We start from the raw sequence: 55,959 nt of genomic DNA on the forward strand, positions 1-55,959 counted from the left end.
AGAGCTCCTGGCGCTGGTTGTCGGGATCGAAGAAGGGCAGTTGCACCACGGTGGCCTGTACCACCTGGCCGCCCTCGACACGGATCGGGATCCGCTTGCCTGGTTCGGCCTGGTCGGCGCCGGCGTAGGCCAAGCCGATGATCTGGCCGAGGGTGCCGGAGTATTCACAGGAGGTGACGTTGCCACTGATGTCCGGGCCGTTCAGCACCAGGTGGCCCTCCAGTGGTTGCGCACTGCCCCTGGGCAGGGTGAAGCCCACCAGTTTGCGTTTCAGCGGCTGCGCTTCGAGGATCTCGATGGAGCGCTTGCCGACGAAGAAGGGCTTCTTGCGGCCGATGGCCCACTGCATGTCGAGTTCAGCCGGATGGGTCATGCCGTCGGTGTCCTGGCTGATGATCACGTGGCCTTTTTCCAGGCGCAGCAGGCGCTGGGTCTCGACGCCGAATGGTCGGATAGCGAATTCGGCGCCGGCTTCCATCAGTGCGTCCCACAGCTTCCCGCCATGACGGGCGGGTACGTGGACCTCGAAGCCCAGTTCGCCGACGAAGCCGACGCGCATCAGCCGCGCCGGAATGCCGGCCACGGTGCCGGTGCGTACGGCAAGGTAGGGGAAGCTTTCGGCGGATAGGTCGACGTCGTCGCAGAGTTTCTCCAGCACCTTGCGCGACAGCGGCCCGGCCAGGTTCACCGCGGCCAGGGCAGCAGTAACGTTGGCGATGTCCACGTTCAGGCGCCATTGGGCGTTCCACTTGAGCATCTGCTGGTAGATGCGATCCACGCCGCTGGTGGTGGCGGTGATGTAGAAGTGGTTGTCGGCCAGGCGCGCGCAAACACCGTCGTCGATCACCACGCCGTGCTCGTTGGTCATCAGCGCGTAGCGCGTGCGTGCCACCGGTTGCTGCTTGAAGGGCAGAGTGTAGATGCGCTCCAGCAGCTCGGCGGCGTCCGGGCCGCGTACATCCAGACCACCCAGGGTCGAGACGTCGATCAGGCCGACCTTCTCGCGTACTTGGCGGGCTTCTTCCTGCATGCAGCGTTCACGGTCTTCCGGCTTGCCGTAGAAGGCTGGGCGCTGCCAGATGCCGGCGGGCATCATTTTCGCGCCGGCCTGCAGATGGCGGCGGTGCATGGGCGTTTGCCGGTAGGGGTCGAAGGCGCGGCCGGCGACGTGGGCGAGCTTCTCCGCCTCGAAGGGCGGGCGTGCGGTGGTGACGCCGGTTTCGCTGATGCTGCGGCCCGTGGCGTGGGCCACCAGGCGGGCAGTGGGCAGGGCGGAGTGACGGCCCTGGGAGGGGCCCATGCCAACAGTCGAGAAGCGCTTGACCAGTTGCACGTCGCGATAGCCGCTGCGGGTGGCATTGACGATGTCGCGCACCTGCAGATCCTCGTCGAAGTCGACGAAGTCCTTGCCTTTTGGGTGGGGGAAGATCGGCCAGTCGAAGTTGACCCGTGCCTCGCCGTTGAAGGCGCGCTCAGCGATGGCGGCGTCTAGGCCGAGGGCCGCAATGGCACGGGCTGCGGCGAGAGTACCGTCGAGCAGCACGTTGTCCAGGCTGTGGCGGCCATTCACCGAGCCAGCGATGGCCAGACCTTGTGGCAGGCCACTGATGGCGAACTCGGCTTTCTGCTCGTCGTAGGTCAGTTTGCCGCCGGCTTGGCAGAGCAGTTGGTAAACGGGCATGTAGCCGGCGGACATGCACAGCAGGTCGCAAGAAAGCTGCAGGCTGTGTTCGGCCACCTGGCCCTGGGCGGTGATCTTGCGCAGCTCCACGCCGCTGACGTGGCGCATGCCTTTTTCGTGCTGTGCCTCGTACACGGTGCTGCCGAAGTGGCAGGGAATGCCACGTTTCTCCAGGGCGGTTTTCAGTGCCCCGTCGCTGGGCTGGCTGCGCATGTCCACTAGCGCGGCGACCTGGACGCCTTGCTCGTGGAGGTCGAGCGCGGCGAGGTAGCCGTCGTCGTTGCCGGTCAGCATCACCGCGCGCTTGCCGGGCTTGACCGCATAGAGCTTCATCAGGCGCTGGGCGGCGCTGGCGAGCATGACGCCGGGCAAATCGTTGTTGCGGAACACCACCGGCTGATCGAAGGAGCCGGCGCTGACGATGCACTGTTTCGCCCGCACCTTGTACAGGCGGCGCCCCTGAATGACCGGCAGGTAGTTTTCGGTGAACCATGCATTGCAGGTGGCTTCCTTCAGCACCTGGATATTGGCGTGGCCTCCTACGGCAGCCACCAGCTCTTGGCGCAGGGTTTCGGCGCGGGTGCCTTCGACATCAAAGCGGGCGTAGGTCAGCGAGCCGCCCAGCACCGGCTGTTGTTCGATCAGCAGCACCTTGGCGCCGGCATTGGCAGCGGTCAGAGCGGCTTGCAGTCCTGCGGGCCCAGCGCCGATCACGGCGAGGTCCACGAACAGGTACGCCTTGTCGTAGTACTGAGGCCTGAAATTCAGGTCGAGCACGCCGAGGCCGGCCTTCTTGCGGATCAGCGGCTCCCACACTTTCCACATGCCTTTTGGCTTGTAGAAAGAGCGGTAGTAGAAGCCCACCGGCATGAATCTGGAGAACTTGCCGAGATAGGCATCGCGGTCGTTGTCCAGGGAGCCGTTGACGTTCTGCCCGGTCACGTCCAGCCCCGAACACAACGGATGGGCGTCGGCCAGCACATTGGGCTCGTCGGGCAGTTGCACCAGGGTATTGGCATCCTGTCCGGCCATGGTCAGCGGGCCGCGCGGGCGGTGGTACTTGAAGGAGCGCGACAGCAGCCAGCGGCCATTGGCGAGCAGGGCGCTGGCGATGCTGTCGCCGGCAAAGCCCTCGTAGTCGGTGCCGTCGAAGCGGAAGGCAAGTGGCTGATTGCGGTTGATCAAGAGGCCCATTGGGGCGGGCAAGCGGCTGAACTGGCTCATCCTGCGATCTCCTGGCTGGGCGGGCTGAACTCGACCCGCTGGGTGAAAATTTCCTTCGGGTCGAAAGTGCGAATGATCTGGTCGGTGACCGTGTGGCGCTCGGCGAGGAACCAGTAGCTGGAGGCGTTGTGCATCCACCACTCGCGCACCACGCCGGCGATGTTGTCGCTGTTGAACACGTAGTCGGCCCATTCGGCATCACTGCAGGTGGCCGGATCGGGCATTACCTTGAATTCGCCGCCGTAGGTGAATTCGCTGATATTTCGGGGCCCGTTCAACGGGCAATTCATGATCTTCATGGGCTTCACTCCCTAGCGAGCAAGGCTGTAGTCGGTCTCTGTAGGAGCGAGCTCTGCTCGCGAAGCTTTTCGCGAGCAGAGCTCGCTCCTACGGGGATATGTCAGTGGCTGGCCGCCGTGGCGCCCATTTCGTTGACCTGCTGGAAGGTGGAAAAACGCTCCAGGGCGAAGGGCTTGATCAGCTCCGGCACCTTGCCGCCGCTGGCCACCAGCTCGGCCATGGTCTTGCCGCAGATGGGCGTGGACTTGAAGCCCCAGGTGCCCCAGCCGGCGTCGAGGTAATAGTTCTGCACTGGCGACAGGCCCATGATCGGGCTGTAGTCCGGGGTCATGTCGGTGATGCCCGCCCACTGGCGCATCAGCTTGGCGTTGGCCATGAAGGGGAACATCTCGATGGCATGGGCCAGCAGGCTTTCTTTCAGGTCCAGGGTGGAGCGGGTGTTGTACAGCGGGTAGGGGTCGGAACCGCCACCCAAGACGATCTCGCCGCGGCTGGTCTGCTGCACGTAACAGTGCAGCGCGGAGGAACTCACCAGCGGATCGAGGAAGGGCTTGAACGGCTGGGTCACCATGGCCTGCAGCGGGTAGGTGTGGATCGGCGCGCGGATGCCGGCTTTGGCCATCATCAGCGAGCTGTGGCCAGCGATGGCCTGCACTGCGCAGCCGCATTTCACCGTGCCGCGGTTGGTCTTCACGGCGGTGATGCGGCCGTTGTCGATGACCAGGTCCTGCACTTCGGTGAGCTGGTGGATTTCCACCCCCCGCTTGGCGGCCTGCTTGGCGTAGCCCCAGGCCACGGCGTCGTGGCGGGCGGTGGCGCCGTCGATGTGCCAGAGACCGGCGAGGACCGGCAGGTGGCCGGGGTCGAGGTTGAGGGTCGGCACCAGCTCGCGGATCTGCTGGCGGTCGATCATTTCGGTGCGGCCCCCGAAGTGCTTGTTTACTTCGGCGCGTTGGCGGAAGGCGCGTACCGTGGCGTCCGTGTGGGCCAGGGTGAGCTGACCGCGCTCGGAATACATGATGTTGAAGTCGAACTCGTTGGAGAGGTTCTGGAACAGCTTCACCGACTCGGCGTAGAAGCGCACACCTTCGGAGGTGAGGTAGTTGGATCGGATCACCGCCGTGTTGCGCGCGGTGTTGCCGCCGCCTAGGTAGGACTTCTCCAGCACCGCGACATTGGTGATGCCGTGATACTTCGACAGGTAGTAGGCGATGGCCAGGCCGTGGCCGCCGCCGCCGATGATGACTACGTCATAGGAAGCTTTGAGGTCGGTGGGCGGCGGCAGGTCTACCTCCACCGGGTATTCGGCGCTCAGGCCGTATTTCAGGAGATTGAAGGGCATGGCGCCTCCGGAAGCTGGGCAAGGGTGATGAGTGCCGGGTGCTGGAGGCGCGCCGCGGCCAGGGTGTTCTTCATCAGGAAGGCGATGGTCATCGGACCGACGCCACCGGGCACCGGGGTGATGGCCGAGACCACGCCGAGGGCGCTGTCGAAGTCGACGTCACCGACCAGGCGCGAACGGCCGCCTTCGTTGATGCGGTTGATGCCGACGTCGATGACCACGGCGCCGGGCTTGAGCCAGCTGGCGTCCACCAGGCGTGGACGGCCGACGGCGGCGACGACGATGTCAGCCTGGCGGCAGAGCGCGTGCAGGTTGGCGCTGCGCGAATGCACCACGGTGACCGAGCAGTGGGCCTGCAGCAGCAAGGCGGCCATGGGTTTGCCGACGATGTTGGAGCGGCCGATGACCACCGCGTGCTTGCCGGCGAGGTCGCCACAGGTGTCTTGCAGCAGGCGCATACAGCCGGCCGGGGTGCAGGGCGTGAGCACCTCGCGGCCCTGGCTGAGGCCGCCGACGTTCTCGCTGTGGAAGCCGTCGACATCCTTCAGCGGGGCGATGGCCTGCAGCACGCGGTTCTCGTCGATGTGCCGGGGAAGCGGCAGCTGCACGAGGATGCCATTGACCGCGGGATCGCCGTTCAGGCGTTCGATCAGGGCGAGCAGGGCGTCTTCGCGGGTATCGGCGGGGAGCTTGTGCTCGAGGGAGCGGATGCCGGTCTCCTCGGCGCGCAGCACCTTGTTGCGTACATAGACCTGGCTGGCCGGGTCGCTGCCCACCAGCACCACGGCCAGGGCTGGATGAAGGCCGGCACTCTTCAGGTCGCTGACTTCGTCGCGGACCTCTGCGAGGACGCGGGCGGCGGCGGCTTTGCCGTCGATGATGTTGACGTGGGGGAAGCTGTTCACCGGAAGATCACCGTGCGGTCCTGATTGAGGAAGACGCGGTGCTCCAGGTGATATTTCACCGCCTTGGAGAGGGCCACGGTTTCGGTGTCGCGTCCTACCGCCACGAGGTCGTCGGGCAGGTAGGCATGGTCTACGCGCTGGACTTCCTGCTCGATGATCGGGCCTTCGTCGAGATCCGAGGTGACGTAGTGGGCGGTGGCGCCGATCAGCTTCACGCCGCGTGCATAGGCCTGGTGATATGGCTTGGCGCCCTTGAACCCGGGCAGGAACGAGTGGTGGATGTTGATGGCGCGGCCCGAGAGTTGTTTGCAGAGATCGTCGGAGAGGATCTGCATGTAGCGGGCGAGCACCACCAATTCGGTGCGGGTCTCATCGACGACCTTCATCAACGCGGCTTCCTGCTCGGCCTTGGTGTCGCGGGTCACCGGCAGGTAGATGAAACGGATGCCCTCGCGCTCGGCCATTGGACGCAGGTCGAGGTGGTTGGAGACGATGGCGGTGATCTGCATGTCCATCTCGCCCTTGTGATGGCGGTAGAGCAGGTCGGCCAGGCAATGGTCGTACTTGCTCACCATCAACAGGACGCGCATCGGCTGTGCGGTGCTGTGCAGGGTCCACTCCATGTCGAAGCGGACGGCGACATCGGTGAAACCCTGCTCGACTTCCGCGATGTCGCCCGCGAGCCCTTCGTTGAAGCGGAACACCGCGCGCATGAAGAAGCGGCCGCTGGTGTCGTCGTCGAACTGGGCCATCTCGCTGATGTAGCACCCCTTGTCCGCCAGGTAGGTCGTCACCGCCGCAACGATGCCCGACACCGCCGGGCAGCTGATCTTGATGATGAAATGTCGGGTGGCGTGTTGCATGTCTGGTCCTCGAATCGGTGGGGGCAGCTCATCGCAAGGCGGAAATTTCAGGGGTGAAGTGCGCGTTCATCCATGAATTATTTTTACTGACAGGAATATAAAATTCCTTTTGCGCTTTTATATGCGAAGAAGTGCTGCCGGTCTATAGCGGTGGGAAATTTTTTATCTTGAGGGGAAAGTTCTGTGGGGTGCCGAGCGAAAGGGGAGTAGGAGAGGAGCTTCGCGAGCAAGTTCACCCCTACGGGATGGTGCCTGACCTGTAGGAGCGAGCTTGCTCGCGAAGAAAGGAGCTGGCGGCTAGAGAATCACTCGTTGCCGTAATTCATCACCGACAGCAAACGAATCGGCACCTTCAGCAGCTTCTCCGGCCCGTGGGGGACTTCACCCTCGAAGGTCAGGCTGTCCCCAGCCTCCATGTGGTAGAGCTGATTGCCGTGGCGGTAGACCAGTTCGCCTTCCAGCAGGTGAAGGAACTCAGTGCCGGGATGGGAGAAGGTGGGGAACTCCTCGCTCGCGTCATCCATGCTCACCATGTAGGCCTCGAAGTTCTTCTTCGGACCACGGGTGTGGTTGAGCAGCTGGTAGGTGTGACCTTTCTCGGTGCCGCGGCGAACCACCTCCATGCCTTCGCCCGACTTGACCAGAATGGCGCTGCCGTCAGGCTGGTCATACTGGCTGAACAGCTTCGACATGGGCATGCCAAGCACGTCGCACAGGCGGCTCAGGGTGTCCAGGCTGGTGGAAACCTGGGCGTTCTCGATCTTGCTCAACATCCCCTGACTGATTCCGGCGATACGTGCAACATCGGCAAGCTTCAGTTCCTGCGCCTGGCGCTCGCGCTTGATCTGCATGCCCAGGTATTGCTCCAGGCGGAGGCGGGGTGGGGTTTCGGTCGACATGAGTCTTAGGTCCTGCACGTTTTCGGTTCAAGAAACAAAATTTCGCACAAGGAAAGAGCACAAATCTGTGCGTCTTCACTGGGGCGATTTCGACTTTCCCATAGAGAAACGGATTTTCCCATATAAACAGCAACTCGGCTCCCGCCGAGACAATTTCTCGCTGCGCCCTCCAAGTTGGCAAGTCGTTTGCATTCCTGTTGGGAAACTAAATTTCCCCAAGAGAATTTGTACGACGCCATGAACATCTTCAGAACGCCATCGCTGATCAGCCAAGCAATCGGCTTGCCCGAAAAGCCGGCGGTCGTTGCTCACGGCGGTGCTTTGCCCTGCCTGCCACTACCCGCCCGCCTTGCCCTTTTCCAGGAGTGAAGACTCATGTTGCCAACTGAAACGCAGCGCATCATCGAACAGTACGGGATCAAGTATGTGCTGGCGCAGTTCGTGGACATCCACGGCGCTGCGAAGACCAAGTCCGTGCCGGTTTCCGGCCTCAAGGCGGTAGCCGAGGACGGCGCCGGGTTCGCCGGTTTCGCCATCTGCGGCATGGGCATGGAGCCCCACGGTCCGGACTTCATGGCCCGTGGTGATCTGTCCACGCTGATTCCGGTGCCCTGGCAGCCGGGCTACGGCCGTGTGGTCTGCATCGGACATGTGAATGGCGAGCCGCATCCCTATGACAGCCGCTATGTGCTGCAGCAGCAGGTGCAGCGCCTGACCGACAAGGGCTGGACCCTGAACACCGGTCTGGAGCCGGAATTCAGCCTGTTCCGCCGTGGCGCTGACGGCAAGCTGCAACTGGTGGACGCCACCGACAATCTGGACAAGCCCTGCTACGACTACAAAGGCCTGTCGCGTTCCCGCGAATTCCTCGAACGCCTGACCGAGGCCCTGCAGCCGGTGGGCTTCGACATCTACCAGATCGACCACGAAGACGCCAACGGCCAGTTCGAGATCAACTACACCTATAGCGACGCCATGGAATCGGCGGACCGCTTTACGTTCTTCCGAATGGCTGCCGGCGAGATCGCCAACGACATGGGCATGATCTGCTCGTTCATGCCCAAGCCTGATCCGAAACGCGCCGGCAACGGCATGCATTTCCACCTCTCGATTGCCAGCGCCAGCAACAAGAACCTATTCCACGACCCGAATGACCCCAGCGGCATGGGCCTCTCGAAGCTGGCCTACCACTTCGCCGCCGGCCTGCTGGCCCACGGCCCGGCCCTGTGCGCTTTCGCTGCGCCCACGGTGAACTCCTATAAGCGTCTGGTGGTAGGCCGCTCGCTGTCCGGCGCCACCTGGGCGCCTGCCTTCATCGCCTTCGGCGCCAACAACCGCTCGGCGATGGTGCGCGTGCCCTACGGCCGCCTGGAGTTCCGCCTGCCGGATGCCGGCTGTAACCCCTACCTGGTGACCGCCGCGATCATCGCCGCCGGCCTCGACGGTATCGACCGCCAGCTGGAGCCGGACAGCATCTGCAACGAGAACCTCTACAAGCTGAGCCTCGAAGAGATTGCCGCGCGCGGCATCAAGACCCTGCCGCAATCGCTCAAGGAAGCCACCGACGCTCTGGAGGCCGACCCGCTGTTCCGCGAGGTGCTGGGCCCGGAGATCGTCGACGAATTCATCAGACAGAAGCGCATGGAGTGGGTGGAATACAGCCGCCACGTCTCCGACTGGGAGATCCAGCGCTACACCGAGTTCTTCTGATAGCCCGATCAAACCCTTCTGGCGCCTGGCGCCACCTGCCTCCGGAGGAGACACACCATGTGCGGAATCGTAGGTCTTTACCTGAAGAAGCCCGAGCTGGAAGCCCAACTCGGCAAGCTGTTCGAACCCATGCTGCAGGCCATGACCGATCGTGGTCCGGACAGCGCGGGCTTTGCCGTCTATGGCGATGAAGTGGCCGACGGCTGGGTCAAGCTGACCCTGCAGGCCGCTGACGTCGGCTACGACTGGAAAAAACTGATGGGCGAGCTGGAGGGCCGTCTGGGCTGCTCCCTGGACTGGTTCCAGAACGCTAGCGCCGCCGTCCTCAAGGTCAACTGCGACGAAGAGCGCGTGCGCGCCGCCCTCGCTGACCTCGCCCCCGAGGTACGGATCATGAGCGCCGGCCAGAGCATCGAAATCCTCAAGGGCATGGGCCTGCCGAAGGAAATTTCCGAGCGCTTCGGTCTTTCGAAGATGAAGGGCAGCCACATCATCGGCCACACCCGCATGGCCACCGAAAGCGCGGTGACCATGGAAGGCAGCCACCCGTTCTCCACCGGCGCCGACCTCTGCCTGGTGCACAACGGCTCGCTGTCCAATCACTCGCGCCTGCGCCAGGAACTCAAGCGCCAGGGCATTACCTTCGAAACCGAGAACGACACCGAAGTCGCCGCCGGCTACCTGACCTGGCGCCTGCAACAGGGCGACAGCCTGAAGGAGGCGCTGGACCACGCCCTGGAAGACCTCGACGGCTTCTTCACCTTCGCCATCGGCACCCGCAATGGCTTCGCGGTAATCCGCGATCCGATCGCCTGCAAGCCGGCGATCCTCGCCGAGACCGACGACTACGTCGCCATGGCCTCCGAATACCAGGCGCTGGCCAGCCTGCCGGGAATCGACAAAGCCAAGGTTTGGGAACCCGAACCCGCCACCATGTACATCTGGGAACGCGCCTGAGGAGCTGAACTATGAAAACCGTTGATCTTTCCACTGCCGCGGTGCGTGAACTGAACCAGGCCCTGCACGGCGACGTGCAGGACCGCGAGTGGGTGGTGACCCATCCGGACGGCAAGCACAACCTGGCCGTGGGCGTGAACCAGGCCGTGAGCATCGATATCCAGGGCCATGCCGGCTACTACTGCGCGGGCATGAACCAGCAAGCCAGCATCACCGTGCACGGCAACGTCGGCGTCGGCGTGGCAGAAAATATGATGTCCGGCTCGGTGCGGGTGAAAGGCAGTGCCTCCCAGGCCGCCGGTGCCACCGCCCATGGCGGGCTGCTGGTGATCGAAGGCGATGCCGGCGCGCGCTGCGGCATCTCCATGAAGGGTGTCGACATCGTCGTCGGCGGCAGCATCGGCCACATGAGCTGCTTCATGGCCCAGGCCGGGCGTCTGGTGGTGTGCGGCGATGCTGGCGATGCGCTGGGCGATTCACTCTACGAAACCCGTATCTACGTAAAGGGCACGGTCAAGTCGCTGGGTTCGGACTGCATCCAGAAGGAGATGCGCGCTGAACACCTGGAGGAGCTGAAAGAGCTGCTCAACCGTGCCGGCTTCGACGAGGACCCGGCCAGCTTCAAGCGCTACGGCTCGGCCCGTCAGCTTTACAACTTCAAAGTCGATAACGCATCCGCGTACTGATCCGCAGCGAGGAAATCATCATGACCGACAAACACACTCCGGTGCTGCGCGAATCCGCCACCTTCGACCGCCTGACCATCCAGGAAATCCAGCGTGCTGCCGAAACCGGCATTTATGACATCCGCGGCGGCGGCACCAAGCGCAAGCTGCCGCACTTCGATGACCTGCTGCTGCTCGGCGCCAGCGTCTCGCGCTACCCATTGGAGGGCTATCGCGAGAAGTGCGGCACCGATGTGGTGCTCGGCACCCGCTTTGCGAAGAAGCCGATCCACCTGCAAATTCCGGTGACCATCGCCGGGATGAGCTTCGGTGCCCTCTCGGCCAATGCCAAGGAGGCCTTGGGCCGTGGCGCCAGCATCGCTGGTACCAGCACCACCACGGGTGACGGCGGCATGACCCCGGAAGAGCGCGGCCAGTCGCAGCACCTGGTCTACCAGTACCTGCCGTCCCGCTACGGCATGAACCCCGACGATCTGCGCAAGGCCGACGCCATCGAGATCGTCCTCGGCCAGGGCGCCAAGCCGGGCGGCGGCGGCATGCTGCTGGGCATGAAGGTCACCGAGCGGGTGGCTGGCATGCGCACCCTGCCCATCGGCGTCGACCAGCGCAGCGCCTGCCGTCACCCGGACTGGACCGGCCCGGACGACCTGGCGATCAAGATCGCCGAGCTGCGCGAAATCACCGACTGGGAAAAGCCCATCTACGTGAAGATCGGCGCCAGCCGCCCGTACTACGACGTCAAGCTGGCGGTGAAGGCCGGTGCCGACGTGATCGTCCTCGACGGCATGCAGGGCGGCACCGCAGCCACCCAGGAAGTGTTCATCGAGCACGTGGGCATTCCGATCCTGCCCGCCATCCCGCAAGCGGTACAGGCTTTGCAAGAGATGGGCATGCATCGCCAGGTACAGCTGATCGTTTCTGGTGGTATTCGCAACGGCGCCGACGTGGCCAAGGCCATGGCCCTGGGGGCCGACGCAGTCGCCATCGGTACCGCTGCACTGGTGGCCCTGGGTGACAACCACCCGCGTCTGGATGAGGAACTGCGCAAGATCGGCTCGGCAGCCGGTTTCTATGACGACTGGCAGAACGGCCGCGACCCGGCGGGCATCACCACCCAGGATCCGGAACTGTCCAAGCGCCTGGACCCGGTGGAAGCCGGCCGCCGCCTGGCCAACTACCTGCGGGTGTTGGTACTGGAGGCCCAGACCATGGCGCGGGCGTGCGGCAAGTCTCACCTGCACAACCTCGATCCCGAGGACCTGGTGGCACTGACTGTGGAATCTGCCGCCATGGCCCGCGTGCCCCTGGCCGGCACCAGTTGGATTCCGGGTCAGGGCTACTGATCCCGAAGGCGGTAAACGAAGGTCGGCGAGCGATCGCCGGCCTTTTTCTTTTTTGTAATTGGATGGACTCGCCTGGGGTGGAAGTCGCTTTTCACTTCCACCGGCGGTGTTTCCGGTGGGCTCCGGACGTTGGGCCTCGCACAGCTCGGACCAACCTACGGCCGCTACGTGGCTTACCGGGTGGCGGGGCACCATTCAGGCGAGTGCATTGCTTTATTGATTGGCAGGAAAATCAAATTCGCACCAAGAAAATGCGTTCTCACTTGTCATCGCTGCTCATTGCCTCTCTACGCCGTGACATAAAGCGCTTTCTATTCAACGACTTAGCAGAAAGGCAGGCGCATGCTGTGGCCTTGGCAGGCCAATTGCTATGCCTAATGGGAAACAAAATTGCCCTATAGGAAGAAAGGTGCTGGCCCGGCCTCGTCTTCTTAGGGCGCTCGAACGTCGGTCCGTCTATCCGACAGCGGGCCGGCCGAAATCCTGTCGGTTTGGAGGCAACAGGCAATGATCCGGTTTTCACATGTGGGCCGCGGTATGTTGGGCCTTTCCCTTCTGTTGGGCAGTTTTGCGGTAAATGCGGAAGAAGCGGCACCTGTGATCAATAGTGGCGACACCGCGTTCGTCGCGCTCTGCTCGCTGGTGGTGCTGCTGATGACACTGCCGGGCCTGGCGCTGTTCTACGGCGGCATGGCGCGGACCAAGAACGTGCTGTCGATCCTCATGCAGGTGTTCTGCACCGCCTCGCTGATGTCGGTGCTGTTCGCCGTTTACGGCTACAGCCTGACGTTCACCGACGGCGGTTCGCTGCAGTCGGTGATCGGCGGCCTGGACAAGCTATTCATGGTCGGCGTCACCAAGGACACGGTTGTCGGCACCATCCCCGAGTACCTGTATTTCTTGTTCATGCTACTGTTCGCCGCCATCACCCCGGCGATCATCGTCGGTGCCTTCGCCGAGCGCATGAAGTTCGCCGCCGTCATGGTCTTCATGGCGGTCTGGCTGACCATCAACTACATCCCCATGGCGCACATGGCCTGGGGCGGTGGCTGGGTGTTCAACCTGGGCGTGCAGGACTTCGCCGGCGGAAATGTGGTGCACCTGAACGTCGGCATCGCCTCCCTGGTGGGCGCGTGGTTGCTGGGACGCCGTCGCGGCTTCGGCACCCCAGCGATCGCTCCGCACAACATGACCATGACCCTCACCGGTGGCTCGCTGCTGTGGGTGGGCTGGCTGGGCTTCTGCGGCGGCTGTGCCCTGGCTGCCAACGGTTTCGCCATGCTGGTGATGGTCAACACCATGCTCGCCAGCTGCGCCGGTGCGCTGGGCTGGATGCTGGTGGAGTGGCAGCACCGTGGTCGTCCAAGCCTGTTCGGCGCGGTATCCGGCGCCATTGCCGGCCTGGTTGCCATTACCCCGGCCTGCGGCTATGTCGGCCCCATGGGCTCCATCCTGCTGGGCCTGATTGCCGGTCCGGTGTGTGTCTGGTCGGTGGACAAGCTCAAGCCGATGATCGGCCTGGACGATGCCTTCGATGTGTTCGGCGTGCATGGCGTGGCCGGCATCCTCGGCGGCTTGCTGACCCCGGTGTTCGCCCTCACCGCCATCGGTGGCCAGGGCTTCCCCGAAGGCCGCGACCTGTTCGACCAATTGCTGGTCAACGGTGGCGCGATTCTGTTCAGCATCGGCTTCTCGGCCGTGACCAGCCTGATCGCCTTCAAGGTGGCTTCCGCGCTGTGCAGCGGGCTGCGGGTTGAGGAAGCGGCCGAGGTGGACGGGCTGGACCTCACCGCCCATGGCGAAGTCGGCTACAAGTATTCGAGCTGAGGACCGCGGCCATGAAACTTATTACCGCAATCATCAAACCCTTCCGCCTGGACGAGGTGCGCGAGGCGTTGACCGAGGCTGGCGTAAGCGGCGTGACCGTCACCGAGGTCAAGGGCTACGGCCGGCAGAAAGGCCACTCGGAAATCTACCGGGGCGCCGAGTACGTGGTGGAGCTGCTGCCCAAGATCAAGCTGGAAATCGTGGTCGGCGATGCGCTGTGCCAGGCTGCCATGGACGCCATTCTCAAGGCGGCCTACACCGGCAAGATCGGCGACGGCAAGTTGTTCGTCCTGGACCTGGAAAGCGTGGTGCGGATACGCACCGGGGAGCTGGGCGAAGACGCCGTGTGAGTTGATGGCTGTACCCCCGCGCCGACGCCTTGCGTCGGCGCTTTCATTGGAGCTGGGAAAGCGGTGTCCACGGCGTACCAGCTTGTGTTCGAGAAGGAGGCGTGAAGGATGGCGTGGTTGAATGGATGGGGATTCCTGGTTCTGGCGGGACTCTGTGAGGTGCTCTACGCCTCGATCATCCCGCGCACGGAGGGCTTCACCCGGCTTTGGCCGAGCCTGTATTGCGGCTTATTCCTGATGCTGAGCATCTATCTGTTGAGCCTGGCGGTACGCGAGCTGCCGCTGGGACTGGCCTACGCGGTCTGGGTGGGCATCGGCACCCTGGGCACCGTGGCCTACGCGACAATGTTCATGGGCGAACAGCTGGGGATGATGCGCGGGGTGTGCCTGGTGATGATCGTAGGAGGCATTGTCGGCCTGAAGATGGTGGGAGGTGCGCAGGTGGCGTAGGCGCAGACCTGCGTCAAATCCCTGGCCGGGTGGGGGGGATGATGAATGCACTCATTCGCCGTATTCGGTGATGGCGCCACGCGGCCCACCCTGCCATTGCCGCAATGCCCCGTTTCCGATCGTATTCCAGGCAATATGCCTGAAATTGGTTCGTTTCCTCAGCTTTGCTGACGCAGCATCGCCTGAATCTGCTGCACCGATTCCTGGGTCCGCCGCGCCAGGTTGCGCACCTCGTCCGCCACCACCGCGAAACCGCGCCCTTGTTCACCCGCTCGGGCCGCTTCAATGGCTGCGTTGAGTGCCAGCAGGTTGGTCTGTTCGGCGATGCCACGGATCACCCCGGCCACCTGGGAGATCTGGCCATAGGTGGTCTGGATGTTCGCCTGTTCGCGTTCGTGCAGGCTGGCGGCGGTCTTCTCGTCACTGATCTCGCGCACCGCACCGGTAACATAGAGCAACCGGCCTTGGCTGTCGCGCAGGCAGCGGCCACGTTCGCGGAACCAGACTTCGCCACGGGTCTTGTGTCGCATGCGGTACTCGACCGCATAGAAACCGTCGCCGCTGCTGTCCGCCATCGAAGCGTTGAAGGTCTTCATAACTTCCTTGAGATCGTCCGGGTTGACCACGCCGAAGTAGCTGTCCCAGCCATCGGGAAACTCCTCGCGCTTGTAGCCGATGAGCTCGCGGAACTGCTCGGACCAGCGGATCACGTTCTGCGGATGGTCGGGGTCGCCGTTTACCACGTTCATCGCCCAGCAGCCTTCGGTGAGGGTGCGTTTGGTCAGGTCCCACACCTCGCATTCCTTGTCCCAGGTTTCCCGTTCGGCCTCCAGGGCCGCCAGACGTTCCCGGTACTCCTCCAGTTCACCACGCAACCGCGTGTCCTGCTGTTCGGCCTGGGCCAGTCGCTGGTTCAACTCGGCGTACTCATTGGCACTACAGGGTGGCGGTGCTTGCCGCTCGGAGTGCTGGCGGATGTGCTGCAGTTCACGCCAGTCGCGCTGCAGCCTTTCCAGGCTGCCAAGCAGCCGGGGTTGGTGTCTCAGTCGTGGCAGTGAGGATTCCGGGCCTTGGTTGCTGGACAGTTGGTCGAGCCACTGGCTGAGTTCGTCGGCCAGGTTGCTGGATGCTTTTCTGAACCACATTGGCCGATTCTCCTTGGCTATGGACGGGGGAGGGACTTGCAGTACTCCCTAGCAAATCCCTCTCCAAGTACCGCATCAGCCGCGCACGCGGGTCTTCTCCGGGTCATAGGCCACGGTGCTGGCGGCCACGCGGGCGCGGATGCGCTTCTGCTGGCCGTCGAGCTTGCCGATTTCCACCGCCGTGCCCGGCTCGCAGTAGCCGATGTCGAGCCGGCACAGGGCGATGTTCTTGCCCAGCACCGGCGAGCGGGTAGCACTGGTGACGATCCCGACCTGGGCACGACCGACGTGCACGCAGTCGCCATGGGCGGCCGGTTCGTTGCCTTCCAATTCCAGCCCCACCAGGCGCTGTTGCGGATGGGCGCCGCGGCGCAGCAGGGCGTCCTTGCCGATGAAGTCGGCCTGCTTGGTCTTCAACGGTACGCAGAAGCCGATGCCTGCCTCGAAGGGATCGGTCTGGTCGCTGAATTCGTAGCCGGCGAAGATCAGCCCGGCCTCGATGCGCAGCATGTCCAGCGCCTGCAGGCCCAGCGGCACCAACCCCAACGGTTCGCCGAGCTGCCAGAGGCGGTTCCACACCTTCAAGGCGTCGCTGGGGTGGCACCAGATTTCGTAGCCCAGCTCGCCTGTGTAGCCGGTGCGCGACACCATCAGCGGCGCGCCGTTGTAGTCGTCCAGGCGGCCATTGAGAAAGCGGAACCAGCCAAGGTCTTCCAGTTTTGGTTGGGTGCCCGGTGTCCAGATCATGTCTTTCAGCAGGGTGCGGGCCAGCGGGCCCTGTACGGCAATGTTGTGGACCTGTTCCGAAGCGCTCTTTATCCACACCTTCATGCCCAGTTTTTCGGCCTGCTCACGCAGCCAGACGCCGGCATAGTCCTCGCCGCCGATCCAGCGGAAGGCGTCCGGCCCGAGACGCATCAGGGTGCCGTCGTCGAGCATGCCGCCGTGCTCAAAACACATGGCCGAGTACACCACCTGGCCCACCGCGAGCTTGCGTACGTCGCGGGTCAGGCAGTAATCCAGCAGGGCTTCGGCATCGGGACCGAGCACCTCGAATTTGCGCAGGGCGGACAGGTCCATCACTGCCACCTTCTCGCGGCAGCCGTGGTATTCCTCGATCGCGCCATGGCCGTCGAACTGGATCGGCGTCCAGAAGCCGCGGTAGTCGACGAACTGGCGGGTGAGGGCCGAGGTGCCGGGGTGGAAGCCGCTCTCGCGGGTCAGCACCGGGTCGGCGTCGGGTGTCTTGCGAGTGGCCATGGCGATACTGAAACGCTCCTGTTCGGAATACACGCGGATGTGGATGTCGGTGGGCTGCCAGCCGTTGGCCGGATCGATGTCGTCCGGGCAGGAACTGCTGGCGCAGACCAGGTCGGTCATGGCCCGCAGCAGCACATAGTCGCCGGGGCGCGACCAGGGCTCGTCGAGGGTCAGGTGTTGGTGTACATCCACCCCGGTGTTGAAGAAGAAGTTGATCGCCGGCCAGCCGGCGCGGCCTTGCACGCCGTGCTTCGCGACGGCGCGGCTGATGTTGTCGCTGCAGTTGGCATGGCCGAAGTAACCCTGCGCTTCGTAGTAACGCGCGGTGCAGGCCAGGGCGAAGGTGTCGTGGCGGCCGACGGTATCGCGTACCACTTCCAGCATCGGCTGCAGGTTGCGGTCGAAGAAGCGGCTGAACAGGCCCGGTCCGGGATAGGCGTTGCCGTTCAGGGTGCGGGTGACGGTGGGGTCGAGGTCGATCTCCCGACCTGCATCGAGGCCACGGCGGTCGAAGGCGACGAAGTCCGAGCACTGGCGTCCGGCGACATCCAGCACCTGGATGTACTGGCCAGCGGCGACGAGATAGTCCCGTGCGCTACCGGGCGTGATGGTGAATTCGTCGACCAGCTCCCCGAGCGGCGCCGGTAGCGGCGGGGCCATCACTCGGCGCGGGTTGGCGCGGTGGATCAACAGGCGCAGATCGCTGGCGCGAGACTGGCTGTCTACTGGCGTCTGGCCGCCCGGTGCGGCGACGATTACCAGCAGCGCTTCGCTGGCGCTGAAGCTGCGGCTGAAGCCGGCGGGATTAGCGGCTGGCCAGAGCCGCGCGGCGTGTGGCAGGTGACGGCAATCGATGCCACGCCGCACCAGCCCGGCGCTGACATGGGCGGCTTCCAGGCTGCCGTCGTGCAGCAGGTGGGCGATGAAGTCGGCGCCGGGGCTGGCGGTGAGGCCAAGTGCGGCCAACGCGGCACGGCCGTTGCCGGCGAAGGCCAGCAGTTCGGCGGGCTGGTCGCCTTCGAGGTCGATCACCTCCAGTCGGTCCCCAGGCTCCAGGGCCACTACCGTCAATCCGCCAGGGGCGACACGGTGGCGTTCCAGACCCGGGGCGCGGGCGAACAAGGCCGGCTCCAGCGGCCGGGATATCACGGGCAGGTTCATGTCATGGCTCCACGCAAGGATTCGTTCCGTAGGGTGCGCCGTGCGCACCGACAGCCGTGGCATTCGAGGGCCATCCATTGGTGCGCGCAGCGCACCCTACGGGTACGGTTTCAACCCACGGCTTTGATGGCGGTCGACGGCTCGTCCGCCAGGTAGGCCGCCAGCGAGTCGTCCAGCGCTTCCAGCCAGGGGGTGTGGTGTGCGGTCGCCAGGGTGCCAGTGATCAGCGAGCGGTGGCACTTGTCGCGGTAGCCCATGATGTTTTCGTACTTGTCCTGCTTCCATTGCAGGAAGGTCCGGTTTACCTCGGCGATGTCGAAGCTCGGGTAATCGGTGGCTTCGATGAGTTGGCGGATGTACTCACCCTGGAATTCGAACATTTCCTGAGCGGTTTCCAGGGTTTCCTCTTCCTGGCGCCAGGCCAGGTCTTCGGCGTGCATGGTGGCCTGCTCGGGCAGGGCGATGCGGCCGAGGATGACGTCGCGGGCGTACCAGGCCTGGGCGTCGAACATGTTGAAGCTGTACCACTGGTCCTGCATGCCGAGGTACACCAACTTCGGGTTCTGCTCCCAGAACACGCCCTTATAGAGGTTCAGCGGCCAGAGGCGGTTGCTGGTCTTCAGGCGCAACTCTTCCGGCAGGAAGGGGAAGTGATGCTTGTAGCCGGTGCAGAGGATGATGGCGTCGACGTGCTGGCTGCTGCCGTCGGCGAAGAAGGCAGTGCTGCCCTTCACATGGGTGAGCAGCGGTTTCTCTTCCCAGTTCTCCGGCCATTTGTAGCCCATGGGCGCGCTGCGGTAGCAGCTAGTGATGGTGCGGGCGCCGTACTTGAAGCACTGCGAGCCGATGTCTTCGGCGGAGTAGCTGCCACCGACGATGAGTACATCCTTGCCCTTGAACTCCAGCGCGTCGCGGAAGTCGTGGGCGTGCAGTACGCGGCCCGCGAAGCTTTCGAAGCCCTCGAAGTAGGGCACGTTGGGGGTGGAGAAGTGGCCGCTGGCGACCACCACGTAGTCGAAGGTTTCGCTGTAGGTCAGGTCCTTCTCGTAGCTGTGGGCGGTGACCTCGAAGGTGCCGCTGACAGCGTCGAAGCTCACGCTACGCACTGTGGTGTTGAAGCGGATGTAAGGGCGCACGCCGGCTTTCTCCACGCGGCCCTTGATGTAGTCCCAGAGCACTTCGCGGGGCGGGTAGGAACCCATGGGGCGGCCGAAGTGTTCGTCGAAGCTGTAGTCGGCGAACTCCAGGCATTCCTTCGGCCCGTTGGACCAGAGGTAGCGGTACATGCTGCCGTGCACCGGCTCGCCATGTTCGTCCAGGCCGGTGCGCCAGGTGTAGTTCCACATGCCGCCCCAGTCCGCTTGCTTCTCGAAGCAGACCAGTTCGGGAATCTCGGCGCCCTTGTCCCGGGCTGACTGGAAGGCACGCAACTGGGCGAGGCCACAGGGGCCGGCGCCGATAATGGCGACTCGTTGTTTCATGCTGGGTTCTCCACGGAAGGTTGGGGCAGGCCGGTGGCCGGGTGCTGGAGGCGCGCCGCGGTCAGGGTGTTCTTCATCAGGAAGGCGATGGTCATGGGGCCGACGCCACCGGGCACCGGAGTGATGGCGGAAGCGCGGGTGAGGGCGGAGTCGAAGTCCACATCTCCTACGAGCCTGGAACGACCGCCTTCCTCGATGCGGTTGATGCCGACATCGATGACCACGGCGCCGGGCTTGAGCCATTCGGCATCCACCAGACGCGGACGGCCAACGGCGGCGACGACGATGTCGGCCTGGCGGCACAGCTCGCGCAGATTGGCACTCCTGGAATGCACCACGGTCACCGAGCAATGGGCCTTGAGCAGCAGCGCGGCCATGGGTTTGCCGACGATGTTGGAGCGGCCGATCACCACTGCGTGCTTGCCGGCGAGGTCGCCGCAGGTGTCCTGCAGCAGACGCAGGCACCCGGCCGGCGTGCAGGGTGTGAGCACGTCGCGGCCCTGGCTGAGGCCACCAACGTTCTCGGCATGGAAGCCGTCCACATCCTTCAGCGGGTCGATGGCCTGCAGCACGCGGGTTTCGTCGATGTGTGCCGGCAGCGGCAGCTGCACGAGGATGCCGTGCACACCGGCGTCGGCATTGAGGCTGTGGATAAGTGCCAGCAGCGCGGATTCTTTGGTTTCCGTCGGCAGCTTGTGTTCCAGGGAACGGATGCCGCATTCCTCGGCGCGCAGCACCTTGTTTCGCACGTAGACCTGGCTGGCCGGGTCCTGACCGACCAGCACCACGGCCAGGGCCGGGGCAATGCCGCTGGCCTTGAGGGTGAGGACGTCACTCCCGACTTCGGCGAGCACCCGCGCCGCTGCGGCCTTGCCATCGATGAGCGCGCTCATCGGAAAATCACCGTCTTGTCGCCATTGAGGAACACGCGGTGCTCCAGGTGGTACTTCAGCGCCTTGGACAGGGCCACCGTCTCGGTATCCCGGCCGATGGCAACGAGGTCGTCAGGCAGGTAGGCGTGGTCCACGCGTTGAACTTCCTGCTCGATGATCGGGCCTTCGTCGAGATCCGAGGTGACGTAGTGCGCGGTGGCGCCGATCAGCTTCACACCGCGCTCGTAAGCCTGGTGGTAGGGCTTGGCGCCCTTGAAGCCGGGCAGGAAGGAGTGGTGGATGTTGATGGCGCGGCCGGACAGCTGTTTGCACAGGTCGTCGGAGAGGATCTGCATGTAGCGCGCGAGCACCACCAGCTCGGTCTGCGTTTCATCGACGATCTTCATCAGCGCCGCTTCCTGCTCGGCCTTGGTGTCGCGGGTCACTGGCAGGTAGATGAAGCGGATGCCTTCGCGCTCGGCCATTGGGCGCAGGTCGAGGTGGTTGGAGACGATAGCGGTGACCTGCATGTCCATTTCGCCTTTCTGGTGGCGATAGAGCAGGTCGGTGAGGCAATGGTCGTACTTGCTCACCATCAACAGCACGCGCATCGGGCGGTTGCCTTCGAACAGCTCCCAGTCCATCTCGAAGGGCACGGCGACGTCATCGAAGCCCTGACGCAGGGTGTCGATATCCGGCTTGGCGCCAGTGTTGAAACGGAACACCGCGCGCATGAAAAAGCGCCCGGTGATCTCGTCGTCGAACTGTGCCAGTTCGCTCAGGTAGCACTCGCGCCCGGCGAGGTAGGTGGTGACCGCCGCGACTATCCCGGAGGTGGCCGGGCAGCTGATCTTGAGGATGTAGTGATTCATGTTGGTTGCTCTCATGCAGGCAAGGAACGGCCGCGCTCAGCCCTTGGCGGTGCGCTTTTTCTTCTCGGGGTCGTCGAACGGCAGCGTGTGGGCGATGGCTTTCACGCTGAGGCTGCCGCGCACGTCCAGGGGCACGCCTTGTTCAGCGATCTGCGGCTCGACGCGGGCGATGGCCATGGAGCGTTCGGTGAGGCGCGAGTACATGGCGCAGGTGATGACACCGACCTGGCGGCCGTCGTGCCAGAGGGTGTCGCCGTTCTGCGCGGCGACATGGCCGTCGAGCAGCACGCCGAAGATCTTGAAGCGTTCCTGGCCCTTGAGCCGGTAGTGCTCACCGGCGCCACGGAAGTCCTGCTTACCGGGCGACACGGTGAAGTCCAGGCCCAGTTCCCACAGGGTGTCGCCGGCCTTCTGGTCGGCGAAGGGGTACATCTGCGAGTTGTCGTAGGGGAAGAACAGCAGGTAGCTCTCCACCCGCAGCCAGTCCAGCGCGGTGAAGGCGCAGGGGATGATGCCGAGGTCCTTGCCCTTGGCCAGGATGCCGTCCCAGATGGTCGGGGCATCGGCTGCCTTGCAGAAGATCTCGTAGCCGCGCTCGCCGGTGTAGCCGGTACGGGAGATCATCACCGGGCGGTCGAACAGCTTCGTTTGCATGTGGTGGAAGTAGGGCAGGTCGCGGATGCTCGGTACGTGCTCGGCGAGGAAGTCCACGGCCTTCGGCCCTTGCAGGGACAGGTCGTGCAGGTCGTCGTCGAACAGTACCGCCACCTGGCGGCCCTGGGCCGAGCGGATCAGTACTTCGTGGCCCGAGCCTGCGCCGTGCACCACCATGAAGGCGTTGGGACCGGTGCGGTAGACGATGCAGTCGTCGATGAACTTGCCGTCTTCGTCGAGCATGCAGGCGTAAACCGACTTGCCGGGATAGAGCTTGCTGATGTCGCGGGTGGTGGCATGGTCGAGCAGGCTTTCAGCGTGGGGGCCGACGTAGTGCACCTTCTTCAGTCCGGACACATCCATCAGCCCGGCGCGAGTGCGGATGGCCTCGTGGTGGTCGGCGAGATCGCTGGCATAGGTCCAGGCGGTGCCCATGCCGTTCCAGTCTTCCAGGTTCGAACCAAGTGCCAGGTGGCGTTCGCGGAGCGCACTGATGCGCCATGAGTTGGCCATGGGAATGTCCTCTTGTCGTGGTTGTTCTGCCGGGGTGAACGCTCAGGCTTCGGGGTCGAACCGGCGCAGCCAGTCCACCAGTGTCTGGCGGTAACGGGTGATGCCCTTGTAGTCGGCGATGGGGTCGGGCAGGTCGCGCATCACGCGGTGCAGGCGCCTGGCCCAGGCTGGTTGGGTGACCAGTTCGTCCATGCTGATCAGGTAGGTACGAATGCTGAACATCAGCGCGTTGGAGCGAGGCAGGCGCACCATCAACTGCAGCTCGACCCGCAGGTGCACCAAACGGCCGACGTTCTCTGGTGTGACACTGCCGCGGTCGCTGCCCCATTCGTGGAAGGTTTCGGGCGAGGTGTCCAGACGCGGATTGATGGTCATGGTCCAGTTCAGTCGGCGCACGGGCTGGCCCACCTGAATGTTCAGCAGGTACTTCAGGGCGCGGTCGAATACGCCCATCTGGTGCGCCATGGGCACCGGCGAATGCCACTGCTTGAAGCTCATGCCGGCGTCGAAGGCCAGGGACCAGTCGGCAGGTCCGGTGACCATCCCGGCGTCCATGAACAGGTCGCCATCGCGCTGGTCGAGCAGGGCGAAATCCCCCTGCACCTGACGAGTGATGTAGTCCAGCGGCTCACACGGCAGGCTGTTCGCATCGCCGTAGGTAAACGACTGGTCGATGCCCAGGGCGAGGTTGCGCCAGTGCCAGCTGTCGCCATCGCGGTCAAGCTGGAAGTGCTGCGGATAGTCACGGGCCAGGTGTTCCATCAGCACGCTGAGGGCGTCCCAGGCGGCCGGCTGCATGTGCGGCATGACCAGGCAGCGTTGCGGGTCCCGTTCCAGTACACGGTTGCGCTCGGCCATTTCCGATCGGTAGTGCTCATCGATGTCGAAGCAGTGCTCGTACACAGAACCGGGGTCTCGGGAAGTTGCCGGTTCCAGGTTCACCGAGTACATGTACTGGTCTTCCGGGAAGGGGAAGGGGAAGCGCCGGATCGCTTCGGCGCTGTTGCGGAAGCTGAAATCCTCTCGGTAGCTTTCCACCGGTTTGAAGGTCAGGCTCATGTCGTTGCGTCTCCTGAAAAGTGGGGCCTAAAGGTCGAGCAGGATCGGGCTGCCGCAGCCGCGCGAGACGCAGGGCATCAGGCTGTCGGCGCGCTCGTTGGGGGCGAGGTAGAGGTCGCGGTGTTCCACGTCACCTTTCAGGTAGCGCGTCTGGCACTGGCCGCAGACGCCGCCACGGCACAGGTTGGGAATCTCCACGCCCGCTGCTTCCAGGGCCTCCAGCAGACTCTGCTCGGCGCTGATCGCCAGTTGGCGGCCGCTGCGGGCCAGCTCGACGCTGAACGGCCGGCCCGGTTCTGGCGCGGCGAAGGCTTCCCACTGCACTCGGGCGTCGCTCCAGCCCAGGGCGGTGGCCTGTTCGCGCAGGGACAGCAGCAGCGATTGCGGACCGCAGGCGTAGACATGGCTGCCCAGCGGCCGGTCGCGCAGTAGTTGGCTCAGATCGAGTCGGCGCGCGGGGCTGTCATAGCGGTGCAGGCGGTCGCCCAGCAAGTTGCGCAGGTACTCGACATAGGCGTCGGTCAGACCGGTGCGATAGGCGTAATGCAATTCGAAGTGGGCGCCCCGACGCAGCAGCTCCGTGCAGTAGGCGAGGAAGGGGGTAATGCCGATGCCCGCCGCGACCAGGATGTGCAGGTGTGCCTCGCTGTGGATCGGGAACAGGTTGGCGGGTGCCGACAGTCGAACACGGTCGCCGACCTGCAGCTGTTCATGGATATAGCGGGAGCCGCCACGCGAGGCCTCCTGGTGCCGCACCGCGATACGGTACCGGCGGGTGTCGGCCGGGTCGCCCAGCAGCGAATAGGCATTGCGCTGGCCGTTCGGCAACTGCAACTGGACGTGGCTGCCTGCGGAGAAGCCCGGCAAGGGAGCGTCCAGCGATTCGAAGGTGAGCTCGCGGATGACTGGGGTAAGGGCGCGCGTGGCGGCAACGCGGACATCAAGGGCGGCACTCATGGGCGCACCTGCGCATAGGGACGGTCGGCGTCGGCGCAGACTCCAAGGTAGGCCCCCAGACGTCGCGAGAAGTGGCGACGCACTTCCAGCACGACACCGCAGTGGGCGCATGTCAGTCGATCGTCGACGGTACCGGGCTGGATGCTCGCGCAATGCACGCAGTACACCGCGCGCTGCCCGTCGTCGCAGCCATCCAGCACGATCTCTTCCGCCTGCAGGCCCGCATCCCTGGCCAGGGCGTACAGCGGCCAGATGAAGGCTTCATCGCCCTGCAGGTAGAGCCGCAGGCCCACATGGGCGCCGCGCAATTGCTCCAGCACAGCGTGGTGCAGGCCGTTGAGATCGGCGTAGGTGGCCAGGGCCAGGTGGGTGAATTGCGCCGGCGAATCGCTCAGGGCGGCGTACAGGTCCGCCCGTGCAGCATGACTGGCGCCCTGGCTGACCAGCACGTGATGGATCGCCTGTTTGCACGGCTGGCCGCTGGGGTAACGCGGCACGCTATAGGGTGGCTCGGGGGCTTCTGCGTTCATGGTGGTCCTCTTGCTGGCTGGCATCGGAGGAAGTCCAACGCCGCTGGCTTGCCCCGGATTGAAGCGACCAGGCCTTGCCTTGGTGCGTCGCCATGGGCGGCATTGCGGTGCCGATCGGGCTGTTTCCTCGTGGGGAAGATAATTTCTCTATGCGAATCAATGCTCAATCCGCATGAGGTGATATGCACAAAGGGGTAGTGGGTAGGAGAGGCATGGAAGTTGCTGTCCTGCAGGGTCTGCTGACCCACAGGGCGAGAGCGCCGGAGGAGGAGGAGAACGATGCACAACGCCAGCCTGTTATTGCCCGCCGAGCGACCGCAGTTCGCTGTGCCACCGACGCCCTCGCCGGGCGAATTGACCGAGCGGGAAGGCCAGACCCTGGAGCTGATTGCCTCAGGGCTGAGCAACAAGCAGATTGCCCGCGAACTGGGCATCAGCGATGGGACCGTGAAGATTTACGTGCGCAACTTGTTGCGCAAATTCCGCTTGAACTCGCGCCTGGAACTCGCCACTTGGGTCTATCGCAGCGGCAATGCCCTGCGGCCCGGATTGACAGGGGCATCCATGCGGGTTGCCGCCTGGTCCGGTGAGGTATCAGCAGCCCCGAAGCAGGCTGCGCTTTCGTCGAGAGTGACTGGCTTGCTCGACGAACTTCCCGGGTTGATTTACCGAGGCGATAACGATCGCACCTGGTCCATGGAGTTCGTCAGTGCCGGCTGCCTGCAACTCACCGGCTATCCGTCCGAGTACCTGACCACCAATCGCGAACACAGCTATGGATCGCTGATTCTCGCCGAGTACGCCGAGTACATCTGGTATTGCGTGCAATGTGCGCTGCTCACGCACGAGCCCTTCCAGCTGAGCTATCGCATCCGGTGCGCCGACGGGCAGATCAAGGATGTCTGGGAGAAGGGGATTGGCATCTACTCCGATTCAGGAGCGGTGCAGGGCGTCGAAGGGGCGATATTCGAGGTGCGGGGGTAGCCCCTCTCCATAAGGGAGAGGGGCTTTAGCCGGGAATACGGGGCGGGGTCAGGACGACAGTTCCCGCTCAACTCCCACTGCCACTCTGCGCTTCATCAGCCCGAAGTAGGTCATGGCCGGCACCAGCAGGCCGACGACCCAGGCCAGGTCTATGCCATCCAGGGCATTGGCGATGGGGCCGACGTAGAGGGTGGTGTTCATGAACGGCACTTCCAGCAGGATGGCCAGCACGAAACTGCCGCAAGCCACCAGGTTGACCCGACCGTAGCGGCCGTCCATGTCGAAGATGTCGGGTACGCAGTAGTCGCCCTTTCTCAGGCAGTAGTAATCCACCAGGTTGATAGCGGTCCAGGGGATGAGGAAGTAGCTCATGAAGAAGATGAAGTTGAGGAAGAAGGCGATGAAGTCCTCTTGGCTGATGGTGCACAAGGCGGTGGCGATGACACTGATCAATAGCATGAACAGCCCCCTGACCATGGGCGTCACGCGAAGACGCGCGAAGGGCTCGATCACCGTGACCGTGGACATGAAGGCGCCATAGAGGTTGAACACGTTGATCGCCACCTGGCCGTAGACGAGGAACACGAACAGCAGCACCGCACCAGGTCCGAAGAGCGCTGCCAGGTGGCTACCAACATTGTCGGAGAAGCCGCTGATGGCGACGCTGAGCACGGCGCCAAGGATCATCATCCAGGCGCCGCCGGCCACGGTGCCGGTGTAGCTGAACCAGAACACCCGGGACATGGGTGTTGAGCTCGGCAGGTACCGCGAGTAGTCCGCCACATAGGGCGCGTAGGAGAGCTGCCAGGTCACGGCGATGCTCACTGCCACCAGGAACTTCGACAGCGAGAATCCTGCCGGCGACCACTGCTCCGCAGGGATCGGTAGGCTCAGGGCGAGCCCCGTGGCGACCAGGAACACCAGGATGGAGAGGATCGACAGCACCTTTTGCAGACGATGGATAAGTCGGTAGCCGTAGAGCGCCACTACAAAGCACAGCGCGCCGATCAGGTAGATGTTGCCGTCGCCACCCAAGGGGCTGACCGATTCGATGGCCTGGGCAGCCAGCAAGGTGTTGCTGACGAAGAAGCCGAGGTAGATGAGCATGACGAACAGCAGCGGCAGCACTGCGCCAATCACGCCGAACTGGGCACGGCTCTGAATCATCTGCGGAATGCCCAGCTTGGGGCCCTGGGCCGAGTGGGAGGCCATGAAGATGGCGCCAATCAGCGATCCGAGGGTGATCGCCACGGCGCTCCAGAACAGGTTCAGGCCGATGACCACCGGCAGCACCCCGGAGGCGATGGTGGTGATGTTCATGTTGGCGCCGAACCAGATGTAGAACAGCGAGCCGGGTTTGCCATGGCGTTCGCTTTCAGGGATGAAATCGATGCTTCTTTTCTCGACATTCATGGCGGTCACTCCTGCGGCTGGAGGCTGGGCTGAAGGCTGGATTGCAGGCGAGCGATGGCCTGGGGCAGCGTGTCGGGCCGGTGGGCGAAGAGGTCCGGGGATGCCGGTTTGCAGGAGCTGAAGTCATCTCCATGCAAGGCCCGCAGAAATTGCTCGCAGTTGAACAGTTCGATGGAGTAGACCCAGTTGGCCATGATCAGCAGTGCAGAGTAATGCGCCGCGCTGGTGGTCGAGGTGCAGGCGTCGGCGATGAGGTCGACCCGATAGCCGAGGGCGAAGGCATCGAGCACCGTGCTCAGCACACAGGCGTCGGTGAGCACGCCGGAGACCATCAAGCGGCTGATGCCGAGGCGCTTCAGCTGTGCATCCAGTTCGGTGCGATGAAAGGCGCTGTAGCGTGGTTTGTCGATGACGGGATCGCCGGGCTGGGGTGCCAAGCGTGGGAGGATTTCCACCTGGCGGGTGCCGGCACAATAGCTGGCGGGACGCCCCAGAGCGTCCAGTGGCTCGCCGGGCGGAAGGTCCGAGGCGTCTGCATTGTTGATATGTCGCGTGAAGATGACGGGGATGCTGGCAGCTCGTGCGGCATCGATCAGCTTGGCGCAGTTGTCGATCACAGCCTCGAAGCCCTGCAGGTGGAAGCCATCCTCCTGCTGCATATCGATGACCAGGTAGGCGATATCGTTTCTCATGGGCAACTCTTGTTCTTGTGCAGAAAATGCAGGCAGCCCACCCCCGGCGCCGTGGGTGCACGGATGCCAGGGCCGGGAGCTCGATGGGGCGAGCTGGCTGCCAGGTGCGTTCAGCGGGGGGAGTTGCTCAGGAAACTATTGCCCAGAAGCCGTTCTGCTTGGCGGCGACGGCGGGACGCAGACGTTTCAGGTGAACGTGCGAAGGGGTCCACTTGCCCCGCAGGTAAGCCATTGCGGCTCCGGGCAGTGGTTGGGCATTGCAGGTGATCAGGCCTTCGTTCATGGGGCTGTCGACCATTTTCATGGGAGGCGTGGCCGGATCGCCCGATCCGGCCACGTGAAGCGATGACTCAGTTGAACGCCGGCACTACGTGCTTGATGAATAGCTCCAGCGACTTCTTCTTCTCGGCGTGGGACAGGCTGTTGTCGGCCCAGAAGCTGAACTCGTCCACGCCCAGTTCCTGGTAGTGGCGAATGCGCGCGATGACTTCTTCGGGAGTGCCGATCATGGTGTTCTTGCGGATGTTCTCCAGTTCGAACTCCGGACGGTCCTTGAACTTCTCTTCCGGGCTCGGTTGAAGGATGCCGTTGACCGGGACTTCCTTGTTGCCGAACCAGGCATCGAAGGTACGGTAGAAGCGTGAGATGGCGGCGGCACCGACCTTCCAGCCTTCGGTATCTTCAGGGCTATGGACGTGGGTGTGGCGCAGCACCATCAGTTGCGGACGCGGCACGTCGGGATTGTTGGCCAGGGCGGTTTCGAACTTATTCTTCAGGTCCACCACTTCTTCGTCGCCCTTCATCAGCGGGGTGACCATCACGTTGCATCCATTGGCCACGGCGAAGTTGTGGGAGTCCGGGTCGCGGGCGGCGATCCAGATCGGCGGATGCGGCTGCTGGATCGGACGCGGCGACGAAGTGGAGGTGGGGAACTTCCAGATCTCGCCTTCGTGGGCGTAGTCGCCCTGCCACAGGGCCTTGACCACCGGGACCATCTCCCGCAGGTACTGGCCGCCTGCGGTGGCCGGCATGCCGCCTGCCATGCGGTCGAATTCGTACTGGTATGCGCCACGGGCCAGGCCCACCTCCATGCGGCCATTGCTGATCACGTCGAGCAGGGCGCATTCGCCGGCTACGCGGATCGGGTGCCAGAAGGGCGCGATGATGGTACCGGCGCCCAGGCGAATGGTGCTCGTGCGGGCTGCGAGGTAGGAGAGCAGCGGCATGGGGCTTGGCGAAATGGTGTACTCCATGGCGTGGTGCTCGCCGATCCATACGGTGCTGAAGCCGCCGGCTTCGGCCATCAACGTCAGCTCGGTGAGATCTTCGAAGAGCTGGCGGTGGCTGATCTGCTCGTCGTAACGCTCCATATGCACGAACAAAGAAAATTTCATGATGCTTTCCTCGAACCTGTGTCTGTTCGGCCCTGGACTGGCCGGCTGCGGTGAAGCGTGCACTGCGCTCCTGTTTCGTTGATTCCGCTGCGTCAGTAGGACGCCTCAAGCAAGGCGGAGCGGATCGCTGAATATTGGTATACCATAATACAGGTTGTCTGCAAGATCTTTCTCCCGGATCCCGCAGGGTTGCCGGGTGGCTCAGGCAAACGCCGGCAGGGCGCCCATCTTGCCGCGGCAATAGATCATCGGTGCGACGGTCTGTTCGGGCACGATCAGGTTCTTTACCGCCCCCACCAGGATGGCGTGGTCACCACCTTCGTATTCACGCCACAGCTCGCACTCGATGATGGCAGTGGCGTTGCTGAGCAGCGGGTTACCCAGTTCGCTCAGGGTCCATTCAATGCCTTGCGCCTTGTCCTTGCCCTTCTTGGCGAAGGCATAGGCTTCATCGCGCTGATCGGCTGAAAGCAGGTGGATGGCGAAGCGCTTGCTCTTGATCAGAACCGGGTAGGAGTCGGAGCTGTAGTTGGGGCAGAAGAGCACCAGGGCCGGGTCCATGGACAGGGAACTGAAGGCGCTGGCGGTCAGCCCGACGATCTGGCCGTCGTCATCCAGGGTGGTGATCACGGTGACGCCGGAGGGGAAGGAGCCCATGACTTGTTTGTAGGCATTGGTGTCGATCATTTCGGGTACCTATCGGGTGCATTGGCTGCGACCGGCAGCGCTAATGTGTCTGATGGTATACCGTAATATTGCCAATGCAAGCACTATTTTCCAAGGCTCGACAGCCCGCCGACGAACGTCGCCTTGTACCCTGTAGGCCTTAATCTACGCGGCTTAAAGTAACTTCAAGTGGTTCATGAGGCAGCTGTTCTTGCCTCCAGTCAGGGCTTGGGGGTTCAGTAAACGTTTTGCCTGATTGGTGGAATACCATAATATGGTGTTCTGCTATCCGGTCGCCGACACCAGCATGGTCAACCCACTGCCCGGTAGTCAGGCCCTGCGTGGCCCTTCCTACAAAGACAATAAGCAAGGCAATACGATGTCCGAGACTTCCCAGCACACACCGCTGATCGAGAACCATACCGTCGATTACGTACCGCCTGCCGAACGCCATGGCAAGGCACGCGACCTCTTCACGCTCTGGTTCAGCACCAATATCGCCCCGCTGCCGATCGTCACGGGTGCCATGGTGGTTCAGGTGTTCCACCTTGACCTGCTCTGGGGCATGCTGGCGATTGTGCTGGGCCATATGATCGGCGGCGTCTTCATCGCCCTGGCCTCCGCCCAGGGCCCGCAGATGGGCATTCCGCAGATGGTCCAGAGCCGCGGCCAGTTCGGCCGTTACGGCGCGCTGTTGATCGTCTTCTTCGCGGCGATCATCTATGTCGGCTTCTTCATCTCCAACATCGTCCTGGCGGGTGAGTCGATCCACGGCATCGCCCCTTCGGTGCCGATGCCGGCCGCGATCATCATCGGCGCTATCAGCGCCACCGCCATCGGCGTGATCGGCTACCGCTTCATCCACACCCTCAACCGCGTCGGCACCTGGGTGATGGGCGGCGCACTGCTGGCTGGCTTCGCCTACATCTTCTGCAATGAGTTGCCGGCAGACTTCTTCAGTCGCGGGAGCTTCAACCTGTCCGGCTGGCTGGCCACGATCTGCCTGGGGATCATCTGGCAGATAAGCTTCTCGCCCTATGTATCCGACTACTCGCGTTACTTGCCGGCCAGCGTCGGTATCGCCCGACCTTTCCTGGCTACTTACGCCGGCGCCTGCCTGGGCACCATCCTTTCCTTCAGCTTCGGAGCCGTAGCCGTGCTGGCCACCCCGGAAGGTACCGAAGCGATGGCGGCCGTAAAACAGGCAACCGGTGTGCTTGGCCCTCTGCTGATGCTGTTGTTCCTGCTCAACATCATCAGCCACAACGCGCTCAACCTTTATGGCGCTGTGTTGTCCATCGTCACCTCGATCCAGACCTTCGCCGGAAACTGGACCCCCAGCGTGCGCGTGCGGGTCATCCTGTCGGCGCTGGTGCTGGGCGGCAGCTGCCTGATGGCGCTGGGCGCCTCCGCGAACTTCATTTCTCACTTCATCGGCCTGATCCTGGCTCTGCTGCTGGTACTGGTGCCATGGGCCTCGATCAACCTGATCGACTTCTACTTGATCAAGCGTGCCCGCTACGACATCACCTCGATCTTCCAGGCCGATGGTGGAATCTACGGGCGCTTCAATGCTCACGCGATTACGGCTTATTTCATTGGCATTCTGGTGCAGCTGCCGTTCGCCAATACCGCGATCTATATTGGGCCCTACGCCAACTACGTCGAGGGTGTGGACCTGTCCTGGCTGGTGGGGCTGCTGGTGACCTGCCCGCTGTATTACTGCCTGGCGACCCGCAGCAAGGAGCCGGTCGGGGTGTTGCACATGGCAGATTGACTGAAACCGATCCGCACAGGATTTCCTGTGCCTTCGCCCCGTCCTGCGATGCAGGCGGGGCTTTTTGTTACCTGCGATTCAGGGCTTTATCCGACCCGGAAAGTCGTGCGTTCGCCAGCAAGCTGGCCCCTACGGGCGTTGCCCTTCGATCGCGGGATGATCGGTTGCGCGAACCCAGGCGGCTGAGGCCACGTCGATGTAGGAGCGAGCTTGCTCGCGAACGTGAGCCGTGCTTTCGCCAGCAAGCTGGCTCCTACGGGTGTTGCCATTCGATTGCAGGATCGGTTGCGCGAATTCGGTCGGCTGAGGCCGCGTCGATGTAGGCGCAAGCTTGCTTGCGAATGGGAGCCGTGCTTTCGCCAGCAAGCTGGCGCCTGCGGGGGGAGGGGTAGCTCGGCGGTCGACGGACACAGCAAAAAGAAACCCCCTGCCCTCGGGACGAAGGGTAGGGGGCTGTAAAGGAAGATCAGGACTCAGTGCGCGCCAGCGGCTTTGCTCAGGTCGCTCTCATTCCACTCGCTGTAGACGCAGGCATCGGCCGCCGCCCAGCGCACGCGCACCGGCGCGCCAGGTTGCAGGGGCTGGGTGGCGCCGGAGAGTTCTTTCAGCGTCAGATTAGTTCCGCCGGCGGTGACCACACTGCAGGTCAGGCTTTCGCCGAGGAACACAGTCTCCGCAACCTTGGCCTGGATCTCGTTCCAGCCGGCCGCCAGCGGCGTTTGTGAAGCCTGGTCTGGGGTCAGTACCTGGGCTTTTTCCGGACGTACCATCAGCACCAGCTCCTGGCCATTTTGCAGGCCTGCGGTGGGGCGGATGGCCAGGGCTTGGCCCTCGAAGGTCGCCGCGGCATTGCCCTGGGCCTTGACCTTGAGGAAGTTGGAGTTGCCAAGGAAGGAAGCGACGAAGGCATTTGGTGGATTCTGGTACAGGTCATAACCGCTGCCCAGGCCGACGATCTTGCCGTGGCTGAAGATGGCGATGCGCTGGGACAGCCGCATGGCTTCTTCCTGGTCGTGGGTCACGTAGACGATGGTGATGCCGAGGCGGCGATGCAGGTGGCGCAGTTCATCCTGCAGGTCTTCGCGCAGCTTCTTGTCCAGGGCGCCCAGGGGTTCGTCCATCAGCAGGATGCGTGGCTCGTACACCAGGGCCCGGGCGATGGCGACGCGCTGTTGTTGGCCACCGGACAGCTGGGCTGGGCGGCGGTGGGCGAACTGCTCCAGCTGTACCAGCTTGAGCATGGCTTCGACCCGGCGCTCGCGCTCACCGGCAGCCTGCTTGCGGATGGCCAGCGGGAAGCCGATGTTGTCGCGCACATTGAGATGGGGGAACAGCGAATAGCGCTGGAACACCATGCCGATGCCGCGCTTGTGCGACGGCACGTTCACCAGGGATTTGCCGTCCACCAGGATTTCCCCGGAGCTGGGCGTCTCGAACCCGGCCAGCATCGACAGGGTGGTGCTCTTGCCGGAGCCGCTGGAGCCGAGGAAGGTGAGGAATTCACCGTCCTGGATGTCCAGGTTGATGTTGTCCACGGCGGCAAAGTCGCCGTAGTGCTTGTTCAGGTTGCGCAGGCTGACCAGGGTCTTTTGTTCGCGGGTGTCTTGGATTACGGCACTCATTTCATATACCTCGGCGCTCAGGCGCTGACTTCGTTGCGCCGACGCAGGGCGACGGCGATCACCATGACAAGGACGGACAGGCCGATAAGCAGCGTCGAGGCGACGGCAATCACCGGGGTCAGGTCCTGGCGCAGGGTGGTCCACATTTTCACGGGCAGGGTCTGCAGGGTAGGGCTGGCCATCATCACGCTCAGCACCACTTCATCCCAGGAGACCAGGAAGGCGAACAGCGCGCCGGACATCATGCCGGGGCGGATGCCGGGGAAGGTCACCTTGAACACCGCCTGCAGCCGCGAGGCGCCGCAGATCACCGCGGCATCCTCGATGGACTGATCGAACAGCTTCAGCGAGTTGATGATCGAGATGATGGTAAAGGGCAGGGCGACGATCACGTGACTGACCACGAAGGAGAACAGCGTGCCGGTGTAGCCAAGCTTGAGGAACAGGGCATACACGGCGACCGCGATGATCACCAGCGGCACGATCATCGGCAGGGTGAACAACGCGTAGAGCATCTCACGGCCGGGGAACTTGCCACGCACCAGGGCGAAGGCGGTGGGCAGGCCCAGCGCGACAGAGCACACCGTAGTGAGCAGCGCTACCTTGAGGCTGGTGAAGGCCGATTCCATCCACTCCGCATTGGAGAAAAACTGCCCGTACCACTTCAGCGTCCAGCCCGGCGGCGGAAACACCAGCCACTGGGAGGAGCCGAACGACAGCAGCACAATGAAAATGATCGGCAGCAGCAGGAAGGCCGCAATCGCCCCCGTGGTGAGGTAGAGGCCGATGCGCAAGCGCGGGCCCATGGCGTTGGGTGACAGCAGCATGGCGGCTTACCTCGCAGTGCTCGAAGCCACCGGGGATTCCGGTTGCAGCTTCAGGTAGAAGTAGAACAGCACCAGGGTGATCGCGATCAGCAGCGCTGCTGCAGCGCTGGCCAGGCCCCAGTTGAGGAAAGACTGCACCTGCTGGACGATGAACTCCGGCAGCATCATGTTCTGCGCGCCGCCCAGCAGCGCCGGGGTGACGTAGTACCCGAGCGACATGACGAAGACCATCAGGCCGCCGGAAAACAGCCCGGGTCGGCACAGCGGCAGGAACACCTTGAAGAAGTTGGTCCAGGGGCTGGCGCCGCAGATCGAGCCGGCCTGCAGCACCATGGGGTCGATGGCCGACATGGTGGCCTGCAGCGGCAATACGATGAACGGGATCATGATGTAGCTCATGCCGATCACCACGCCGGTGAGGTTGTGCACCATCTCCAGCGGCTGATCGATGATGCCCATCGCCATCAGCGCCTTGTTGATCACCCCCGAGGCTTGCAGCAGCACCAGCCAGGAGTAGGTCCGCGCCAGTAGGCTGGTCCACATCGACAGCAGCACGATGTTCAGCAGCCAGCGGCCCCAGCCGCGCGGCACCAGGGTGATCACCCAGGCCAGGGGGAAGCCCAGCAGCAGGCTGATCAGGGTCACCAGGCCGCCGACGGCGAAGGTATTGAACAGCACGCGGGCATACGCCGAGTTGGCGAACAACTGCTCGTAGTTGCCCAGGCCCGGTGTCGGCTCCAGCACGCCGCGCAGCAACAGGCCGATCAGCGGGGCGAGGAAGAACAGACCCAGGAACAGCAGGGCCGGGATCAGGTTGGGAGCGCCACGCCAGCGCAGCGCAGTTTGTTTGTCATGCTTCATCGGCACAGCCTTGGTGTCAGGGGCGCCGGTGGCGCGGGAAGCGCCTCCGGCAACCTTGGCTGATGAAGTGGGACGAAGGCTAGCCGCTTTCATTTGACCAGCCATTCGTTCCACCGGGCAGCGATGGCCGGACCGTTCTTGGCCCAGTACGCATAGTCGAGGGTGATCTGATCCTTAGCGTAGGCGGTCGGCAGGTTGGGGGCGAGATCGCCTTTGAGCTGACTGACGCTGTCGACGTTCACCGGGGCGTAGGCGGTGAGGTTGGCGAAGTCGGCCTGCCCCTTGGCGCCGCTCGCGTTGGCCAGGAACTTCATGGCCGCTTCCTTGTTCTTCGCGCCCTTGGGAATGACCAGGAAGTCGGCCATGACCAGGTTCTGCTTCCAGCTCACGCCAACCGGCGCGCCGTCCTGTTGCAGGGCATAGATGCGGCCGTTCCAGAACTGGCCCAGGCTGGCTTCGCCGGAAGCGAGCAGTTGCTGGGACTGGGCGCCGCCGCCCCACCAGACGATGTCTTTCTTGATGGTGTCGAGTTTCTTGAAGGCCCGGTCCAGGTCCAGCGGATAGAGCTTGTCGGCGGGTACACCGTCGGCCAGCAAGGCCAGTTCCAGTACGCCGGGGCTCGGCCATTTGTAGAGAGCGCGCTTGCCCGGGTAGTTGGCCGTATCGAAGAGGGCGGTCCAGTCCTGAGGAGCCTTGCCGCCGAGCTTGCCCTGGTTGAAGCCGAGCACGAAGGAGAAGTAGAAGGAGCCGACACCATGGTCGGAAACGAAGCGCGGGTCGATCTTGTCGCGCTGGATGACGTTGAAGTCCAGCGGCTCGAGCAGGCCTTCGCTGGCGGCGCGCAGGGCGAAGTCGGCTTCGACGTCGACGATGTCCCACTGCACGTTGCCGCTTTCCACCATGGCCTTCAGCTTGCCGTAGTCGGTGGGACCGTCTTGAACCACGCGAATGCCGCTGGCCTCGCTGAACGGGTCAGCCCAGGCCTGCTTCTGCGCGTCCTGGGTGGTGCCGCCCCAGCTGACGAAGCTGAGGCTTTCAGCGGCGATGGCGGCGGTGCCGGTCGCGGTCAGGAATGCTGCGGCTAGAACCGCGGTTGCACATTTCTTAAACACCATCTTGCTTGCCCTCATTGTTGTGTTTGTACGCAAGCGGGCCTTGCTTGCCCGCTTATCTGGAGCAGTGGGCCCTCAGGAGGGCCATCAAGAGCGACCGTGCCGGATGCTGTTGTTCGTGCTGTTCCTTGCGGGCGCACTCGGCAAATAGTTCGGCCTACGGAATGTCATATTATGGTATTCCAAACTTTGTGCAAGTCCTCCGCGTTGCCAGTTATCGCTGTTACCGCTGCAAGCCGCATCATTGGGACGAATGGTTGGGTGCGCGATATCCCTTGGGACGCGCTTGTGGGGGCGAATTCATTCGCGAAGGGCTGCGCAGTTGCCCCATTGGCCTTTCAGGGCAGACCTTCGGCCTGCTCAGCGAATGATTTCACCCCTGTAGCCCGGATGATGGGTATCGCTGCGCTCCACCCATCCTTACAAGAGCCTGAACCGTAGGATGGGTGGAGCAACGCGACCCCATCGCCCTGGTTCAGCCCTCGAACGGAATGGTCTCCACCACTTCCAGGTCGTAACCGGTCAGCCCTGCGTACTTCAGCGGAGCGCCCAAGTGGCGCAGCTTGCCGACGCCCAGGTCCTGGAGGATCTGCGCACCGGTGCCCACCTCGGAATAGATGCGCGACTGCGAACGAGTGAACTGCCGGCGTGGCTGGGTCAGTTGCGGTATGCGTTCCAGCAGCGCTTGCGAGGTTTCGTTATTGGCCAGCACCACGACCACGCCATGTCCGGCTTCGGCAACCTTCTCCAGGGCCGCCCAGAGGGTCCAGTTCTTTGGCCCGGTGTACTCAGCGCCGACCAGGTCACGCAGCGGGTCGATGACGTGCACGCGCACCAGGGTCGGTTCGTCACGGCGGATGTCACCCATGACCATGGCCAGGTGTACGCCACCCTCGATGCGGTCCTCAAAGGTGACCAGGCGGAAGGTGCCATGGACCGTGGGCAGTTCGTGCTCGCCGATACGGGTGACGGTGTGCTCGGTGCTGAGGCGGTAGTGAATGAGGTCGGCGATGGTGCCGATCTTGATCCCGTGCTTCTCGGCAAAGGCTTCCAGATCGGGTCGGCGGGCCATGCTGCCATCATCGTTCATCACCTCGACTATCACCGAGGCGGGGCCGAATCCGGCCAGGCGCGCCAGGTCGCAGCCGGCCTCGGTGTGTCCGGCGCGGGTCAACACACCGCCTTCGCGGGCGCGTAGTGGGAAGATATGGCCGGGCTGCACCAGGTCTTCGGCACAGGCTTCTGGCGCTACGGCGGTGAGCACGGTGTGGGCGCGGTCGGCGGCGGAGATGCCGGTGGTGACGCCGGTGGCGGCTTCGATCGAGACGGTGAAGGCAGTGGCAAATGCGCTGCCGTTGGCGGGCACCATCTGCTCCAGGCCTAGGTGCTGGCAGTGCTCGTCAGTCAATGTCAGGCAGATCAGGCCGCGGGCTTCGCGGGCCATGAAGTTGATGGCATCGGGCGTACACATTTCCGCCGCCAGTAGCAGGTCGCCCTCATTCTCGCGGTCCTCGTCGTCGACCAGGAGGACCATCTTTCCCTGACGGTAGTCTTCGATGATTTCTTCGATGCGGTTGAACGGCATGGCGGTGTACCTGGTGTGGATGGCATGATGGGTAATCTGGTATACCATAATACCAATTTAGCCGAAACAGCTGAGGTCACCATGAAGGCTTACTGGATTGCCCACGTCGATGTGACGGACCCAACCCAATACAGCGAATACACCCGTCGTGCTCCGGCTGCTTTTGCCCAGTATGGTGGCAAGCTGCTCGCCCGTGGCGGCCGCTCCCAGGCGATGGAGGGGCGGGCGACACCGCAGCGCAGTGTGGTCATCGAGTTCACTTCCTACGAGCAGGCACTGGCCTGTTATCACTCGCCTGAATACCAGGAGGCCTGCCGGTACCGCGAGGGCGCTGCGCGTGCTGAAGTGATAATAGTCGAGGGGGTGGAGGTGTCGGTTGGGTCGGGCAGCGTTCTGCCGAGCTGAGCGAAGCCCAAGATTGCCGTGGCAGGAGGTCGGGATTGTTGGGCTTCGCTACGCGCTGCCCAATCTACAAGAAGGCGGAGAGACGGATTATCGGATGAAATGAATCTTCCCGGTATCGTCATTGCCCATGTAGATCCCATACACCCCGGCTTGGCACTCCTCGATATAGCGCTCGAGGATCTGCCGGATTGCCGGGTAGTAGATGCTCTCCCAGGGGATCTCCTCGGGAGCGAAGAAGCGGTAGTCGAGGGTTTCCGGCCCATGCTGGCCAGTCACTTCGACTGCCGAGGCGCGGAAGATGATGTACACCTCGCTGATCTTCGGCACGCTGAAGATGGAATAGGGTGAGATGATCTCGGCGCGCACGCCGCTCTCTTCCCATACCTCGCGCAGAGCCGCCTGCTCGGTGGTTTCGCCGTTCTCCATGAATCCTGCCGGCAGGGTCCAGGTGCCGGGGCGCGGCGGGATGGCGCGCTGGCACAGCAGATACTTGCCGTCCTGCTCGATGATGCAGCCGGCAATGACCTTGGGGTTTTCGTAGTGGATGTAGCCACAGCCTGCGCAGATCAGCCGTTCGTGGGTATCCCCGGCAGGTTGCCGGCGGCTCAGTTCACCTGAGCCGCAGTGGGGGCAGAAGCGCAGGGTGGGCATGGCATCAGCGTCCTATGCGCGGCTCTTTGAGGGCGATGGGCATGGCCATGTCGCGTACCTTGCCCGGCTCGTCCTGCTTGGACTTGAGATAGTCCAAGGCCACTTTGGCAGCAGCGCGGACGTGGTCAACCGAGGCCTGGTGAGCAGCGAGCGGGTCGCCGCTCTTGATCGCCTCGACGATGCGCTCCATCTCCAGGTTGCTAGCCCCGCGGCGGTTGGCCTGGGACACGGAGGTCGCACGCAGGTAGCTGATGCGCGCCTGCAGCTGGCGCAGTTGGGTGGCGGCGATGTGGTTGCCGGAACCTTCCAGCAGCACATCGTAGAAGCCTTGCACGGAGTCCAGGACCTGCTGCAGTTCGCCTTCTTCGAGGGCTTTGCGGTTTTCCTCGAGGGCCTTTTCCAGGGCGCGGATGTCCTTGGCCTTGGCGTTGAGGGTGAAGAGTTGGACGATCAGGCCTTCGAGCACGCAGCGCAGCTCGTAGATGTCGCAGGCATCTTCCAGGGTGATGATCGCCACGCGCGGACCCTTGGCATCGGCGAACTCCACCAAGCCTTCGGACTCGAGATGGCGCAGGGCTTCGCGTACCGAGGTACGGCTGACACCGAGGCGGTCGCACAGGTCGCGCTCTACCAGGCGGTCACCAGGCAGCAGCTGGAAGTTCAGGATGGCTCCGCGCAGCTTGTCGAGCACGATCTCGCGCAAGGTGACGGGATTGCGGTTGACCTTGAAGCTGTCGTCGAGGGGCAAGCGTTTCATGTGGTCCGCTCTGGTTATGGCTGTCCATAGGATGAACGACGGAGTCGGGTGGGGCTCCGTCATCGACTGGCGTCAGCAATCAACCCAGGTCTTCGGCATCGGCCTCGGCGAAGGCTTCGCGAGCGATGCGGAAACTGTCCACTGCCGCCGGAACGCCGCAATAGATACCGACCTGAAGCAGGATTTCACGGATCTGCTCACGGCTCAGGCCATTGCGCAGGGCGCCGCGAACATGCAGCTTCAATTCATGCGGCCGGTTGAGTGCCGAAATCATGGCCAAGTTTATCATGCTGCGTTCTTTCAGCGACAAACCCTCCCGGCCCCAGACATGGCCCCAGCAGTACTCGGTGACCAGTTCCTGCAGGGGGCGGGTGAAATCGTCGGCATTCTGGATCGACTTGTTCACGTAGGCCTCGCCCAGCACCTGGGTGCGGATCTCCAGGCCTTTTTCGTATTTCTCGTTGCTCATGAAAGGCTGCTCCTGTTCGGTACCCGTGTAGGAGCGAGCTTGCTCGCGAATGACCAGCTTCGCGAGCAAGCTCGCTCCTACAGGGCTCCAGCAACAAAAAAGGGCCGCTGCCGAGAGTGGCGACGGGCGGCCCTGAAGGGTGACTCAGGCGATATCCGGCAGGGCGCCGAGCTTGCCCCGGTGGTAGACCATGGGCGTCACCTCCTCCTTGGGCAGAATCAGGTTCTTCACCGCGCCGACTATGATGGCGTGGTCGCCACCGTCGTATTCGCGCCACAGTTCGCATTCGATGATGGCGGTGGCCTTCGCCAGCAGCGGGTTGCCCAGCTCGCTCAGGTGCCACTCGATGCCCTGGGCCTTGTCCTTGCCCTTTTTGGCGAAGGCATAGGCTTCCGCCTGCTGGTCGGCACAGAGCAGGTGGATAGCAAACTGCTTGCTATCGCGCAGGATCGGGTAGGTGTCCGAGGCGTAGTTGGGGCAGAACAGCACCAGGGCCGGGTCGATGGACAGGGCGCTGAAGGCGCTGGCGGTGATGCCGACAATCTCGCCGTCGCTGTCCAGGGTCGTGACCACGGTGACGCCGGAGGGAAAGGAGCCCATCACTTCTTTGTAGATGCCGGGTTCGATCATCTCGATTCTCCTCTCAACGCATCACGAAGGGGTCGGGCATGGGCGTTTGCGAGAGGTTGATCCACACCGTTTTCAGTTCGGTATAGGCCAGCACCGAGTCGATGCCGCTCTCGCGGCCGTAGCCGCTGTTGTGGAAACCGCCGATGGGTGCCATCGCGGACACCGCACGGTAAGTGTTGACCCAGATGATTCCGGAACGCACGTCGCGAGCCATGCGATGGGCGCGGCCCAGATCGCGGGTCCAGATGCCGGCGGCGAGGCCGAACTGGGAGTCGTTGGCGATCGCCAGCGCTTCGGCCTCGTCCTTGAAGCGAATGACCGAGGCCACTGGGCCGAAGACCTCTTCCTGCATGATCTTCATCGAGTTGCGGTCGCACTCGAACAGGGTCGGCTCGTAGTACCAGCCTTTGCCATCCACTTCCGGGCGTTTGCCACCCAGGCGCAGACGCGCACCCTCGGCCAGGGCGTCGGCGACCAGGCCTTCGACCACAGCGAGTTGCTGTGCGGTGGCCATGGGGCCCATCTCGCTGCTTTCGTCCTGCGGATTGCCGATGCGGATGCGCTGGGCGCGGGCGACCAGGCGCTCGACGAACTCGTCGTAGATTTCGTCCTGCACCAGCAGGCGCGAGCCGGCCACGCAGCTTTGCCCGGAGGCGGCATAGATGCCGGCCACGGCGCCATTGATGGCGCTGTCCAGGTCGGCGTCGGCGAAGATGATGTTCGGCGACTTGCCGCCCAGCTCCAGGGACAGCTTGGCGAAGTTCTCTGCACTGCTGCGCACTACGTGGCGTGCGGTCGCGGCGCCGCCGGTGAAGGCGATCTTGCGCACCAGAGGGTGACGGGTAAGGGCGGCGCCGGTGCTGGGGCCAAAGCCGGTAACCACGTTGACTACGCCCGCCGGAATGCCCGCTTCAAGCGCCAGCCGGGCCAGCTCGAGGATGGTCGCCGAGGCGTGTTCGGAGGGCTTGAGCACGATAGTGTTGCCAGCGGCCAGGGCTGGGGCCAGCTTGATTGCGGTGAGGTACAGCGGGCTGTTCCACGGGATGATCCCGGCCACCACGCCCAGCGGCTCGTGCACCGTGTAGGCGAACAGGTCGGGCTTGTCCAGTGGCAGGGTGCCGCCTTCGAGCTTGTCGGCGAGGCCTGCGGTGTAGTGGAAGAACTCCGGCAGGTAGCCGACCTGGCCGCGAGTCTCGCGGATCAGCTTGCCGTTGTCGCGGCTCTCCAGTTGCGCCAGGTGCTCCTTGTTCTCGGCGATCAGGTCGCCCAGGCGGCGCAACAACTTGCCCCGTGCGGTGGCCGTCAGGCCTCGCCAGGCGGGGCCTTCGAAAGCTTTCTGCGCGGCCTGGACCGCGCGCTCGACGTCCGCTTCATCGGCATCGGGCAGTTCCGCCCAGGGCTCGGCCAGTGCCGGATTAAGGCTTTGGAAGGTCTTGCCGGACAGCGCATCGACCCATTGTCCATCGATGCACATCTGGAAGCGTGCGAGCGTCATGCGACGATCCCCTTTGCTTGATTCTGTGAGGACTGCGCGCGGTGGAGGAAGTCCAGCAGCATCTGGTTGACCAGGCGCGGCGACTCCACCGGCATCATGTGGCGTTGCTCGTCGAGCACGGCCACCTCGGCTCCGGGAATGCGCTCGGCCAACTGCCGGGCCATTTCGGGCGTCGATCCCGGGTCCAGTTCGCCGGTGGCGACCAGGGTCGGTACCTGGATGCTGCCCAGATCATCGACCCGGTACATGTCCTGGGTGGCGAACAGCTCATAGGTAGTCAGATAGCCCTGCGGATCGTTACTGGCAAGGGTCTGGCGGATGGCTGCGATCTGTGCCGGGTTGGCTGCCTGGTACTCGCGGCTGAACCAGCGGGACAAGGCGGCTTCGGCGTTGGCATCCGGACCATGTTCGGCGGCCTGTCGAGTGCGCTCGATCACGCCAGCGCGCTGTTCGGCGCTGCGGTTGAACACACTGTTGAGGATGACCAGACCTTCCAGGCGCTGCGGGTAGTGCAGGGCGAAGGCCCGTGCCACCAGACCGCCCATCGAGAAGCCGATGACGGTGGCCTGGGGAACCTGCAGGTGCTCCAGCAACTCGTGCAACTGGTCGGCATAGCCGGCCAGCCCGGTGCCCGGGTGAGGGCGCGGGCTGGCGCCGTGGCCGAGCATGTCGTAGGCGATGACCTGGAAGTCCGGCGCGAGGCCGACGATCTGGCCTCCCCACATCTCTTTGTTCAGGCCGACGCCGTGGATCAGTATCACGGGGTGGCCTTGGCCGGTCGCCAGATAGCTGGTGCCGGCCGGGGTGCGTTCAGCGGTGAGCCGAATCATGGATCGCTCCTGCACGGGCCTTGGGGTCACTGGGCCTGCTCGGCAGCCAGTTCTTCCAGATCGATGTAGCGGTTGCCGATGCGCGGGTGCAGACGGCCACCGTCGGCGGCACCCAGGACGACGATGATCTCGTCGGCGCGCGGTGCGTCTTCGATCTGCATTTCCAGGGTGATGTAGTGGGAGCGCAGGCCCTCGTCGTCCTTGTGCATCATCGGGATCTGGATGGAGGTGCCCGGGCCGCCGCGCTTGTTGGTGAAGCTCAGGTAGCTCTTGGCGTTCACTGCCTGGCGGTAGTGATTGCCGAAGCGCAGGGTGTGGATCACGGCAGAGGCGTGCTCGATCTCACCGTCTGCACCGACCACGGCTGCCTTGCCGTAGGCCTCGATCTTTGCAGCACCGCCGATGGTGGCGGTCAGGCGCTCGACCATCATGGCGCCGAGGTCGGAACAGTTGGCCTTGATTTCCGGCTTGAGGTCTTCGACGAAGCCACGGCCGAGCCATGGATTCTTGATCACTACAGCGAGGCCCACCATGGTCACCGGCTTATCAGTGGCTTTGCCGCCCTCGATGAAGGTTTCCTCGATGTAGGTGACGATCTTGCGAATCTCGAAACTCATTGGACGCTCCTGGTGCAGTGAATAGGGGGCGGTGCTGTCGGCACCTTGTTTGGTATCATGGTATACCATAATACGTCTTGCGCAAGTCAAGCTTTCAAATCGCCGTTCATCGCCCGAGCCACTGCGTTCTGTGGGCTCACTATTAGCCGATTTCGCTGGCGGAGATGCAGGATCGAATTAATGGTTTCTGGTATACCATAATACGCAAAATATGCGTAGCCTGACAGCTACCGACTATCTGGAGGTGGGAGTGCCGGGGCAGGAGGTTTGCGCGCCGTGGTCGGGAAGATGAAGAGGCAGGCGGCGGGCTGGGCCCGTCGTCTATCTGCAAAGAAGAAGTCAAAGGTTGAGGGCAGCGGGATTGCCAGGGGCTCTCAGTGCCACGCCGACTGCTTCTCCCAAGCCTTGAACTGATCCGCCGGAATTGGTTGGCTGATTCGGTAGCCCTGGGCGATGTCGCAGCCGAACTGCCCCAATTGGGTCAGGGTGAGTTGGTCCTCCACGCCTTCGGCAACGACCGTCAGGTCGAGGTTGTGGGCGAGTTCGATGATCGAGCGCACGATCTTCGCCGAGCCGTCGTTGCTGGTCATGTCGGTGACGAAGGACTGGTCGATCTTCAGCGAATCCACCGGCAGTTTCTGCAGGTAGGCCAGCGAGGAGTAGCCGGTGCCGAAGTCATCGATAGTCAGGTGGGATTCGAGTTTCTTCAGTTCACACAGGGTGTCCAGCGCCGCGACAGGGTCTTCCATCAGGGCGCTTTCGGTCAGTTCGAACTCGATCCAGTGCGGCTTGGCGCCCCAGGTGGCGAAGGAGCCGCGGATGCGCTCCAGTAAGCGCGGGTCGCGCAGGTCGTGAGCGGACAGGTTGACCGAGATCGGCCGCTCATCACCCTCTTCATGCCACGCATAGCGCTGGCCCAGCGCGGTATCCAGCACCCAAAGGGTGAGTGGTGTGATCAGGCCCGTGTTCTCCGCCAGTTTGACGAACTCGTCCGGAGGCAACATGCCGTGTTGCGGGTGACGCCAGCGTACCAGGGCTTCGGTACCACAAACCTTGTTGCTGGAGATCTGGATTTTCGGTTGGTAATAGAGCAGCAGCTCATTGCGGTCGATGGCACGGCGCAGGTCGCCCATCAGTGTCAGGTGCTGGGCGCACTCCTGGTCGAGGCCACCCTGGAACAGGGCGAAGCCTGCATTCGAGCGTTTTGCCTGCTCCATGGCGCTGCCGGAGCGGCGAATCAGCGCTTCCGGGTCAGTGCCGTGGCCCGGGAAGAGGGAGATGCCGATGCTCGCGCGGGCTTCCAGATAGAGTCCGGAAAGCTCCACCGGCTCGTACAGCGCCACCAGGATCTGCTTCGCCAGCTGCGAGGCCTGCTCGGCGCCCCCATTGGGCATCAGCACGGCGAACTCGCACTCACCCATGCGTGCGACAGGCCGGTCGGGCCCCACAGCTTGGGTCAGGCGTGTGGCGATTTCCAGTTGCAGGCGGTCGCCCTCGCGGTAGCCCAGGGTTTCATTGATTTCCTGATTGCGGGCGATTTCCAGGTGCAGCACAGCGAACGACCGCCGCTCCTGGCGGGCGTTGGCGATTGCGTCCTCCAGCAGCTCGCGAAGGCGTACTCGATTCGGCAGACCGGTGAGCAGGTCGGTATAGGCCATGCGCCGGACAGTCGCTTCGGCTTCCACGGCCCGGGCGCGGGTGCGCAGAGTGGAAATGCCGAAACTCAGATCGTTCGCCGTGGCCTGTAGCAGACTGACCTCCTGTTCATCGAAGGCGTCGGGGCTGCCGGCCATGATTAGCAGCATGCCGATCAACTCGTCCTCGATCAGCAGCGGGAGCACAAGGGCTGCGCTGTAGCCGCGCTCGAGCGCTTCGCTGCGCAATGGCATATCGCTGATGTTGGCCAAGTCGCGCATCACCACCGGATTACCTGTCGCCAGCCGGTTTTCCAGGTCGCGGATGAAGGCCATGCCTTCGGCGCTGGCGCACCAAGTCGTCCCCGCGCTGAGGAAGCCTTCATCGAAACCGTGATAGGCCATGGGGCGGGAGGGTTGCTCGTCGTCCTTCTGGTGATAGTTCACCCAGGCCAGGCGGTAGCCGCAGTCGTCGACCAACACGCGGCAGATTTCCTTGAGCAGGGGTACCTCGTCCGTGGCATGGATCACGGCATGGTTGACGGCCACGCGTGTCGACAGGGCCCGATTCAACGCAGCGATCTGGAGTTCTGCCTGGCGCCGCCTGGCCTTGATGCGCAAGGCCTCGATGCCGAACGCCAGGTCTTCGGCCGCTTCGCTGAGCAGTTCGACTTCCCGTTCACCGAAGGCGTCGGGCTCCGACGCGCAGATACCGATGCCACCGAAGATTTCCCCTTCAACGCGCAGCGGCAGGGAAAGGACCGAGGCGATTCCGTGGACGATGGCGCTCTCGCGCCAGGGCGTGACCTTGGGGTCGGTCAGGATGTCACGGCTGATGGTCGGCCTTCCGGTGCGGATCGCCGTGCCAGTCGGGCCACGGCCGCGTTCGCGGTCAGCCCAGGTCATGTGGAGTGAATCGACATAAGCTTGTTCAAGTCCGGCGTGGGCCACGGGCGTCACGCTCTGCTCGGCATCGCGTTCGGCCCGACCGATCCACGCCAGGCGGTAACCAGCCTCTTCGACGATCACCCGGCAGATTTCCTGGAGCAGGAAGCCTTCATCCTCGGCTCGCAGCAGCGCGCGGTTGCTCCCACTCAGTGTGCGCAGGGCCCGATTCAGGTATTCGAGCTCCTCGCTGGATGCGCAGTACTCAGACATCGCCATCCTCCACTTCAGGGACTTCGCGCTTGAAGTATAGAGCCCGGCAGCCTCGCGGGCGGGCGGGCCTCCGAACGGTCCAGATGGGGCTCGCCCTGCAATCAGGTATTTGCCACTGGCTGCCAAGCTGGAGAACTGTTGCTACAGCAACACCAGAGCAACAGATTGCGTGCATTGGCGCTTTGCAAGTGTTGGATATATTTGTAAGTAATTGATATTAAAGACTTTATAGATCAGGCATGGGATGTGCTTCAGCCCTCTGTACGCAAGGCCGCGGCTGTTCGCGGCGATACAGCAGAGAGTAGAGAGTTGCCCATGACGTACCGCCAGACCTCAGCACACGAGGGACTCAATGATGAAGCGCCGCCGTTACTGCCAGCCGCGCTGATCGAGGACGATGCACAGGCCCTGCACGCGGCTCACGAGGTGGCGAAGCTGGCCAGGGAGCACGCCGCAAAACGGGACCGTGAGCGCCAACTGCCCTGGCGCGAGCTGGAGCTGTTCACCCGGCTGGGCTTGGGCGGCATCCGCATTTCGCGCCAATACGGCGGGGCGGAAGTCTCCCATGTCACCCTCGCTGAGGTGTTCCGCATCATCTGCGCCGCCGACCCGGCCCTGGGGCAGATTCCGCAGAACCAGTTCGGCCTGCTCAGCGTGATCGAAAATGTCGGCAGCGAGGCGCAGAAGCGCAAGGTCTTCGCCGGCATTCTCGCCGGCCGCCGCCTGGCGAACGCCGGGCCCGAGCGCAATAGCCGCAACACTCTGGAGATCACCGCGCGCATCACCCGCAGCGACGCAGGTCTTTCGGTCAGTGGCGAGAAGTTCTATTCCACCGGCGCGTTGTTCGCTCATTGGGTGGCAGTGAAGGCCATCGATGACGACGGCGTGGGGGTGCTCGGTTTGGTGGCACGCGGCGTTCCCGGCCTGCGCATCGTCGACGACTGGTCCGGCTTCGGCCAGCGCACCACCGCCAGCGGCACCGTGCAGCTGGATCAGGCCCCGGTGGCCGATGACCTGGTGTTCCACAACAGCCTTCTCTCCGAGGTGCCAAGCCTGCAGGGCGCGCTGTCGCAGCTGATCCAGGCCGCCATCGATGCCGGGATCGCCGAGGCGGCGCTGGACGACGCCATCGCCTTCGTCCGCGAACACTCGCGGCCCTGGGTGGAGGCGAACGTCGAGCGCGCCAGCGAAGAGCTCTACACCATCGCCGAGGTCGGTCGCCTGAAGGTTGAGCTGAACGCCGCCAATGCACTGCTGGAGCGAGCTGGCCAGGTGCTGGATGAAGTGAGCGCCAGGCCGGTCGACGCCGAGTCTGCTGCCCGTGCCTCCATCGCTGTGGCCGAGGCCAAGGTGCTCACCACCGAAATCGCCCTGGCTGCCAGCGAGAAGCTCTTCGAGCTGGCCGGCAGCCGCGCCACGCTGGCCGAGTTCAACCTTGACCGCCATTGGCGCAACGCCCGCGTGCACACGCTGCACGACCCGGTGCGCTGGAAGGTCCACGCCGTGGGCAATTACCACCTCAATGGCGCCAAACCGGCGCGCCACTCCTGGATCTGAGGAGTCTTTGATGACTATTGCGCAAAAGCATCCAATCCCTGCCGCGGCCATCATTCGTGATGACGTCGAAGCCCTCGACGTGGCTCGTCGCATCGCCGCCGAGTTCAGGCGCGGCGCGGCAGACCGCGACTGCGACCGGCGCTTGCCTCATGCGGAGCTGGAAGACTTCAGCCGCTCCGGCCTGTGGGGCATCAGCGTGCCGAAAGAATTCGGTGGCGCCGGCGTCTCGCGAGTCACCCTGGCCCGTGTCATCGCCATCATCAGCGCCGCCGACAGTTCCCTCGGGCAGATTCCGCAGAACCACTTCTACGCGCTGGAAGTGCTGCGGGTGAACGGCAGCAAGACCCAGCAGCGTCGCCTGTTCGCTGCCGCCCTGGCGGGCGAGCGTTTCGGCAATGCTCTGGCCGAACTGGGAACGCGCACCGCCAACGATCGCACCACGCGGCTGGTCAAGGAGGGTGCCGGTTACCGCATCCACGGTCGCAAGTTCTACTGCACCGGCGCCCTCTACGCCCAGCGTGTGCCCACCCTGGTGGTCGGCGAGAACGACCACCAGTACCTGGCCTACGTGCCGCGCAATGCGCCGGGCCTGACGGTGATCGATGACTGGTCCGGCTTCGGCCAGCGCACCACCGGCAGCGGTTCGGTGCTGTTCGAGAATGTGCCGGTGCGCACCGAAGACCTGGTGTCCTTCCAGGCGGCCTTCGAGCGCCCGACCACGGTGGGCCCTTTCGCGCAGATCCTGCATGCCGCGATCGACGTCGGCATCGCCCGTGCTGCATTCGAGGATGCCCTGGTGTTCGTCCGCGAGCGCTCGCGGCCGTGGATCGATTCCGGGGTCGACAAGGCCAGCGACGACCCGCTGACCATCCATGAGTTCGGCCGCCTGGCGATCCGCCTGCACGCCGCTGAAGCCATCCTCGAGCGCGCCGGTCGCATTCTCGATGTCGCCACCGCCGAGCCCACTGCGGAGACGGTGGCTGCTGCTTCCATCGCCGTGGCCGAGGCCCGCGCGCTGACCACCGAGATCTCTCTCTCAGCCGGCAGCAAGCTGTTCGAACTCTCCGGTACCCGCGCCAGCCTCTCCGAGCACAACCTCGACCGCCACTGGCGCAACGCCCGCGTGCACACGCTGCACGACCCAGTGCGCTGGAAGTATCACGCGGTGGGTAATTACTACCTCAACGGCCAGCTGCCGCCGCGCCGGGGGACGATCTGATGGGTAAGAAGCAGATCCTCCTCAACGCCTTCAACATGAACTGCGTGGGGCATATCAACCACGGCCTCTGGGCGCACCCGCGCGACCGCTCTGCCGAATACAAGAAGCTCGCCTACTGGACCGAACTGGCGCAGTTGCTGGAGCGCGGGCTGTTCGACGGGCTGTTCATCGCCGACATCGTGGGCGTCTACGACGTCTACCAGGGCGGCGTGGAGCTGACCCTGAAGGAGAGCATCCAGCTGCCGGTGAATGACCCGCTCCTGCTGGTCTCGGCCATGGCCGGAGTGACCCGGCACCTGGGCTTCGGCCTTACCGCCAACCTGAGTTACGACGCGCCCTACCTGTTTGCCCGGCGCATGTCGACGCTGGACCACCTGAGCGATGGTCGCGTGGGCTGGAACATCGTCACCGGCTACCTGGAAAGCGCCGCCCGCGCCATGGGCCTGGCGCAGCAGATGGAGCATGACCGCCGTTATGACCAGGCCGACGAATACCTGGAGGTGCTCTACAAGCTGTGGGAAGGCAGCTGGGAGGAGGGCGCGGTCATCAATGATCGTCAGCGCCGCATCTATGCCCAGCCCGGGAAAGTGCACAAGGTCGAGCACCGCGGCGAGTTCTTCAATGTGGAGGGCTACCACCTTTGCGAGCCCTCGCCGCAGCGCACGCCGGTGCTGTTCCAGGCCGGCTCATCAAGCCGGGGCCTGCGCTTTGCCGGCGAGCATGCCGAGTGCGTGTTCATCAGCGGCAACGACAAGGCCGCCACTCGCGCCCAGGTGGACAAGGTGCGCGCCGCCGCCCAGGCCGCCGGACGCGCCCCCCTGGCGGTGAAGGTGTTCATGGGCATTAGTGTGATCGTCGCGCCGACTGAGGCCGAGGCGCGCGCCAGGTACGCCGAGTACCTCGCCTACGCCAGCGCCGAGGCCGGGGTGGCGCACTTCGCCAGCTCCACCGGTATCGACTTGGCGCGCTTCGCACTCGACGAGCCGATCCCGTATGTGAAGACCAACGCCATCGAGTCGGCCGCCAGCAAGCTCAGGGACAACCGCCTGACCCGCCGGCAACTGCTGGAGCAGCATGCCCTCGGCGGGCGCTACATCCTGCTGGTGGGCTCACCGACCCAGATAGCCGACGAGTTGGAAAGCTGGGTGGCGGAAACCGGGCTGGACGGCTTCAACCTGACCCGCATCGTCACCCCGGAAAGCTACGCCGACTTCATCGACCAGGTGATCCCCGAACTGCAGAGCCGGGGCTCGTACAAGACTGCCTACGCCGAGGGCACGCTGCGGGAAAAGCTGTTTGGCCAGGGGCCGCATTTACCCAGGGGCCACAAAGGCGCCGCCTTTTCTGTGGGCGCGAATTCATCCGCGAAGCAGCCCGAAGGGCTGCCCACCCACATCCAAGTGAGCTCTGCGCGTTCTAGCACGAATGAACTCGCTCCCACCATTTAATGCCCCTTACAGACCTCTGAACTCCAAGGAACCCAACCATGCGCCAACCCATTCTAAAAGCCCTTACCCTGGGCCTCCTGCTCGCCGCTGGCCTGGCCCACAGTGCCGACACCAAACCCCTCAAGGTCGGTACCACTGCCGCCTTTGCCCCGCCGCTGGAAGTCGCCGTGGAGGAAGCGGCCAAGCAAGGCCTGAAGGTCGAGCTGGTGGAGTTCACCGATTGGAACTCGCCGAACCTCACCCTGGCCGCCGGTGATATCGACGTGAACTACTTCCAGCACGTGCCCTTCCTGGAAAACGCCAGGAAGGAGGGCGGTTTCCCCTTGCAGCCTTTCGCCCCCGGCGTGATCAACAACGTCGGCCTCTACTCGAAGAAGTACCAGGCCATCGCCGATCTGCCGAAAGGCGCCAGGGTGGCCATCGCCAACGACCCCATCAATGGCGGCCGCGGCCTGCAGCTCTTGCAGAAGGCAGGGCTGCTCAAGCTGAAGGCGGGTGTCGGCTACAAGGCGACGCTCGAAGACATTGTCGAGAATCCCAAACACATCGAGATCATCGAGCTGGAAGCCGTACAACTGGTGCGCGCGCTGGATGACGTCGACCTGGCCCAGGGTTACCCGCACTACATCCGCCTCGCCGGAACCCTTGATCCCAATGGCGCGCTGCTATTCGACGGTATTGAGAACAAGGAATACATCATCCAGTTCGTCACCCGCGCCGACTACAAGGACGACGGCCGCCTGGGCAAGTTCGTCGACATCTATCAGCACTCGCCGCAAGTACGTGCCGCCCTGGATAAGGCCCACGGCAAGCTCTACCAGCCGGGCTGGGAGTAACCGTTAAACAGGGGAGCGCTGCTCATTGTGGGGGCGAATTCATTCCCCCCACACGGAAAAGCAGCCCGAGCCACGCGCAATTACGAAGTTCGAGAGGCCCTCATGGTCAGTTTCAACCGCAACCTAATCCTGGACCTGCCGCATATTCGCCTGCTGGGGCTGGGCAAGGCCTATCAGGGCAGCAAGGGGCCGGTGCAGGCCTTGCACGGCATCGATCTGGAGATCCGTCGCGGCGAGGTGTTCGGCATCATCGGTCGCAGCGGCGCCGGCAAGTCGTCGCTGATCCGCACCCTCAACCGCCTGGAGAAGCCCACCGCCGGCCAGGTGGTCATCGACGAAGAGGATATCGGCCAGTTCGACGAGAAGCAGCTGGTTCTGCTGCGCCGTCGCGTCGGCATGATCTTCCAGCACTTCAACTTGATGTCGGCCAAGACTGTCTGGCAGAACGTCGCCCTGCCGCTGAAGGTGGCCGGCGTTAGCAAGCCGGAGATCGAGCGCAAGGTGGCAGAGTTGCTACAGCTGGTGGGCCTGGCCGACAAGCGCGACGCCTACCCGGCGCAACTCTCCGGCGGGCAGAAACAGCGCGTGGGCATTGCACGGGCGCTGGTGCATCAACCGGAAATCCTCCTTTGCGACGAGGCCACGTCGGCGCTGGACCCGGAGAGCACGCAGGCGATCCTGGCGCTGCTGCGTGACATCAACAAGCGCCTTGGCTTGACCATTGTGCTGATCACCCACGAGATGGCGGTGATCCGCGAGATCTGCGGCCGCGTGGTTGTGCTGGAGCGAGGCCAGGTGGTGGAACAGGGGCCGGTCTGGCAGGTGTTCGGCGACCCGCGCAATGAGGTCACCCGCACCTTGCTCGGCACCCTGCGCCATGACTTGCCGGAGGACCTGCTGGCACGCCTGCACAACCAACCGCAGCCTGGCGTCAACGAGCTGCTACTGGACCTGCACTTCACCGGCGCCAGCGGCCGGGAACCCGACCTGCTGGCCATCGCCCAGGCGCTGGGTACACGGGTGAGCCTGCTGCACGGTGGCATCGACCGCATCCAGGGGCGCGCCCAGGGCCACCTGCTGCTCAGCGTGGCACTGACGGGGCAGGGCAGCGGCGACCTGCAGGAGCGCACACGAACTTTGGCGGACAAGGCGGAGGTGCTTGGCTATGTCGCCCATGCTTGATCGTTTACTGCAGGGTTTGCTGGACACACTGCTGATGATCGGCGCGTCCTCGGCCATCGTCCTGCTGGTGGGCATTCCGCTGGCGCTGGTGCTGGTCACAACCGGGCCGGGCGGGATCTTCGAGGCGCGGTTGCTCAACCGTTCGTTGGGCAGCGTGGTCAACGTGCTGCGTTCGATTCCCTTCCTGATCCTGATGGTGGCGCTGATTCCCTTCACTCGGTTGATCGTCGGCACCAGCTACGGCGTCTGGGCCGCGGTGGTACCACTGACCATCGCCGCTACGCCGTTCTTCGCGCGTATCGCCGAGGTGAGCCTGCGGGAGGTGGATTTCGGCCTGGTGGAAGCGGCGCAGGCCATGGGCTGCCAGCGCCACCACATCGTTTGGAACGTCCTGCTGCCGGAGGCGCGGCCAGGCATCGTCGGCGGCTTCACCATCACGCTGGTGACCATGATCAACTCCTCGGCGATGGCCGGCGCCATCGGTGCGGGAGGCCTGGGCGACCTGGCCTACCGCTACGGCTACCAGCGCTTCGACACCCAGATCATGCTCACGGTGATCATCCTGTTGGTGGTGCTGGTGACGTTGATCCAGTTCGGTGGGGACCGGTTTGCGCAGTTGCTGAACAAGCGGGCCTGAGTGCCTTCTCACAGGGTTTGCCGGACTGGATTGGCACGGTGCTGCATTGGCTCGATGCCTGTAGGTTGGGCAGAGCGAAGCGAAGCCCAACACAGCTGATGCCGATGTTGGGCCTCGATCCCAGAGCAACCTCTGCCTGCTGCCAGTCCTGTCAGCAGGCGTACGCCGAGAATCATTGAGCGTTGCTCAGGCAATTTTCCTGAGGGGATCGAGAGCAGCACCGAACAAAGGCGCCGCGCGTTCTGCCGCCAGCTGGATGCGGGCTTTCAGCGCTTCGCTGCTGATCTGGTAGTTCTGGAAGTCGGCCTCCGAGGCATACACGCCAATCGGCAGCGTGAGCGACTGGAAGAAGCTGAACAGTGGGCGCAGCTGGTGGTCGAGCACCAATGCATGGCGGTCGCTGCCGCCGGTGGCCGCCAGCAGGACCGGGGTGCCGATCAGGGCATTCATGTCGATGAGATCGAACAGGTGCTTGAACTGGCCGGGGTAAGAGCCGCGATAGACCGGCGCCGCGACGATCAGCAGGTCGGCCGATTCGATGGTGCGCAGCTCATGCTCGACGATCTCGGGCAGCTCCTTGCGCGACAGCGCGCCACCCAGCGGGCGAGCGATATCGCCCAACTCGATGATATGGCTGTCGATCCGCAGGTGCTTTTCCAGCTCGGCGATGATCGCCTGGGTCAGCACCTGGGTACGTGAGGGGCGGTAGGTGCCGCCGGAGACGGCGACGACTTTGATCGGATGGCTCATGAAGCATTCCTTGGTGATGTTGCGTGGTGTACAGCGGCCAGGAGCAAGAGCCATACCAAGGGCTGAAGTGTGCGGAATCAGTGCAGTTGCGCGGATTTCCATCGCGCTTTGCTGGCGACCGGGCAGCAGTTGTGCTGTTCGACTGTTGCGAGAGCAGCACGTCGCGCGAAAGTACATATATTCAAAAATGGTCTATATAAATGCAAATTAATAATTATTTAGTCTATTTGGGATGGTGCAATATTCCTCGGCGCTCTACGACGCAAGGAATCCGAGATGTCGCTGCTGACCCATCCCAATGCCCGTGAGCTGACCAAGTCGGTCAGGGCCACCGTGCTGGTATTCAAGGACCCGCGCTCAGCGGAACTGCTCGATCGCATCGAGCGTCTCGCACCGAGTGAGGCTAATGCACTGATCATCGGCGAGACCGGGACTGGCAAGGAGCTGGTGGCCCGGCATATCCACAACCTGAGCCGTCGCAGCAAGGGGCCTTTTTTGGCCGTTAACTGCGGTGCTTTTCCCGAGAGCCTGGTGGAAAGCGAGCTGTTCGGCCATGAAAAGGGTGCCTTCACCGGCGCTACCAGCAGTAAGGCAGGCTGGTTCGAGACGGCCAGCGGGGGGACGCTGTTTCTCGATGAGATCGGTGACCTGCCGATGAATATGCAGGTCAAGCTGCTGCGCGTGCTGCAGGAGCGCGAGGTGGTGCGCCTCGGCTCACGAACGCCGATTCCGATCGATGTGCGCCTGGTGGCGGCGACCAACGTAAACCTGGCCGATGCGGTGGTTGCCGGGCACTTTCGCGAGGACCTGTTCTATCGATTGCACGTGGCGACGATTCGCCTGCCGCCGCTGCGGGAACGGCCGGGCGATATCCTGCCATTGGCCGAGTTCTTCCTTGAAGAGCATTGCCAGCGCCTCGGTTACGTCCGCGCGCAGCTCAGCCCGGAGGCCGAGCGCAAGCTGCTGGGGCACGGCTGGCAGGGCAATATCCGAGAACTCGAGAACGCCATTCACCATGCCTTGCTTGTGTGCCGTCACCAGGTCGTGCAGCCTGCCGACCTGCACTTGGTCGAGATGCGCGGCGCTGCGGGCCGACAGGACGACTCGGGCCAATACAGTTCCGCGACTCGCGGGCCTGTAGATCTGGAGGCGGCGCTGAATGAGCTGTTCGAGCAAAACTTGCCGGACCTCTACGAGCACATCGAGGAAACCCTCTTTCGTGCGGCCTATCGCTTCTGCCATGGCAACCAGTTGCAGACCGGACGCCTGTTGGGCATCAGCCGCAATATCGTGCGTGCCCGGCTGGAGAAGATCGGCGAACTGACGGCTACCGTCCGGGCGAGCTGAGTCCGCTTCACCTACCTGCGCGGCGTAGACGTAGGCTGCGCCCTGCGCTCCGCAAATCGGTGTCGACAGACTCGGCTTTTGGCCTTGGTGTCAGCACTGTCGCGCACTGAACGCCCTACAAGCAGCCGCCAGGTGACATTCCACGGAGGCTGCTGCCTCTCTCCTTCCCTGCTGCCTTCAAACCCTACCGCCATGCCTCCTGCGAGCCGTCCAAGGCTTTGCAGGGGATGGCTCGCTTGTGCGTGGCTAGCTGTTGCGAGGGGAGAGTGTCGGCGGTTTTATATATTCTAATAAGTAATAAACAAATTTTTATTTATTCTTTTTAATCCTTAGTGATCTTGCGCATAGTGAGCCCACACCACG

50 protein-coding genes and 1 pseudogene (1 of these 51 cut by a window edge) are annotated in these 55,959 nt (G+C 63.6%); 17 read left to right on the top strand and 34 right to left on the bottom strand.

The genetic code is table 11. From position 1 onward, the window contains the following. The 6 genes from OXH74_RS14765 to OXH74_RS14790 all read right to left on the bottom strand — a co-directional run. Positions 1–2,905, bottom strand: partial view of a 2Fe-2S iron-sulfur cluster-binding protein gene (locus OXH74_RS14765; RefSeq protein WP_375737669.1) — the 5' portion only. 2 nt of this gene lie to the left of the window's left edge; 2,905 of the gene's 2,907 nt are visible here — the first part of the coding sequence; the start codon lies at positions 2,903–2,905; the stop codon is cut by the window's left edge — 1 of its three bases falls inside, at position 1. After that, positions 2,902–3,204 (bottom strand): sarcosine oxidase subunit delta, encoded by a 303-nt coding sequence (locus OXH74_RS14770; protein WP_375737670.1) that lies wholly within the window; start codon positions 3,202–3,204, stop codon positions 2,902–2,904. Before OXH74_RS14770 ends, OXH74_RS14765 begins: the two co-directional genes overlap by 4 nt. 101 nt (positions 3,205–3,305) lie before the next feature. Continuing rightward, positions 3,306–4,547 carry an FAD-dependent oxidoreductase gene (locus tag OXH74_RS14775; RefSeq protein WP_375737671.1) on the bottom strand — a complete coding sequence of 414 codons (1,242 nt, stop codon included), beginning with the start codon at positions 4,545–4,547 and terminating at the stop codon, positions 3,306–3,308. Beyond that, entirely contained in the window at positions 4,529–5,452 is a 924-nt protein-coding gene (gene folD / locus OXH74_RS14780; protein WP_375737672.1) for a bifunctional methylenetetrahydrofolate dehydrogenase/methenyltetrahydrofolate cyclohydrolase FolD, read from the bottom strand. The genes OXH74_RS14775 and folD (OXH74_RS14780) overlap by 19 nt, the downstream gene beginning before the upstream one ends. Beyond that, positions 5,449–6,315, bottom strand: coding sequence for a formyltetrahydrofolate deformylase (purU, locus tag OXH74_RS14785; RefSeq protein WP_375737673.1), 867 nt, complete (start codon positions 6,313–6,315; stop codon positions 5,449–5,451). Before purU (OXH74_RS14785) ends, folD (OXH74_RS14780) begins: the two co-directional genes overlap by 4 nt. Before the next feature lie 305 nt (positions 6,316–6,620). Further along, positions 6,621–7,214, bottom strand: a complete 594-nt coding sequence (locus tag OXH74_RS14790) for a helix-turn-helix domain-containing protein (protein ID WP_215377010.1) — start codon at positions 7,212–7,214, stop codon at positions 6,621–6,623. Between the two features lie 375 nt (positions 7,215–7,589). Here OXH74_RS14790 and glnT point away from each other — a divergent pair, with 375 nt between their 5' ends. From glnT to OXH74_RS14825, 7 genes are all read left to right on the top strand, one after another. After that, on the top strand, positions 7,590–8,924 hold the full coding sequence (gene glnT, locus OXH74_RS14795; protein WP_375737674.1) for a type III glutamate--ammonia ligase: 1,335 nt from the start codon (positions 7,590–7,592) through the stop codon (positions 8,922–8,924). Between the two features lie 57 nt (positions 8,925–8,981). Next, entirely contained in the window at positions 8,982–9,881 is a 900-nt protein-coding gene (locus OXH74_RS14800) for a glutamine amidotransferase family protein (RefSeq protein WP_375737675.1), read from the top strand. 11 nt (positions 9,882–9,892) lie between these two features. Then, the gene (locus OXH74_RS14805) at positions 9,893–10,567 is read left to right on the top strand and encodes a protein glxC (protein ID WP_375737676.1); all 675 of its coding nucleotides are present in this window, start codon (positions 9,893–9,895) and stop codon (positions 10,565–10,567) included. Positions 10,568–10,587: 20 nt separating this feature from the next. Next, the gene (locus OXH74_RS14810) at positions 10,588–11,910 is read left to right on the top strand and encodes an FMN-binding glutamate synthase family protein (protein WP_375737677.1); all 1,323 of its coding nucleotides are present in this window, start codon (positions 10,588–10,590) and stop codon (positions 11,908–11,910) included. A gap of 507 nt (positions 11,911–12,417) precedes the next feature. After that, positions 12,418–13,737, top strand: a complete 1,320-nt coding sequence (locus OXH74_RS14815) for an ammonium transporter (protein WP_375737678.1) — start codon at positions 12,418–12,420, stop codon at positions 13,735–13,737. Between the two features lie 11 nt (positions 13,738–13,748). Continuing rightward, a complete protein-coding gene (locus OXH74_RS14820) occupies positions 13,749–14,087 on the top strand; it encodes a P-II family nitrogen regulator (RefSeq protein ID WP_215376990.1) in 339 nt (112 codons plus the stop codon). Positions 14,088–14,195: 108 nt separating this feature from the next. Next, on the top strand, positions 14,196–14,537 hold the full coding sequence (locus OXH74_RS14825; protein WP_215376986.1) for a multidrug efflux SMR transporter: 342 nt from the start codon (positions 14,196–14,198) through the stop codon (positions 14,535–14,537). A 173-nt stretch (positions 14,538–14,710) separates the two neighbouring features. Here OXH74_RS14825 and OXH74_RS14830 read toward each other — a convergent pair. The 9 genes and pseudogenes from OXH74_RS14830 to OXH74_RS14870 all read right to left on the bottom strand — a co-directional run. After that, positions 14,711–15,682, bottom strand: a pseudogene (locus OXH74_RS14830) (methyl-accepting chemotaxis protein); the annotation flags it as partial. A gap of 75 nt (positions 15,683–15,757) precedes the next feature. Then, entirely contained in the window at positions 15,758–18,103 is a 2,346-nt protein-coding gene (locus OXH74_RS14835) for a DUF1989 domain-containing protein (RefSeq protein WP_375737679.1), read from the bottom strand. Between the two features lie 110 nt (positions 18,104–18,213). Next, on the bottom strand, positions 18,214–19,584 hold the full coding sequence (locus OXH74_RS14840; RefSeq protein WP_375737680.1) for an NAD(P)-binding domain-containing protein: 1,371 nt from the start codon (positions 19,582–19,584) through the stop codon (positions 18,214–18,216). After that, the gene (folD, locus tag OXH74_RS14845; protein WP_375737681.1) at positions 19,581–20,477 is read right to left on the bottom strand and encodes a bifunctional methylenetetrahydrofolate dehydrogenase/methenyltetrahydrofolate cyclohydrolase FolD; all 897 of its coding nucleotides are present in this window, start codon (positions 20,475–20,477) and stop codon (positions 19,581–19,583) included. Before folD (OXH74_RS14845) ends, OXH74_RS14840 begins: the two co-directional genes overlap by 4 nt. Then, positions 20,474–21,328: a formyltetrahydrofolate deformylase gene (purU, locus tag OXH74_RS14850; protein WP_375737682.1), complete on the bottom strand. Its 855-nt coding sequence runs from the start codon at positions 21,326–21,328 to the stop codon at positions 20,474–20,476. Before purU (OXH74_RS14850) ends, folD (OXH74_RS14845) begins: the two co-directional genes overlap by 4 nt. Positions 21,329–21,364: 36 nt before the next feature. Beyond that, on the bottom strand, positions 21,365–22,495 hold the full coding sequence (locus tag OXH74_RS14855) for an aminomethyltransferase family protein (RefSeq protein WP_375737683.1): 1,131 nt from the start codon (positions 22,493–22,495) through the stop codon (positions 21,365–21,367). 42 nt (positions 22,496–22,537) lie between these two features. Then, positions 22,538–23,554, bottom strand: a complete 1,017-nt coding sequence (locus OXH74_RS14860) for a DUF3445 domain-containing protein (RefSeq protein ID WP_375737684.1) — start codon at positions 23,552–23,554, stop codon at positions 22,538–22,540. A gap of 27 nt (positions 23,555–23,581) precedes the next feature. Next, positions 23,582–24,511 carry a PDR/VanB family oxidoreductase gene (locus tag OXH74_RS14865; protein WP_375737685.1) on the bottom strand — a complete coding sequence of 310 codons (930 nt, stop codon included), beginning with the start codon at positions 24,509–24,511 and terminating at the stop codon, positions 23,582–23,584. Beyond that, entirely contained in the window at positions 24,508–25,041 is a 534-nt protein-coding gene (locus OXH74_RS14870; RefSeq protein WP_375737686.1) for a dimethylamine monooxygenase subunit DmmA family protein, read from the bottom strand. Before OXH74_RS14870 ends, OXH74_RS14865 begins: the two co-directional genes overlap by 4 nt. A gap of 279 nt (positions 25,042–25,320) precedes the next feature. Between OXH74_RS14870 and OXH74_RS14875 the strand changes: the two genes are divergently transcribed. Further along, positions 25,321–26,025 (top strand): LuxR C-terminal-related transcriptional regulator, encoded by a 705-nt coding sequence (locus OXH74_RS14875; protein WP_375737687.1) that lies wholly within the window; start codon positions 25,321–25,323, stop codon positions 26,023–26,025. Positions 26,026–26,073: 48 nt separating this feature from the next. On the opposite strand, the gene OXH74_RS14880 is transcribed toward OXH74_RS14875, so the two are convergent. The 5 genes from OXH74_RS14880 to OXH74_RS14900 all read right to left on the bottom strand — a co-directional run bounded on the left by OXH74_RS14880 (position 26,074) and on the right by OXH74_RS14900 (position 30,211). Next, the gene (locus OXH74_RS14880) at positions 26,074–27,438 is read right to left on the bottom strand and encodes a purine-cytosine permease family protein (RefSeq protein ID WP_375737688.1); all 1,365 of its coding nucleotides are present in this window, start codon (positions 27,436–27,438) and stop codon (positions 26,074–26,076) included. Positions 27,439–27,443: 5 nt separating this feature from the next. Next, positions 27,444–28,130 (bottom strand): cysteine hydrolase family protein, encoded by a 687-nt coding sequence (locus OXH74_RS14885; RefSeq protein WP_375737689.1) that lies wholly within the window; start codon positions 28,128–28,130, stop codon positions 27,444–27,446. A gap of 127 nt (positions 28,131–28,257) precedes the next feature. Beyond that, positions 28,258–28,434 carry a hypothetical protein gene (locus OXH74_RS14890; RefSeq protein WP_215377101.1) on the bottom strand — a complete coding sequence of 59 codons (177 nt, stop codon included), beginning with the start codon at positions 28,432–28,434 and terminating at the stop codon, positions 28,258–28,260. Between the two features lie 46 nt (positions 28,435–28,480). After that, positions 28,481–29,524 (bottom strand): LLM class flavin-dependent oxidoreductase, encoded by a 1,044-nt coding sequence (locus OXH74_RS14895; RefSeq protein WP_375737690.1) that lies wholly within the window; start codon positions 29,522–29,524, stop codon positions 28,481–28,483. 201 nt (positions 29,525–29,725) lie between these two features. Then, the gene (locus tag OXH74_RS14900) at positions 29,726–30,211 is read right to left on the bottom strand and encodes a flavin reductase family protein (protein ID WP_215376941.1); all 486 of its coding nucleotides are present in this window, start codon (positions 30,209–30,211) and stop codon (positions 29,726–29,728) included. Positions 30,212–30,569: 358 nt separating this feature from the next. Between OXH74_RS14900 and OXH74_RS14905 the strand changes: the two genes are divergently transcribed. After that, on the top strand, positions 30,570–31,967 hold the full coding sequence (locus OXH74_RS14905; RefSeq protein WP_375741623.1) for a purine-cytosine permease family protein: 1,398 nt from the start codon (positions 30,570–30,572) through the stop codon (positions 31,965–31,967). 473 nt (positions 31,968–32,440) lie between these two features. Here the strand turns inward: OXH74_RS14905 and OXH74_RS14910 are convergent, their stop codons facing one another. The 5 genes from OXH74_RS14910 to ribBA all read right to left on the bottom strand — a co-directional run bounded on the left by OXH74_RS14910 (position 32,441) and on the right by ribBA (position 37,974). Beyond that, complete coding sequence (locus tag OXH74_RS14910) at positions 32,441–33,589, bottom strand: ABC transporter ATP-binding protein (RefSeq protein WP_375737691.1); 1,149 nt, start codon at positions 33,587–33,589, stop codon at positions 32,441–32,443. A 17-nt stretch (positions 33,590–33,606) separates the two neighbouring features. Further along, a complete protein-coding gene (locus OXH74_RS14915; RefSeq protein ID WP_215376931.1) occupies positions 33,607–34,416 on the bottom strand; it encodes an ABC transporter permease in 810 nt (269 codons plus the stop codon). A gap of 6 nt (positions 34,417–34,422) precedes the next feature. Then, positions 34,423–35,382 carry an ABC transporter permease gene (locus OXH74_RS14920; protein WP_375737692.1) on the bottom strand — a complete coding sequence of 320 codons (960 nt, stop codon included), beginning with the start codon at positions 35,380–35,382 and terminating at the stop codon, positions 34,423–34,425. Then, positions 35,367–36,392, bottom strand: a complete 1,026-nt coding sequence (locus OXH74_RS14925) for a polyamine ABC transporter substrate-binding protein (protein ID WP_375737693.1) — start codon at positions 36,390–36,392, stop codon at positions 35,367–35,369. The genes OXH74_RS14920 and OXH74_RS14925 overlap by 16 nt, the downstream gene beginning before the upstream one ends. Before the next feature lie 472 nt (positions 36,393–36,864). Beyond that, positions 36,865–37,974: a bifunctional 3,4-dihydroxy-2-butanone-4-phosphate synthase/GTP cyclohydrolase II gene (gene ribBA / locus OXH74_RS14930; protein ID WP_375737694.1), complete on the bottom strand. Its 1,110-nt coding sequence runs from the start codon at positions 37,972–37,974 to the stop codon at positions 36,865–36,867. An 81-nt stretch (positions 37,975–38,055) separates the two neighbouring features. Between ribBA and OXH74_RS14935 the strand changes: the two genes are divergently transcribed. After that, positions 38,056–38,379 (top strand): DUF1330 domain-containing protein, encoded by a 324-nt coding sequence (locus tag OXH74_RS14935; RefSeq protein WP_375737695.1) that lies wholly within the window; start codon positions 38,056–38,058, stop codon positions 38,377–38,379. 87 nt (positions 38,380–38,466) lie between these two features. On the opposite strand, the gene OXH74_RS14940 is transcribed toward OXH74_RS14935, so the two are convergent. The 8 genes from OXH74_RS14940 to OXH74_RS14975 form a co-directional block, all read right to left on the bottom strand. Next, positions 38,467–39,030: an NUDIX hydrolase gene (locus OXH74_RS14940; protein WP_375737696.1), complete on the bottom strand. Its 564-nt coding sequence runs from the start codon at positions 39,028–39,030 to the stop codon at positions 38,467–38,469. 4 nt (positions 39,031–39,034) lie between these two features. Further along, positions 39,035–39,787, bottom strand: a complete 753-nt coding sequence (locus OXH74_RS14945) for a GntR family transcriptional regulator (RefSeq protein WP_215376913.1) — start codon at positions 39,785–39,787, stop codon at positions 39,035–39,037. Positions 39,788–39,866: 79 nt separating this feature from the next. Then, on the bottom strand, positions 39,867–40,256 hold the full coding sequence (locus OXH74_RS14950; protein WP_375741624.1) for a carboxymuconolactone decarboxylase family protein: 390 nt from the start codon (positions 40,254–40,256) through the stop codon (positions 39,867–39,869). Between the two features lie 144 nt (positions 40,257–40,400). Continuing rightward, positions 40,401–40,886: a flavin reductase family protein gene (locus OXH74_RS14955; RefSeq protein WP_375737697.1), complete on the bottom strand. Its 486-nt coding sequence runs from the start codon at positions 40,884–40,886 to the stop codon at positions 40,401–40,403. A gap of 13 nt (positions 40,887–40,899) precedes the next feature. Then, positions 40,900–42,381, bottom strand: a complete 1,482-nt coding sequence (locus tag OXH74_RS14960) for an aldehyde dehydrogenase (RefSeq protein ID WP_375737698.1) — start codon at positions 42,379–42,381, stop codon at positions 40,900–40,902. Then, positions 42,378–43,211 (bottom strand): alpha/beta fold hydrolase, encoded by an 834-nt coding sequence (locus OXH74_RS14965; protein ID WP_375737699.1) that lies wholly within the window; start codon positions 43,209–43,211, stop codon positions 42,378–42,380. The genes OXH74_RS14960 and OXH74_RS14965 overlap by 4 nt, the downstream gene beginning before the upstream one ends. A 26-nt stretch (positions 43,212–43,237) precedes the next feature. Next, positions 43,238–43,828, bottom strand: a complete 591-nt coding sequence (locus OXH74_RS14970; protein ID WP_375737700.1) for an amino acid synthesis family protein — start codon at positions 43,826–43,828, stop codon at positions 43,238–43,240. 374 nt (positions 43,829–44,202) lie between these two features. Beyond that, positions 44,203–46,620, bottom strand: coding sequence for an EAL domain-containing protein (locus OXH74_RS14975; protein ID WP_375737701.1), 2,418 nt, complete (start codon positions 46,618–46,620; stop codon positions 44,203–44,205). A gap of 315 nt (positions 46,621–46,935) precedes the next feature. Here OXH74_RS14975 and OXH74_RS14980 point away from each other — a divergent pair, with 315 nt between their 5' ends. The 6 genes from OXH74_RS14980 to OXH74_RS15005 all read left to right on the top strand — a co-directional run bounded on the left by OXH74_RS14980 (position 46,936) and on the right by OXH74_RS15005 (position 53,499). Continuing rightward, positions 46,936–48,177: an SfnB family sulfur acquisition oxidoreductase gene (locus OXH74_RS14980; protein ID WP_375737702.1), complete on the top strand. Its 1,242-nt coding sequence runs from the start codon at positions 46,936–46,938 to the stop codon at positions 48,175–48,177. A 10-nt stretch (positions 48,178–48,187) separates the two neighbouring features. Beyond that, entirely contained in the window at positions 48,188–49,396 is a 1,209-nt protein-coding gene (locus OXH74_RS14985) for an SfnB family sulfur acquisition oxidoreductase (RefSeq protein ID WP_375737703.1), read from the top strand. Further along, positions 49,396–50,844 (top strand): LLM class flavin-dependent oxidoreductase, encoded by a 1,449-nt coding sequence (locus OXH74_RS14990; protein ID WP_375737704.1) that lies wholly within the window; start codon positions 49,396–49,398, stop codon positions 50,842–50,844. The genes OXH74_RS14985 and OXH74_RS14990 overlap by 1 nt, the downstream gene beginning before the upstream one ends. A 38-nt stretch (positions 50,845–50,882) precedes the next feature. Next, positions 50,883–51,680 carry a MetQ/NlpA family ABC transporter substrate-binding protein gene (locus tag OXH74_RS14995; RefSeq protein ID WP_375737705.1) on the top strand — a complete coding sequence of 266 codons (798 nt, stop codon included), beginning with the start codon at positions 50,883–50,885 and terminating at the stop codon, positions 51,678–51,680. A gap of 102 nt (positions 51,681–51,782) precedes the next feature. After that, complete coding sequence (locus OXH74_RS15000; protein WP_375737706.1) at positions 51,783–52,862, top strand: methionine ABC transporter ATP-binding protein; 1,080 nt, start codon at positions 51,783–51,785, stop codon at positions 52,860–52,862. After that, positions 52,846–53,499 carry a methionine ABC transporter permease gene (locus OXH74_RS15005; protein WP_215376879.1) on the top strand — a complete coding sequence of 218 codons (654 nt, stop codon included), beginning with the start codon at positions 52,846–52,848 and terminating at the stop codon, positions 53,497–53,499. The genes OXH74_RS15000 and OXH74_RS15005 overlap by 17 nt, the downstream gene beginning before the upstream one ends. A gap of 186 nt (positions 53,500–53,685) precedes the next feature. Here the strand turns inward: OXH74_RS15005 and msuE are convergent, their stop codons facing one another. Next, positions 53,686–54,249, bottom strand: a complete 564-nt coding sequence (msuE, locus tag OXH74_RS15010) for an FMN reductase (protein ID WP_375737707.1) — start codon at positions 54,247–54,249, stop codon at positions 53,686–53,688. A gap of 276 nt (positions 54,250–54,525) precedes the next feature. On the opposite strand from msuE, the gene OXH74_RS15015 reads away from it, so the two are divergent. Continuing rightward, positions 54,526–55,596, top strand: a complete 1,071-nt coding sequence (locus OXH74_RS15015) for a sigma-54 interaction domain-containing protein (protein WP_375737708.1) — start codon at positions 54,526–54,528, stop codon at positions 55,594–55,596. The last annotated feature ends 363 nt before the right edge of the window (positions 55,597–55,959 follow it).

It is taken from the genome of Metapseudomonas boanensis, assembly GCF_042232855.1.
In the GTDB taxonomy this organism is placed as follows: Bacteria; Pseudomonadota; Gammaproteobacteria; order Pseudomonadales; family Pseudomonadaceae; genus Metapseudomonas; species Metapseudomonas boanensis.

Excerpts from the sequence above, each read along its gene's own strand:
- OXH74_RS14935 (WP_375737695.1), top strand. The coding sequence starts at position 38,056 with ATGAAGGCTTACTGGATTGCCCACGTCGATGTGACGGACCCAACCCAA.
- OXH74_RS14820 (WP_215376990.1), top strand. The coding sequence starts at position 13,749 with ATGAAACTTATTACCGCAATCATCAAACCCTTCCGCCTGGACGAGGTG.
- OXH74_RS14940 (WP_375737696.1), bottom strand. The coding sequence starts at position 39,030 with ATGCCCACCCTGCGCTTCTGCCCCCACTGCGGCTCAGGTGAACTGAGC.
- OXH74_RS14805 (WP_375737676.1), top strand. The coding sequence starts at position 9,893 with ATGAAAACCGTTGATCTTTCCACTGCCGCGGTGCGTGAACTGAACCAG.
- OXH74_RS14995 (WP_375737705.1), top strand. The coding sequence starts at position 50,883 with ATGCGCCAACCCATTCTAAAAGCCCTTACCCTGGGCCTCCTGCTCGCC.
- OXH74_RS14870 (WP_375737686.1), bottom strand. The coding sequence starts at position 25,041 with ATGAACGCAGAAGCCCCCGAGCCACCCTATAGCGTGCCGCGTTACCCC.
- OXH74_RS14945 (WP_215376913.1), bottom strand. The coding sequence starts at position 39,787 with ATGAAACGCTTGCCCCTCGACGACAGCTTCAAGGTCAACCGCAATCCC.
- OXH74_RS15015 (WP_375737708.1), top strand. The coding sequence starts at position 54,526 with ATGTCGCTGCTGACCCATCCCAATGCCCGTGAGCTGACCAAGTCGGTC.
- msuE (WP_375737707.1), bottom strand. The coding sequence starts at position 54,249 with ATGAGCCATCCGATCAAAGTCGTCGCCGTCTCCGGCGGCACCTACCGC.
- OXH74_RS14890 (WP_215377101.1), bottom strand. The coding sequence starts at position 28,434 with ATGAAAATGGTCGACAGCCCCATGAACGAAGGCCTGATCACCTGCAAT.
- purU (WP_375737682.1), bottom strand. The coding sequence starts at position 21,328 with ATGAATCACTACATCCTCAAGATCAGCTGCCCGGCCACCTCCGGGATA.
- OXH74_RS14825 (WP_215376986.1), top strand. The coding sequence starts at position 14,196 with ATGGCGTGGTTGAATGGATGGGGATTCCTGGTTCTGGCGGGACTCTGT.
- OXH74_RS14960 (WP_375737698.1), bottom strand. The coding sequence starts at position 42,381 with ATGACGCTCGCACGCTTCCAGATGTGCATCGATGGACAATGGGTCGAT.
- OXH74_RS14800 (WP_375737675.1), top strand. The coding sequence starts at position 8,982 with ATGTGCGGAATCGTAGGTCTTTACCTGAAGAAGCCCGAGCTGGAAGCC.
- OXH74_RS14915 (WP_215376931.1), bottom strand. The coding sequence starts at position 34,416 with ATGCTGCTGTCACCCAACGCCATGGGCCCGCGCTTGCGCATCGGCCTC.
- OXH74_RS14770 (WP_375737670.1), bottom strand. The coding sequence starts at position 3,204 with ATGAAGATCATGAATTGCCCGTTGAACGGGCCCCGAAATATCAGCGAA.
- OXH74_RS15005 (WP_215376879.1), top strand. The coding sequence starts at position 52,846 with ATGTCGCCCATGCTTGATCGTTTACTGCAGGGTTTGCTGGACACACTG.
- OXH74_RS14965 (WP_375737699.1), bottom strand. The coding sequence starts at position 43,211 with ATGATTCGGCTCACCGCTGAACGCACCCCGGCCGGCACCAGCTATCTG.
- OXH74_RS14985 (WP_375737703.1), top strand. The coding sequence starts at position 48,188 with ATGACTATTGCGCAAAAGCATCCAATCCCTGCCGCGGCCATCATTCGT.
- purU (WP_375737673.1), bottom strand. The coding sequence starts at position 6,315 with ATGCAACACGCCACCCGACATTTCATCATCAAGATCAGCTGCCCGGCG.
- OXH74_RS14855 (WP_375737683.1), bottom strand. The coding sequence starts at position 22,495 with ATGGCCAACTCATGGCGCATCAGTGCGCTCCGCGAACGCCACCTGGCA.
- OXH74_RS14895 (WP_375737690.1), bottom strand. The coding sequence starts at position 29,524 with ATGAAATTTTCTTTGTTCGTGCATATGGAGCGTTACGACGAGCAGATC.
- OXH74_RS14775 (WP_375737671.1), bottom strand. The coding sequence starts at position 4,547 with ATGCCCTTCAATCTCCTGAAATACGGCCTGAGCGCCGAATACCCGGTG.
- OXH74_RS14970 (WP_375737700.1), bottom strand. The coding sequence starts at position 43,828 with ATGAGTTTCGAGATTCGCAAGATCGTCACCTACATCGAGGAAACCTTC.
- OXH74_RS14865 (WP_375737685.1), bottom strand. The coding sequence starts at position 24,511 with ATGAGTGCCGCCCTTGATGTCCGCGTTGCCGCCACGCGCGCCCTTACC.
- OXH74_RS14860 (WP_375737684.1), bottom strand. The coding sequence starts at position 23,554 with ATGAGCCTGACCTTCAAACCGGTGGAAAGCTACCGAGAGGATTTCAGC.
- glnT (WP_375737674.1), top strand. The coding sequence starts at position 7,590 with ATGTTGCCAACTGAAACGCAGCGCATCATCGAACAGTACGGGATCAAG.
- OXH74_RS14910 (WP_375737691.1), bottom strand. The coding sequence starts at position 33,589 with ATGAGTGCCGTAATCCAAGACACCCGCGAACAAAAGACCCTGGTCAGC.
- OXH74_RS14950 (WP_375741624.1), bottom strand. The coding sequence starts at position 40,256 with ATGAGCAACGAGAAATACGAAAAAGGCCTGGAGATCCGCACCCAGGTG.
- OXH74_RS14975 (WP_375737701.1), bottom strand. The coding sequence starts at position 46,620 with ATGTCTGAGTACTGCGCATCCAGCGAGGAGCTCGAATACCTGAATCGG.
- OXH74_RS15000 (WP_375737706.1), top strand. The coding sequence starts at position 51,783 with ATGGTCAGTTTCAACCGCAACCTAATCCTGGACCTGCCGCATATTCGC.
- OXH74_RS14880 (WP_375737688.1), bottom strand. The coding sequence starts at position 27,438 with ATGAATGTCGAGAAAAGAAGCATCGATTTCATCCCTGAAAGCGAACGC.
- OXH74_RS14920 (WP_375737692.1), bottom strand. The coding sequence starts at position 35,382 with ATGGCTGGTCAAATGAAAGCGGCTAGCCTTCGTCCCACTTCATCAGCC.
- OXH74_RS14875 (WP_375737687.1), top strand. The coding sequence starts at position 25,321 with ATGCACAACGCCAGCCTGTTATTGCCCGCCGAGCGACCGCAGTTCGCT.
- OXH74_RS14840 (WP_375737680.1), bottom strand. The coding sequence starts at position 19,584 with ATGAAACAACGAGTCGCCATTATCGGCGCCGGCCCCTGTGGCCTCGCC.
- OXH74_RS14790 (WP_215377010.1), bottom strand. The coding sequence starts at position 7,214 with ATGTCGACCGAAACCCCACCCCGCCTCCGCCTGGAGCAATACCTGGGC.
- OXH74_RS14990 (WP_375737704.1), top strand. The coding sequence starts at position 49,396 with ATGGGTAAGAAGCAGATCCTCCTCAACGCCTTCAACATGAACTGCGTG.
- OXH74_RS14810 (WP_375737677.1), top strand. The coding sequence starts at position 10,588 with ATGACCGACAAACACACTCCGGTGCTGCGCGAATCCGCCACCTTCGAC.
- OXH74_RS14980 (WP_375737702.1), top strand. The coding sequence starts at position 46,936 with ATGACGTACCGCCAGACCTCAGCACACGAGGGACTCAATGATGAAGCG.
- OXH74_RS14900 (WP_215376941.1), bottom strand. The coding sequence starts at position 30,211 with ATGATCGACACCAATGCCTACAAACAAGTCATGGGCTCCTTCCCCTCC.
- OXH74_RS14815 (WP_375737678.1), top strand. The coding sequence starts at position 12,418 with ATGATCCGGTTTTCACATGTGGGCCGCGGTATGTTGGGCCTTTCCCTT.
- folD (WP_375737681.1), bottom strand. The coding sequence starts at position 20,477 with ATGAGCGCGCTCATCGATGGCAAGGCCGCAGCGGCGCGGGTGCTCGCC.
- OXH74_RS14925 (WP_375737693.1), bottom strand. The coding sequence starts at position 36,392 with ATGGTGTTTAAGAAATGTGCAACCGCGGTTCTAGCCGCAGCATTCCTG.
- ribBA (WP_375737694.1), bottom strand. The coding sequence starts at position 37,974 with ATGCCGTTCAACCGCATCGAAGAAATCATCGAAGACTACCGTCAGGGA.
- OXH74_RS14885 (WP_375737689.1), bottom strand. The coding sequence starts at position 28,130 with ATGAGAAACGATATCGCCTACCTGGTCATCGATATGCAGCAGGAGGAT.
- OXH74_RS14905 (WP_375741623.1), top strand. The coding sequence starts at position 30,570 with ATGTCCGAGACTTCCCAGCACACACCGCTGATCGAGAACCATACCGTC.
- OXH74_RS14955 (WP_375737697.1), bottom strand. The coding sequence starts at position 40,886 with ATGATCGAACCCGGCATCTACAAAGAAGTGATGGGCTCCTTTCCCTCC.
- OXH74_RS14835 (WP_375737679.1), bottom strand. The coding sequence starts at position 18,103 with ATGAACCTGCCCGTGATATCCCGGCCGCTGGAGCCGGCCTTGTTCGCC.